Raw genomic sequence first — 49,111 nt, 5'->3', positions numbered from 1 at the left:
TGGACACCCAAACAATTCGATTCATCCGGCGCGGCGAGCTCGTCTCGCTGGGCAATGTAACACCCGATCGCACCTTGCTCGAGCTTCTGCGGGAGGACCTGGGCGCCACTGGCACCAAGGAGGGCTGCGGCGAAGGCGACTGCGGCGCCTGCACCGTCGTCGTGGCCGAGCCGCAGCAGGGACGGCTGCAGTACCGTGCCATCAACAGCTGCATTCGCCTGGCCCACTCCGTCGACGGCCTGGCGCTGTGGACGGTGGAGGACCTGGCCGCGGACGATGGCACCTTGCACCCCGCGCAGGAGGCGATGGTGCAGTGCCACGGCTCGCAATGCGGCTTCTGCACGCCGGGCTTCGTGATGAGCCTGTTCGGCATGTACCAGAAGCACGTCTGCCAGGGTGGCGCGATCACGCGGGAGCTGGCGCAGGAGGAGCTCTCGGGCAACCTCTGCCGCTGCACCGGCTACCGGCCCATTCTCGACGCTGCGCAGCAGATGGCGGCGCTGCCGCCGGCACGGGTTGACGAAGCGGCCATCGTGCGGCAGCTCGAAGAGATCGCGGCACTGCGCCCGCCGGTGCCTGCCGATGGCGCCTATCTCGCGCCGACCACGCTGCCCGAGTTGCTGGCGCTGCGCGCCAATCACCCCGAGGCGCAGATCGTCGCCGGCTGCACCGACGTGGGCCTCTGGGTCACCAAGATGCACATGCGGTTTGCGCAGGTGCTGGACGTCACGCGGGTGCGGGAGCTGCAACGCGTCGAGACTTACGAGAACCACCTCGCGATCGGCGCGGCCGTCACCTTGACCGATGCCTTCGACGCGCTGGTCGGCGAACGGCCGCAGCTCAAGACCTTTGCCAACCGCTTCGCGGGCCTGCCGGTGCGCAACTCGGGCACCTTGGGCGGCAACATCGCCAACGGTTCGCCGATCGGCGACTCGATGCCGCTGCTGATCGCGCTGGGTGCGCACGTGGTGCTGCTGTCGCGGCGTGGGCACCGCGATCTGCCGCTGGAACAGTTCTACACGGGCTACCGCAAGAACGTGCTGGAGGCGGATGAAGTGGTGGCCTGGGTGAAGGTGCCGCGGCCGGATCGCCCTCACCCCAACCCTCTCCCGCAAGCGGGAGAGGGAGAACTGCAAGCAGGACAAGCCGGACTTGCTCCCTCGCCCCGCTTGCGGGGAGAGGGTGGGGGTGAGGGGCAGCAGCTTCTCCGTGCCTACAAGATCTCCAAGCGCTACGACGACGACATCTCCGCGGTCTGCCTGGTGATCTCCGCGCACATCCGCGACGGCATCGTCGAACGCATAGCCATAGGCGCCGGCGGTGTTGCCGCAACGCCGGTGCGCGCCCTGCAAGCAGAGGCCGCCCTGCGCGGCCAGCCCTGGACCGCCGAAGCGGCGCAACGCGCGGCCGCGGCGCTGCGCTCCGAGTTCCAGCCGATTACCGACATGCGCGCCTCCGCCAGCTACCGCTGCGAAGTACTCGGCAACCTGATGCAGCGCTTCTGGCTGGAAAGCCAGGGCGTGCAGCACATCAACCTGGAAAGCTTCCGCCTCGAGGAAGCCGTTGCCCCATGAACGCCCCCGAGAAGTTCCTGAGCCAGGAGGCCGCACAGCCCGCCACCGGCCGCTCGCAGATCCACGAAAGCGCGCGCGCCCAAGTGGCAGGCAGCGCCACCTATGTCGACGACATTCCCGAAGCCCGCGGCACGCTGCACGCCGCGCCGATCCTCTCCAACGTCGCGCGCGGGCGGCTGCTGCGCGTGGACACGACGCAAGCCCTGAAGATGCCCGGCGTGCGCGGCGTGGTGCTGGCCGAAGACATCCCCGGCGATCCGATCCTGGCGACCTTCACGCATGACGAACCGGTGTTCGCGCGCGACACGGTGGAATTCATCGGCCAGGTGGTCGGCGTGGTCGTCGCCGAGACGGTGATGCAGGCGCGCCGCGCCGCCCGCAAGGTGAAGCTGGAGGTCGAGCCGCTGCCGGCCATCCTCGACGTGCGCGAAGCGATCCAGGCCCGGTCTTTCGTGCTGCCCCCCGTGACCGTACGCCGCGGCGATCCCGAACAGGCGCTCGCCGGCGCGCCGCATCGCCTGGCCGGCTCGCTCGAGGTCGGCGGCCAGGAGCACTTCTATCTCGAAGGCCAGGTCGGCTACGCCTTGCCGCTGGAGCAGGACAACTGGCGCATCCATTCCAGCTCGCAGCATCCGGGCGAGGTGCAGCATTGGGTGGCGCATGCGCTCGGCCTCGACAACCACGCCGTGAACGTGGAGTGCCGGCGCATGGGCGGCGGCTTCGGCGGCAAGGAGACGCAGGCCGGCCATATCGCGGTATGGGCGGCGCTCGCCGCGCGCAAGTTCAAGCGTCCCGTCAAGCTGCGCCTGGACCGCGACGACGACTTCCTGGTGACCGGCAAGCGCCACCCCTTCGCCTACGACTGGGAGGTGGGTTTCGACGACGACGGCCGCGTGGCCGGACTGAAGCTGATGCTGGCCGCCAATTGCGGCTGGTCCGCCGATCTCTCCGGGCCGGTCGCCGATCGCGCCGTCTTCCACGTGGACAACGCCTATTACCTGGGCGACGTGGAGATCGTCTCTTATCGCTGCAAGACCAACGTGCAGAGCCACACGGCGTTCCGCGGCTTCGGCGGGCCGCAGGGGATGATCGTGATGGAGGCGATCCTCTCCGATATTGCGCGGGCGCTCGGCAAGGACCCGCTCGATGTGCGCAAGGCCAACCTCTATGGCACGAGCGAGCGCAATGTCACGCATTACGAGATGACGATCGAGGACAACATCCTCGATCCGCTGATCGCACGGCTGGAGCAAGGCTCGCAGTACCGCGAACGGCGGGCGGCGATCGCTGCATGGAATGCGCAGAGCCCTGTGATCAAGCGCGGCCTCGCGCTCACGCCGGTGAAGTTCGGCATCTCCTTCACGGCCACCTTCTTCAACCAGGCCGGCGCCCTGGTGCACGTGTACACGGACGGCAGCGTGCAGGTGAACCACGGCGGCACCGAGATGGGCCAGGGCCTGCACACCAAGATCTGCCAGATCGTGGCCGACGAACTGGGCGTCCCCTTTGCCAAGGTGCGCATCAGCGCCACCGACACCAGCAAGGTGCCGAATGCCAGCGCCACGGCCGCATCGAGCGGCACCGACCTCAACGGCCGGGCCGCGCAATTCGCGGCGCGGCAGGTGCGGCAAAAGCTCGCCGAGTACGTGGCTGAAAAGCAGAACTGCCGGCCCGAGCAGGTGATCTTCGCGCACGGCCAGGTGAGCGGGCCGGATGCGGTGATGACCTGGGAGCAGGCCGTCGATGACGCCTACCACTCGCGCGTGCAACTGTGGAGCGACGGCTTCTACAAGACGCCCAAAATCCACTACGACAAGAACACGCTGACGGGCCGGCCGTTCTACTACTTCTCGTACGGGGCCGCGTGCACCGAGGTGGCGATCGATACGCTGACCGGCGAGAACCGCGTATTGAAGGTCGACATCCTGCACGACGTCGGCACCTCGATCAATCCGGCGATCGACATCGGCCAGATCGAGGGCGGCTTCATCCAGGGCATGGGCTGGCTCACCACCGAGCAACTGGTGTGGAATGAAAACGGCCTGCTCGCCACGCATGCCCCCAGCACGTACAAGATCCCGGCGACGGGCGACGTGCCGGCGCACTTCAAGGTGGAGCTCTGGCCCGAGGCCAACCGCGAAGACAACGTCGGCGGCAGCAAGGCGGTGGGCGAACCGCCGTTCATGCTGGCGATCAGCGTGTGGGAGGCGCTGCGCGATGCGGCGGCGGCAGCGCGCGGGGACGGCCAGGTGCGGATGGATGCGCCGGCGACGGCGGAGAATGTGCTGCGGGCGTTGAAGGCGTGATGTCTTGCTCCCTCCCCTTCGGGGGAGGGTTGGGGTGGGGGCGCTCCGGCGCTGACTGTGCCCGAGCGCCCCCCTCCCAGCCTCCCCCCGGAGGGGGAGGGGCAACTTCCATTAGGGCGACTGGCGCAACAGTCCATCCCACCCACCCCCCTTTATCCCCGCGACTGCAATCACTACATTGGATCCATCGCGCCCAGCCCCTGCGCGACCAGGAGTTCCATGTCACGCCAGCCCGTCCTCTTCATCTCCCACGGCGCCCCCACGTTCGCGCTGAACCCGGGGCAGCTCGGCCCGCGGCTTACGGCGGTTGGCAAGCAGCTGCCCCGGCCGCAGGCGATCCTCATCGTCTCGCCGCACTGGATGACCCGCGGCGTGCGCGTCGCCACCAGCGCCGCACCGCAGACCGTGCATGACTTCGGCGGCTTCGATCCTGAGCTCTACACCCTGCAGTACCCGGCCCCCGGCCATCCGGCGCTGGCCCGGCGCGCGATCGATCTGTTGCGCGCGGCCGGATGGCCGGCGGAAGCGCAGGAGGGCCAAGGTCTCGATCACGGTGCCTGGGTGCCGCTGCGCTTTCTGTATCCGCAGGCGGACGTGCCCGTGTTCCAGGTCTCGCTGCCCGCGGGACTGACCCCGGCGCAGGCCTATGCCCTCGGCCAGGCGCTGCGGCCCTTGCGCGACGAAGGCGTGATGGTGGTCGGCTCCGGCTCGCTCACCCACAACCTCCAGGAGTTCCGCATGGACGACGGCGGCGTGCAGGCGGAGTACGCCCGCGAGTTCGCCGCCTGGGTGCGGCAGACGGTGGAGGCGCGTGACGACGCCCGCCTGCTGACGACCCTGGATGCCGCGCCGCACGCGCGCCGCGCCCATCCGACGGCCGAACACTTCCTGCCGCTGCTGGTGGCCGCCGGTGCGGCCAGCGAAGACACCGCGGTCGAGACGCTGGAAGGCGGCATCACCTATGGCGTGCTGGCCATGGACTCGTACCTGTTTGGCGCGAAGGCGCAGGCACGGGCACCGGCATGAACGACGGCATCGTCATCCAGTCGCCGCCGCGCGCCAGCGCCCTGTTCTTGCTGTTCCACGGCGTCGGCGCCACGCCGCAGGACCTGGTGCCCTTGGGGACACGGCTCGCCCGCGAGTTTCCGCAGGCCGCCATCGTCAGTGTGCCCGGCCCGGATCACTCGGACCTGGGCCGCGGCCTCCAATGGTTTTCGGTGATGGGCGTGACCGAACGGGACCGGCCGAAACGCGTCGCGGCCACGCTGGACCGCTTTGTCGCCACGGTGCAGGCCTGGCAACAGCGCACCGGTGTCGCCCCAGCCGACACGACGCTGATCGGCTTCTCGCAAGGCGCGATCATGGCGCTGGCCGCGAGCGGCGCAGCGCAGCCCCCGGCGGCGCGGGTGGTGTCGCTCTCGGGCCGCTTCTCCGAGCTGCCGACGGCCGCTCCCGCTGGTGTGCGCATCCACTTCCTGCATGGCGACGCCGACCCGGTGATCCCCGCCGCGCACGCACAAGCGGCCGCTCGCCAGTTGCAGGCGCTGGGTGCCGCGGTGACGCTGGACGTGGTGCCGGGCCTGGGCCACGGCATCAGCGCAGCGAGCGAAGACCTGCTGGTGCGACGCCTGCGCACGACCTGATCAGCCGAGATGGACGACGCGCGCGTTCGGAAAGCGCGCGAACGGATCGTAGCCCCGCAGTCCCTCTCGCAGCGTCTCCTCATATTCCTGCGCGAGTTCGATGCGCTGGCGCGCGTCGCTGCGCGACATCGCATCGAGCAGCTCGGGCTCGAAGCGCAGCATGACGGGCGCCGCGTAGGGGTAGCGCGCCTGCGGGTCGTCCATCACCGACCAGGAGATCACCACGCTGCCGTTGGGCATCTGCGCGGCCAGCGAATGCGGCGGGAACAGGTGACGGTAGGCCTGCCAGAAGGCGGCGCGCACGTGGTCCAGCGAGCCGACGCCAGCGGCGGCGGGCTCGGTACTGCTGGGACCGGCGTCCTCCGGCAGGTCGTACTTGCCGGCGCTGCGGGCCGTCCAGAAGGACGTCTTGCCCGGTCGGTCCGGCACGATGGGAGCAATGCGGTCCATGGAACAACCTCCTGCGCGAGCCGCGAATCGTAGGGGCCGCATTCCTTCCGCGCTGTAGGACGGGGCCCACACCAAGGGTCTATCCGCCACGCGAGCGGCCGGGAATCGCCCGAAGGCGCGCCTCAAGCCGAGCCATCCGTGGCTAGCACGACTATGATCGGCCCCCAGGGAGCTCTACTCAATACGGCGCCGGCAATTCAGCCATATACCAGCCAAGCCGATCCTGTTGCCTCAAGCATGCCGAACATTGCCGCCGTCTTCAAGGACGAGATCGCCCGCATCGCGCGCAAGGAAGTGCGCGCCCAGACCGGGGACTTCAAGAAAGCGTCCGCGCAATACCGTGCGCACATTGCCGCCTTGCGCCGGCGCGTCGACGAGCTCGAGCGCCAGCTCAAGCGCGTCGGCAAGGGCGGTGGGCGCAGCGCGCCAGCGCCAGCGCCAGTGCAGAGCGACGACGAGGAAGGGCTGGGCACACCGCGGCGCTTCAGCGCCACGCGCCTGTCGTCGCAACGCAAGAAGCTCGGGCTGTCCGCCGCCGATTTCGCCGCGCTGCTTGGCGTGTCCGGGCAGTCGGTCTACAAGTGGGAGCATGGCGAGGCCAGGCCGCGTGCCCGCCAGCTCGAAGCGATTGCCGAACTGCGCGGCATCGGCAAGCGCGAGGCGTCGGCGCGGCTGGCGAAGCTGCAAGGCCGCGAAGTCGAGGAGTGAGGCGCATGGGGTGGAGGGTCGGCTGCGCGCAGCGACGCCCCTAGGGCAGCCGAGCTTACGGGAGCCCAGCCTACAAACTTCCGCTCCATCCCGCTGACATCGCCGCGCCAGCGCTTGCGCCACGCTGCGCAGCATGGATGCACCCAAGGTGGAGCTTGCCCGGACCGAGCTCGATTTCCTGCAACGGCTGCTGCTCGACCTGCAGCGGCACGTGAGCGCCGGCACGCCCGCCAGCAGCGAGGAGATGGTCGCGGCCCTGGAGCTCGCGCTTGCCCTCTTGCACTGGGAGGGCGACACCCCGCCGGAGCTCGATGCCCAGGTGGGCCTGGGCGCCGCCGTGCAGCTCAAGCTCGGGGGTGACGGGATGTGCGCCTATCGCCAATGGCGCACCGAGCGGCGCAAGCGCCTGACGGAGCACTCGCTCCCGTCCTGAAGCCGCCTCACTGGCGAAACAGTTCCTCGACCAGCGCGCGCAGCCAGCGGTTGCCGGCATCGGCCTCGAAGCGCCGGCTCCAGTGCAGCGACACCACGAAGTCGCGCTGCGGAAACTGCGGCTCCACGATCGCATGCCCGCCGCTGAAACCGCGCGCGATGTTGCGCGGCATGATGGCCGCCAGGTCGGTGGCCAGCACGATGGCGGGCAACACCATGAAGTGCTCGGTCACCAGCCGCAGCCGCTCTTCGAGTTGCATCTGCTGCACGATGCGCAGCGTGTCCGCATGCGAGCGCACGGCCACGAACTCCAGCTCGCGCAGCGCCTCCAGCAAGGCCGCGCCCGTGCGCCGCTTGCGCGCGAACGGGTGGCCCTTGCGCAGCAGCACCACGTAGCGGTCCTCCAGCAGCTTCACGCGCTGCGTCTCCTTCACCATCGGCAGGAAGCCGAAGGCCAGGTCGATGCGCCCGGCATCCAGCGCCTCTCCCACCTGGTCGCGCGGTACCGGCCGGGTCTCGACCCGCACGCCCGGCGCGCGTTCGCGCAGGGCCACCATCAGCTCGGGCAGGAAGCGGCCCTCGCCGATGTCGCTCATGTGGATGTGGAAGGTGCGGGTCGAGCGTGCCGGCTCGAAGCCCGCGCTCTCGCCCAGCGCCTGTTCCAGTGTGGCAAGCGCCTGGCGCACTGGGCCGGCGAGGCGCTGCGCCTTGGGCGTGGGCTGCACGCCCCCGGCCGTGCGCATGAACAGCGGATCGTGGATCAGCGTGCGCAGGCGGCTCAGGCCCTGGCTGGCAGCGGGCTGCGTCAGGTCGAGCGACTCGGCGGCGCGGCTGACGTTGCGCGTGCGACAGACCGCGTCGAACAGGCGCAGCAGGTTGAGGTCGATGTCCTTCAGTTGCACCGGGTCACGAGGGCTGGCGCGCAAGGAAATGCGCGAGTGCGCGCAGGTCGCCGTCCGCCAGGGGATAGACCACGTCGGCCATCGCCGCGAGGCCGCCGCCGCTGCGGGTGCCGGCCTTGAATTCGCGCAGCGCCTTGAGCAGGTAGTCCTCACGCTGGGCGGCCAGGCGCGCCGTCGCCTGGGTGCCGGAGAAATCCGCCTGGTGGCAGGCGGCGCAGCGATTGGCTTGCGCCAGCTGGCGGCCGGCGGACAGCAAGGCCGCGTCGCTGGCGGCAGTCGTGTCGGCGCGGGGCGGCGGCTGCTTGGCGAAGAACGCGGCCAGCCCGCGGATGTCGTCGTCCTTCAGCATCGCCGCCATCGACGTCATGATCGGACTCTTGCGCGTGCCGTTGCGAAAGAACACGAGCTGCCACTGCAGGAAGCCGTCCGGCTGGCCGGCGAGCGAGGGAACCTCGGGCATCTGCGAAATGCCGTTGGGGCCATGGCAGGCAAAACAGGTCTGCGCCTGGGCGGCGGCAGCGGCCATGTCGACCGCCGCGGGAGCAGAGGTCGCGACGAGGGCGGCGAGGAGGAAAGCGAACTTCATGAATCCTGGTTCTTGATGGGCGGTGTCACCCGGATGTTCTCCGGCGCCAGGGATGTCATCCGGCGCCACGGATGTCATCCCGGGCTCGACGAAGCTTGCCCCGGACCTGATCCGGGGGGATCCACGACGGCGCATCGACAAGCGCCGCCTGGATTGCGGGTCAAGCCCGCAATGACATCCAGGCGTTCCCTCAGCGCCCGTAGCTGATCCGGTAAATCGCCCCGGCCCAGTCATCCGCCACCAGCATTGACCCATCCGGTGCCAGCAGGATATCGGCCGGGCGGCCGGTGTAGCTGCGTTGCCCGTCGATCCAGCCGGAGGCGAAGATTTCCTGGCGTGCCACGTGGCCGTTGGGATCCGCGATCACGCGCTTGATGCGCGCACCCTGGTACTGGTGACGGTTCCACGAGCCGTGTTCGGCGATGAAGATGTTGTTGCGGTACTCGGCCGGGAACTGCGTGCCGGTGTAGAACTTCATCCCGAGCGGCGCCACGTGCGCGCCCAGCTTGGCCACCGGCGGCGTGAACTCGGAGCACTTGTGGCCGGCGCCGTACTTCGGATCGAGCATGTCGCCCTGGTGGCAGTACGGATAGCCGTAGTGCGCGCCGGTCTTGGCGATGTGATTGAGCTTGTCGCTCGGCATGTCGTCGCTCACCCAGTCGCGCGCATTCTCGGTGAACCAGTACTGGCCGGTGCGCGGGTCGATGTCGCCGCCCACGCTGTTGCGCACGCCCATGGCCACCACTTCGGCCTCGCCCGTGTTCGGGTTCACCCGGCGCACCTGCGACAGGCTGGTGGGCGCCAGGCACACGTTGCACGGCGGCCCGAAGGGGACGTACAGCCAGCCCGCCTTGTCGAAGGTGAGGTACTTCCAGCCGTGCGCCACGAAGGCCGGCATGTCGCTGTAGACCACCTTGCCTTCCGGCATGTTGTCGAGCGTGGCCTCGGCATTGTCGTAGCGCAGGATGCGGTCGATGTCCACCACGTACAGCGCGCCGTCGCGGAAGGCGAGCCCGGTGGGCATCTTCAGGCCCTTGAGGATGGTCTTGACCTCGCGCGTGCCGCCGTTGTCGCGGATCGCATAGACGCTGCCGGCACCGAAGGAGCCGACGAACAGCGTCCCCTTGTCGCCCCAGGCCATCTGGCGCGCGCTCGGCACGCCCTGGGCATACACCTCGATCTTGAAGCCGCGCGGCAGCTTCACGTTGCGCAGGTTCTTCTGCAGGTCCTCCATCGATGTGGGGAGAGCCGGGCCGGCCGGCGGTGCCAGGCCTTTCTGCGTTTCGGTCTCGTCGCCCAGGAACCAGTCGGCCGGTGGCTTTTCCCAGAACTCGCGCCGGGTGGAGTCGTATTTCTTGAGTTGCTGCGCCTGTACCGGCGCCAGGGTCACGGCGGCAACGCAGGCCAGGGCCAGCGCGGCAGCGATTCTATTCAGTGACATGAGCCTCTCCTTTGTGCGAACGGGTCGCGGGGGCAGAGTAGATCAGCCGTGCGCCGGGGCCGAGCTAGCGCATTCCCTAGTCGGGCTGGCAAGCCGCAGTATGCATGGGATGCATGTTCAATAGCCGGCTCATTTTATTGAGCAATGGCCCGCAATCGCCGACACTGCCGCGTTGACCCCGGAGGACAGGCCTTGGAAGTTTCATTCCGCAAGGAGATCGAGTCGTTGCGCCTGGGCGCGGGCGACACCTTCCATGGCGAGGGCATCCTGGCCATCACCAAGGCGTTGCTGCAGTCCGGCGTCGCCTACGTCGGTGGCTACCAGGGCGCGCCGGTGTCGCACCTGCTGGACGTCATGGTGCAGGCCAAGGGCTACATGGACGAGCTGGGCGTGCACGTCGAAGCCTGCTCCAACGAGGCGTCGGCGGCGGCCATGCTGGGCGCCTCCATCCACTACCCGCTGCGCGGAGCGGTCACCTGGAAGTCGATCGTCGGCACCAACGTGGCGGCCGACGCGCTATCCAACCTCAGCTCGCCGGGCGTGACTGGCGGCGCGTTGATCGTGGTCGGCGAGGACTACGGCGAAGGCGCCTCCGTGATCCAGGAGCGCACCCATGCCTTCGCGCTCAAGTCCAGCATGTGCCTGCTCGACCCGAGGCCCGACCTGGGCGTGATGGCGCGCATGGTGGAAGAAGGCTTCCGCCTCTCGGAAGCGTCCAACATGCCGACCATCCTGGAGCTGCGCATCCGCGCGTGCCACGTGCGCGGCAGCTTCGCCACCAAGGACAACATCCGGCCGGCGGTCTCGACCCGCTCGTTGATGGAGAGCCCCGCGGCTTTCGAGTACATGAAGCTGGCCCATCCGCCGGTGACCTTCCGCCACGAGAAGCTCAAGACGGAGCAGCGCATTCCCGCGGCACGCAAGTACATCGTCGAGCACACGCTCAACGAGTTGTTCGAGGGCGAGCATCGCGACGTCGGCATCATCGTGCAGGGCGGCCTGTACAACGGGCTGATCCGCAGCCTGCAGCAGCTCGGTCTGGCCGATGCGTTCGGCGAGAGCGCGATCCCCATGCTCTGCCTGAACGTCACCTATCCGCTGGTGCCCGAGCAGGTGGCGGATTTCTGCGTGGGCAAGCGCGCGGTGCTGGTGGTGGAGGAAGGCCAGCCCGAATTCATCGAGCAGGAGATCGCCACGCTGCTGCGCCGGCGCGACATCCAGACCAAGCTGCATGGCAAGGACCTGCTGCCCTCCGGCGGCGAGTACACCGTGGAAGTGGTGACGGCCGGCCTGGTGCAGTTCGCCGACAGCTACCTGCCGGCCGCAGCCACGGCACCGGCGCGCGACTGGCTCGCGGCCAACGCGCAGCGCCGGCAGGCTGTGGCCGCGGCGCTCGACCAGCCGCTGCCGATGCGCCCCCCCAGCTTCTGCATCGGCTGTCCCGAGCGTCCGGTGTTCGCCGCGCTCAAGCTGGCGCAACAGCAGATCGGCAACGTGCACATCGCCGCCGACATCGGCTGCCATGCCTTCGGGACCTTCGAGCCCTTCTCCATGGGCCATTCGATCCTGGGTTACGGCATGTCGCTGGCCTCGCGCGCCGGCGTGTCGCCGATGATGCAGCGGCGCACGCTGGCCGTGATGGGCGACGGCGGCTTCTGGCACAACGGCCTGCTGACGGGGGTGCAGAGCGCCCTGTTCAACGGTGACGACGCGGTGCTGCTGATCTTCAAGAACGGCTACACCTCGGCGACCGGCACGCAGGAGATCCTGTCGACGCCGAACGAGGACGCGAAGTCACGGGCGCGGGACAAGTCAAGGAGCCTGCTGCACACCAACCAGACGATCGAGTCGGCGCTCAAGGGCCTGGGCCTGCAGTGGATGCGCACGGTGCACACCTACGAAGTCGAGAAGATGCGCGCGACGCTGATCGACGCCTTCACCAGCGACTTCAACGGCCTGAAGGTGATCATCGCCGAGGGCGAATGCCAGCTGGAGCGCCAGCGCCGCATCAAGCCCTGGATCCAGTCGCTGCTGAAGAAGGGCAAGCGGGTGGTGCGCGTGAAGTACGGCGTCGACGAGGACGTGTGCAACGGCGACCACGCCTGCATCCGCCTCTCGGGCTGCCCCACGCTGACGCTCAAGGACAACCCGGATCCGCTGAAGGTGGACCCGGTTGCCACCGTCATCGACGGCTGCGTCGGTTGCGGCTTGTGCGGCGCCAACGCGCATGCCGCCACGCTGTGTCCCAGCTTCTATCGCGCCGAGGTCGTGCAGAACCCCAAGTGGCACGAGCGCCTGTTCCATTCCTTCCGCAGCGCCGTCGTCCGCGCGCTCCAACCCGCATGAAATCCACTTCCCCGATCACGCTGTTGATCTGCGCCCTGGGCGGCGAAGGCGGCGGCGTTCTCACCGAATGGCTGGTGGAAACGGCACGCCACGCCGGCTACGCCTGCCAGGCCACGTCGATTCCCGGCGTCGCGCAGCGCACCGGCGCCACCACCTATTACGTCGAGGTGTTCCCGATCGCGATGAAGGACCTGGGCGGCCGCCGCCCGGTGTTCAGCCTGAACCCGGTGCCGGGCGCGCTGGACGCGATGATCTCCTCGGAGCTGCTGGAAACCGCGCGCCAGATCGGCAACGGCATGACCGGCCCCGAGCGCACGCTGGTGCTGACCTCGTCGGCACGCACGCTCACGACGCAGGAACGCATGCAACTGGGCGACGGCCGCACCGAAGCCGCGGACCTGCTGAAGCTGGTGCAGCAATTCAGCCGCGCGCACCAGGTGTTCGACATGGCCACCGTGGCGAAGGAGGCGGGAACGGTCGTCAGCGCCGTGATGCTCGGGGCCGTTGCCGGCAGCGGGATCTTTCCGTTCGCGCGCCAGGATTACGAGGCCGTGGTGAAGGCGGGTGGCAAGGGAGCGGAGGCGAGTCTGCGGGGGTTCGGGAAGGCCTTCGAGATCGTCGCGCAAGGCAAGCAGCAGGCGGACTACCTGTCGCAGGTGTTGGCAGACCCCGAAGGATCCACGACGGCGCATGCACAGGCGCCGCATGGATTGCGGGTCAAGCCCGCAATGACATCCGACGCGCCCGCACTGACATCCAGCCGCCCCGCAAAGACATCCGACGACATCGCCCTCACCTCCGGCATGGCGGCCCACTTCCCCAAGCCCGTTCGCGAGCTCTTTGCCCTTGGCTACGAGCGCCTGCTGGACTACCAGGGCAAGGACTATGCGGACCTCTACAGCCGGCGGCTGCTCACCGTGCTGGTGGCGGAGTGCGAGATCGATCCGGCGGGCGATCACGACTACGCCACCACCACCGAGATGGCGCGCTGGCTGGCCCTGTGGATGGCCTTCGACGACATCGTGCGCGTGGCCGACCTCAAGAGCCGCGCCTCGCGCTGGCAACGCGTGCACGGCGAAGTGAAGGCCGGTGACGACGACCTGCTGAAGGTGTACGACCACTTCAAGCCCGGCGTGCCCGAGTTCGCCGCGCTCCTGCCCCCGACGCTGGCGCCCAGGCTCGTCGCCTGGGACCGCAAGCGCGTGGCGCGCGGCGCCCAGCCCTGGGCCCTGCCCCTGAAGATCGGCACGCACAGCATCTTCGGCATGGTGGCGCTGCGCACGCTGGCCGGCATGAAATGGCTGCGCGTGCGCGGCAGCCGCTTCGCCACCGAGCAGAAGATGATCGAGCAGTGGCTGCAAGGCGTGGTGCAAGGGAGCCTGCGCGGCTGGCAGCTCGGTCACGAGATCGCCAGGTGCGGTCGGCTGATCAAGGGCTACGGCTCGACGAACGAGCGCGGCAAGGAAAACCTGCTGCACGTGCTGGAGCACCTGGCCCGCGGCGGCGTGCCGATGGAAGCGGCCCGGGCGGTGCGCGCGGCGCGCGAAGCGGCGCTGGCCGACGACGCCGGCAAGGCGCTGGACGCCACGCTGGTGCAGCACGGCGCGCCGCCGCGGCCGGTCAAGGCCGTTCCGATCCGCTGGGTGCGCAAACCGCGCAAGCTGGCGGAGGACGACGAGGCGCGGGCGCCGGTGCAATAGGGCACGCCGAGCCGCCGCGGCTCCTGAGGGAAACCACGATAGGCGCGGCCGGCTGTTGGTTATACAAAGTAACGTTCTTTCGAACGGATCCAGGAGACGACGACGATGCGCAACCGATTCCCCGTGGCGGCCGTGGCGGCCGCCCTCACGCTGGCTGCCGGACTCGTCCAGGCCCAGGACAAGCCCGTGGCCCTGAAGCTCTCCAGCTGGGTGCCGGCGCAGCACGCGCTCAACCCCGCCCTGCAGGCGTGGGCCGACGACATCAAGAAGCAGTCCAACGGCACGATCACCTCCACCCTGTTCCCCTCGGAGCAACTGGGCAAGGCGTTCGACCACTACGACATGGCGCGCGACGGCATCTCCGACTTCTCGTACATCAACCCGGGCTACCAGCCGGGCCGCTTCCCGATCTTCGCGGCGACGTCGCTGCCCTTCCTGATCTCCAACGCCAAGGCCGGCTCCGCCGCCATCGACGCGTGGTACCGCCAGTACGCGGCCAGGGAGATGAAGGACGTGCATTTCTGCTTCGCCTTCGTCCACGATCCGGGCGCCCTGCATTCGACGAAGAAGATCGTGCTGCCGTCCGATCTCAAGGGCATGAAGGTGCGTCCGGCCACCAGCACGATCGGCCAGATGGTCACCACGCTGGGCGGCACCAACGTGCAGTCCTCCGCGCCGGAAGCGCGCGACATGCTGGAGCGCGGCGTGGCCCAGGCCATCACCTTCCCCTGGGGGTCGCTCAACCTGTTCGGCATCGACAAGGTCGTCAAGTTCCACATGGACGTGCCGCTGTACGTCACGCCTTTCGTGTGGGCGATGAACAAGGACAAGTACGAGGCCATGTCGCCCGCGCAGAAGAAGGTGATCGACAGCCACTGCACCAGCGAGTGGGCCGAGAAGGTCGGCTCCGCCTGGGCCGACTTCGAGATCGCCGGCCGCGCCAAGATCGCGGCCGAGGCGGGCCACGAGGTCTACAAGCTCACGCCGGAGCAACTGCAGGCCTGGCGCACCGCCGTGGCGCCGGTCGAAGGCCAGTGGGCCGAAGGCGTGAAGAAGGCGGGCGGCGACCCCAGGCAGGCGCTGGACTCGCTGAAGGCGACGCTGGTGAAGTACAACTCGGCGCTGTAACGGCAGCGCGCTCCTCCGTCAGGGGCCGGGCATCCGCTGGGTGCGCCGGCCCTTTTTCCGACGAAAGCGATGAAAAGAAACCACGCCGACCGCTTCATCAACACGATCGAATGGCTTGCCGCCATGTTCGTGGGGATCGTTGCCCTGAACATCTTCGTCAACGTGCTGCTGCGCAAGTTCTTCAGCACGTCGATCCCCGATTCCTACGACTTCGGCCGGATGCTCCTGGGCATCCTGATCTTCTGGGGCATCGCCGCCACCAGCTACCGCGGCGGCCACATCACGGTGGACCTGGTCTGGTCCGCGGTCGGCAAGAACAACAAGCGCCTCATCGATGTGTTCGCAACGATCGTGCTGCTGTTCGTGGTGACGGTGCAGACCGCGATGCTGTTCGAGAAGGTGCGCGGCACCTACGCGGACCACGTGCTGACGTATGACCTGAACATCCCGACCTGGCCGTTCTACGCCGTGGCCTGGATCGGCGACGTCTGCGCCGTGATCCTGATCGCCATCCGCACCTGGCGGCTGGTCGTCAAGCCGGAAGCGCTGCAGGACGAACACTTCGAACAGAAAGCGATGGAATGAACACCGACCTCATCGCCTTCATCGGCTTCCTCTCGCTGTTCGCCTTGATGCTGCTGCGCGTGCCGGTGGGCATGGCCATGGGCCTGGTGGGGATCACCGGCTACAGCGTGATCGCCGGTGTCGGGCCGGCGCTCAAGCTGGTCGGCCTGACCTCGATGCGCACGGTGACCGACTACACCTTCGGCGTGATCCCGATGTTCATGCTGATGGGCGCGCTGGTGTCGGTGTCGGGTGTCAGCCGCGAATTGTTCAAGGCCGCCAACTCGCTGATCGGCCATCTGCGCGGCGGCCTCGGCGTGGCCACGGTGCTGGCCTGCGGCGGCTTCGCGGCGATCTGCGGATCGTCGGTCGCGACGGCCGCCACCTTCTCCGGCGTCGCCTATCCCGAGATGCGGCGCTTCGGCTATCCGCAATCCTTCTCCACCGGTGTGATCGCAGCCGGCGGCACGCTCGGTGCCATGTTGCCGCCCTCCACCGTGCTGGCGGTGTACGCCATCCTCACGCAGCAGGACATCGGCAAGCTGTTCATGGCGGGCGTGATCCCGGGCCTGTTCGCCATGCTGCTGTACGTGCTCACGATCTTCATCATCGTGCGCGTGCGCCCCGACTGGCTGCCGCGCGGCGAGGCCAAGCCCTGGAGCGATCGCCTGGCCGACCTGAAGAGCGTGTGGGCGCCGCTGCTGCTGTTCGTGTTCGTGATCGGCGGCCTCTACGGCGGTTTCTTCACGCCGACGGAAGCGGGCGGCGTGGGTGCCAGCGGCGCCTTCATCCTGGGCGTGGTGCGCGGCAAGCTCGATCGCGCCAAGATCAAGGAGGCCCTGCTCTCCGCCACCCGCACTGCGGCGGCGGTGTTCACGGTGCTGATCGGCGCGCTGATGTTCGGCTATTTCCTCACCATCACCCAGACGCCGCAGAAGCTCACTGAATTGCTCGCCGGCCTGGGCGTGGGCCGCTACGGCGTGCTGGCGATGATCATGGTGATGTACCTGGTGCTCGGTTGCCTGATGGATGCCATGGCGATGATCATCCTGACGGTGCCCATCATCTTCCCCGTGATCACCCACCTGGGCTTCGACCCCATCTGGTTCGGCGTGATCATCGTCATGACGGTGGAGCTCGGGCTGATCCATCCGCCCGTGGGGATGAACGTCTTCGTGATCAAGAGCGTGGTGCCCGAGGTGAGCTTCACGACCATCTTCCGCGGCGTGCTGCCCTTCGTGGCGACCGACATCTTCCGGCTGATCGTGCTGATTTCCTTTCCGATCATCGCGCTGTGGCTGCCGGGGAAGATGGGATGAGCAAGGAGGTCGTCTACACGGTGCGCGTGGAGTTCGGCGACTGCGACCCCGCGCGCATCGTCTGGTTCCCGAACTTCTTTCGCTGGATCGACGCAGCCTCGCGCCACTTCTTCGTGGAATGCGGCGTGCCGCCCTGGCACGCGACCGAGCAGACGCTGGGCGTGATCGGAACGCCGCTGGTGGACACGCACGCCAAGTTCCTCAAGACCGCCAGCTACGGCGACACGCTGGCGATCCACACCAGCATCGCCGAATGGCGCGGCAAGAGTTTCGTGCAGCGTTATCGGGTGCTGCGCGGCGAAGACCTCATCCTGGAATGCGACGAGGTGCGGATCTTCGCGGGTCGCAAGGCCGGGGACCCGACGGGGATTCGGGCGGTGGCGATCCCGGAGGAAATCAGGCGGTTGTGCGAGTGAGGGTAGGAACTTCAAACATCCGGACGCAGAAGGCGCAGAAGTTACGCAGAAATCGCAGAAAAGAGAAATCAAGATTTTTCCTGAATTCCTTCTGCGTCTTCCGCGTAACTTCTGCGCCTTCTGCGTCCGGTTGTTGGAATTTTCTGCGCGTCTATTTGCGTCGCGCCGCTGACGACCGCACATCGCACTTCAGCACATCCCGCATGTACGCCAGGCTCGCCGTCTTGGCCTTGGTCGATTCGGCGGCCGTGCAATCGGACGGCACCCACACGCCCTCGTAGCCGCGCAGGAAGGCATCCGCCGCCGTCATCTGCACGCACATGTCGGTGCAGAGTCCCGCGACCACGAGATCGCGGGCGCCCATTTCCTTGAGCAACAGTTCCAGCGCCGTGCAGAAGAAGGCCGAGTGCCGTGGTTTCAGCAGCGTGATGTCGCGCGGGCCCGGCGCGATCAGGCGCGCGATCTCGCCGCTGGTGTCGTCGCGCGCGCAGCACTGCGCCACCAGGCTATGGAAGTCGGAAGTCCAGGCACCGTAGTTGTCGTTGGCGTAGACGATGGTCGCCTTCTCGCCCTCCATGCGGCCACGCAGGCGAGCCGCGGCACGCGCGGCCACCAGGGCGGGCCGCGCCAGCGTCTCGGCGCCCGGGAAGTTCAGGGGATTGATGAAGTCGACGAGGATCAGCACGCGCGCGCTGCGCGGTACCTTCGCTGGTTTCATGGTGCTCGCAAATGAAAACGGCGCCCCATCGTAGGGCGCCGCTTCGGCGAGGCATGTAGGAACCGCGCCTTACTTCTTGCCCAGGCCCATGCGGGCCGCGCCGTCGGTGTAGAGCTTGGTCTTGGCAGCCATGAAGCCATCCATTTCCTCGAGCCCGACGTTCACCAGCTCGAAGCCGTTCTTCGCCGCCAGCTCCTTCATCTCCGGGTCGGTGTTCAGCGCCCGCCACAGGTCCGACAGGCGCTTGCGTTCCGCTGGCGGCGTGGACTTGGGCACGCCGATGCCGCGATAGGCGCCATCGACCCAGTCGACCCCCAGTTCGCGGAAGGTGGGCACGTCGGGCATCAGCGGATGGCGATGCTCCATGGCGACCGCGATCGGCCGCACCCGGTCCTTGTTGGCGATGGCGAAGGGCGTGTACGTCATGGCGCCATCGACCTGGCCGCCCATGACGGAGGTTGCGAGATCGCCCGTGCCCTTGAAGGGCACGTACAGCGTCTTGATGCCGAAGGCGGCGTCGAGGCGTTCGTGCGCGGCGTGGTTGGCGGAGTACTGACCCGAGCCGGCGAGGCTCAGCTTGCCCACGTTGGCCTTCGCCGCGGCCAGGAACTCCGGCCAGTTGTGGATGGCGCTCTTGGCGCTGACCACCAGGATGTCGGGCGTGAAGTGGAACCAGTACACCGGCGTCACGTCGGCCGTCTTGTACTGCACGTCGCCCTGGATCGGCTGGAACACGATGTGCGGCAGGTTGACGCCGACCACGGTGACGCCGTCGCCGGGCAGCTGGTTCATCTGCGTCCACATCAGCGCGCCGCCGGCGCCGGCCTTGTACTGCACGATGGTGTCGATGGCCGGGCACTTCTTGCGCAGCACCAGTTGCTGGTGGCGCGCCGAGGTGTCCGACTCGCCGCCCGGCGGGAAGGCCTGCCAGTACTGCACGTTCTTTTCCGGACACTGGACGGTCTGCGCCATGGCGGCCGGCGCCAGCGCGGCCAGCGCCAGCACCGAGAGGATGCGTTTCATAGGGGTGTCTCCTGTTGTTGTGACTGCGAACGTGCTTTGTGGCTCGAAATCAGCGGTTCTTCAAGCGGGAAACCACTGCCGCCGTCACCTCCGCCGTCTTCGCGGTGCCACCGAGGTCGCCGGTGTGCAGCCTGGGATCGGCCGTGATCTCCTCGATCGCCTGCATCAGGCGGGCCGCGGCTTCGTTCTCGCCGAGATGCTCGAGCAGCATCACGCAACTCCAGAAGGTGCCCACCGGATTCGCCAGGCCCTTGCCCATGATGTCGAACGCCGAGCCGTGGATCGGCTCGAACATGCTGGGGTAGCGACGCTCGGGATCGATGTTGCCGGTGGGCGCGATGCCCAGGCTGCCGGCCAGCGCCGCGGCCAGGTCGCTCAGCACGTCGGCGTGCAGGTTGGTGGCGACCAGCGTGTCGAGCGAGGCGGGGCGGTTCACCATGCGGGCCGTGCAGGCGTCGACCAGTTCCTTGTCCCACTGGACGTCGGGGAACTCCTTGCTGACCTGCAGGGCGATCTCGTCCCACATCACCATGCCGTGGCGCTGCGCGTTGGACTTGGTGACCACGGTGAGGTGCTTGCGCGGACGCGACTGCGCCAGCTTGAAGGCGAAGCGCATGATGCGCTCGACACCGACCCGCGTGAGGATGCTCACGTCGGTCGCCACCTCCATCGGGTGGCCCTGGTGCGCGCGGCCGCCGACCCCGGCGTATTCGCCCTCGGAGTTCTCGCGCACGATCACCCAGTCGAGGTCCTTCGCCGTGCAGCGCTTCAGGGGCGCGTCGATGCCGGGCAGGATGCGCGTGGGCCGCACGTTCGCGTACTGGTCGAAGCCCTGGCAGATCTTCAGGCGCAGGCCCCACAGCGTGATGTGGTCGGGGATGTGCGGGTCGCCGGCCGAGCCGAACAGGATCGCGTCCTTGTGGCGCAGCGGCTCGAGCCCGTCGTCGGGCATCATCTTGCCGTGGGCGCGGTACCAGTCGCCGCCCCAGCCGAAGTTCTCGAATTCGAAGGCGAAGCCGGCGCCGGACGCAGCCAGCGCCTGCAGCACTTCCTGCCCCGCGGGGATGACTTCCTTGCCGATGCCGTCGCCGGGGATGCAGGCGATCCTGTAGGTCTTCATGGAGTGTTCCTTTCAGCGCGCACTGTAGGCGTGCGGGGCTGGTGGGAACGCGCCGCGATTCACCCCATTGTTAACCGCTGGGGAAACAATGGGCCAGCGCCCTCAGAGCGCCTTGTTCAGGTCCAGGGTGAGGCCGGCCTGCTTCATGTCGCGCGCCAGCAGCAGGCGCCACAGGCCCGCGTCGTCCATCGGGACCTGCGACACGCCGGGCAAGGCATCGCTGCTGCCGGGCGCCTGCAGCACGCGCAGGCGCTGGCGGCCGACGATGGCCATGAGGAAACCGATCTCGAGTTGCCGGTCGGTCTGCAGCACGAGCGCGAAGTCGGCCTGGCGCAGCGCCTCGAGGGCCTCGAAGGAAGCGCCGGCCTGCGGTTGCAGGCTGATGACGGGTTCGAGCCCGAGCTCGGCGACGAAGGTGGTGACCGCCTCACCGGCCTCGTCATCGCGACAGACGAGGGCGATGCGGGGCGTGCGTTCGGCGGATACGGGAGTGGAGGAGGTCATGGAGGCGGAGCGTGGGGGAGCAGAGGGGGCGGGAGTCCGCGCCGGGGTCGGAGCAGGAGCAGGAGCAGGAGCAGGAGCAGGAGCAGGAGCAGGCACCGGCGTCGGCGTCGGCGTCGGCACCGGCACCGGCGTCGGCACCGGCACCGGCACCGGCGTCGGTTCGGGTGTGGGTGCGGGGGTCGGCGCGGGAGTGGCTGCAGGGCCTGGTGCAGCAGTCGGCTCCGGCGCGGCCGCCGGGGCGCTCTGCGCTGCGGCGAGCCGCTCGTTCAGCAGCTTGCTCACCGTCGCCAGCCGGGCGCTGGCTTGCGTCACCGCCTTGCGGACCTCGTCGTGGAACTCCTGCATCGTGTAGCGGTCGCCGAAGGTTGCGTCGAGCGCGGCATCCAGCGGGCCGATGGCGTGCTGGCGGTACAGCGCGGAGCCGATGCCGAAGGCATCGCTCACGAGCTTGTTGACGTTCTTCTGCACTCCTTCCAGCCGGGTGTCCCAGCGGTCCTGGATGCCCGAGGGATCGAAGGTCTTGAGTTCGCGCACGCGGCGCGCGATGCGCTCGAGCACGGCCTCGATCTCGGCCCGGTCGTGGGCGCCTCCCGAAGGCGATGCGGACTTGCCGTTCGACATGCAACGTTCTCCTCTCGTGCCACTGTACCAGCGGCAGCGCAGAATGCGCATTGATAACCAGCCCGTCACGAATGCCCCACGCCGCCGCCTCGCAGGAAATGCAGTTCTTCAGCGTGCTGATGCGCTGTGGCAGCCTGTCGGCGGCCGCGCGGGAGCTGCAGGTCAGCCCGCCAGCGGTGAGCAAGCGGCTGGCGGCCCTGGAGGCGCGGCTCGCCGTGACCCTGTTGAACCGCACCACGCGGCGCCTGGCGCTCACGCCCGAAGGCGAGACCTACCTGGTCAACGCGCGCCGCATCCTCGGCGAGATCGAGACGCTGGAGCGCGAGCTGCAGGGGGCGCACTCGGAAGCCAGCGGCCTGCTGCGCGTGAACGCCACCCTCGGCTTCGGTCGCATGCACGTCGCGCCGGCGATCGCGAGCTTCGCGCGCACGCATCCCAACGTGGAGATCCAGTTGCAGCTCTCGGTCAATCCGCCGCCGCTGACCGAAGATGCCTTCGACGTCTGCGTGCGCTTTGGCGAGCCGCCCGATGCGCGCGTCGTCGCGCGCCTGCTGGCGCCCAATCGGCGGCTGCTGTGCGCCTCGCCCGCGTATCTGCAGCGCCAGGGCACGCCGCGCTCGCCGCACGACCTGGCCAGCCACAGCATCATTGCCATCCGCCAGGGCGACGAGGCCTACGGCGTGTGGCGGCTGCGCTCCGGCAAACGCGTGGAGACGGTGCGTGCGCGGGGTCGCCTGAGCACCAACGATGGCGAGATCGCGGTGAACTGGGCGCTGGCCGGCCACGGCATCGTGCTGCGGGCGGAATGGGACGTGGCGCGCTACCTGCGCAGCGGCCGCTTGCGCCCGGTGCTGGAGAACTGGCAGACGCCGCCGGCGGACATCCACGCGGTCTGGCCGGTGCGCCACCAGGCGACCCTGCGCGTGCGGGCCTTCGTGGACCACCTGGCGCAGGAGTTCAGCCGCCGCTTCGCCGCCTGAAGGCCGCTGCACAATCGCGCCATGGAAGTGAATGCCATCGAGAGCGGCGAGTCCCGCATATCCCGCCTGAATGCCACGGTGGCCGTCAGCGTGGCCATCCTCAGCACCGTCATGGGCATCGCCAAGATCAAGGACGACAACATCGTGCAGGCCATGCAGCAGGCGCAGGCGGACAGGGTCGACCACTGGAACTACTACCAGGCCCGCAACCTGCGCGAGGAGATCGCCCGGGCGACCGTGGCGCAGCTGCGGCTGCAGGCGGCCGACCGCCCGCCGCAGCAGCGCGCCGAGTGGCAGGCCGAAATCGACCGCTATGAAAAGCTGGCCGCGGACCAGGCGCAGAAAAAGGGCGACGTGCTGCGGCAATCGCAGCAGGACCAGAAGAACTACGACGCCTTGAACTTTCGCGACGACCAGTTCGACCTGGCCGACGCGGGGATCTCGGTGGCCATCGCGCTGCTGGCCGTCGCCTCGCTGACGCAGGCCTGGTGGCTCTATGGACTGGCGATGGTGCCCGGCTTGTTCGGCAGCTTCATGGCCATCGCCGGGCTGGCGGGCTGGCAGGTGCATCCGCAAACCCTGGCCGGTTGGCTCTCGTAGGGTGGGATGCGCGCAGCGCACCCCACCGCTCCCCAAAGTCAAAGCACCAGCAGCGCCCTGAAATCGTTGACGTTGGTGTGCGTCGGCCCCGTCACCAGCAAGTCGCCCAACGCACTGAAATACCCGTACGCATCGTTGCGCCCGAGGTAGGCGTCGATCTTCATGCCCTGGCCTTGCGCGCGGGCCAGCGTGTCGGGCGCGACGAAGGCGCCGGCGTTGTCCTCGACGCCGTCGATGCCGTCCGTGTCGGCGGCGAGCGCCCACACGTTCGGCTGCCCCTGCAGCGCCTGCGCGAGGCCCAGGCAGAACTCGCCCGCGCGGCCGCCGCGGCCACGCGGCGTGCCCTCGGACTGCGGGCGGATGGTGACCGTGGTCTCGCCGCCGGAGAGGATCACGCACGGACGGGCGAAGGGCTGGCCGCGCTGTGCCACCGCGCGCGCCAGGGCCGCATGGACCTTGCCGACTTCGCGGGACTCGCCCTCCATCTCGTCGCTGAGGATGTGCGCTGCGACGCCGGCCGCGCGCGCGGCTGCTGCCGCCGCTTCCAGCGACTGCTGCGGCGTCGCGATCAGGTGGACCGGCTGGCCGGCAAAGGCCGCGTCGCCGGGCTTCGGCGTCTCGAGAGCGCCCTGCTCCAGCAAAGTGCGGATGGCGCCGGGCACCTCGATGCGATAGCGCTGCAGGATGGCGAGCGCGTCCTCGCACGTGCTCGCATCGGGCACGGTCGGCCCGCTCGCGATCACCGAGGGATCGTCGCCCGGAACGTCGCTGATGGTCAGCGTCACCACGCGGGCCGGCGCGCACGCGGCCGCCAGCCGGCCGCCCTTGATGCGCGAGAGATGCTTGCGCACGCAATTCATCTCGGCGATGTTGGCCCCGGAGTTCAGCAGGTCCTTGTTGATCCGCTGCTTGTCGGCCAGCGACAGGCCTTCAGCGGGCAGCGTCAGCAGCGCCGAACCGCCGCCCGAAATCAGGCACAGCACCAGGTCGTCGGCCGTCAAGCCGCGCGTGAGGGCCAGGATGCGTTCGGCCGCGCGCAAGCCGGCTTCGTCGGGTACCGGGTGCGCCGCCTCCACCACCTCGATGCGCTCCGGCACACCGGCCGGACGCGCGGGCGTGTGGTGGTAGCGCGTGACCACCAGCCCGGACAGCGGCGCAGCGCGCGGCCAGAGCGCCTCCACCGCATGCGCCATCGCGCCACCCGCCTTGCCGGCGCCGAGCACCAGCGTGCGCCCCTTGGGCGGCGGCGGCAGGCAGGCCGCTGTGTTGTGCAGCGGCAGGGCACGGCGGACCGCGGCGCGGTACAGGTGTTCGAGGAAGGCGCGGGGGTCGGTGCGGGCGTCGGGCGCGGTCATGTCGGGTCTCCTGCGCGGGATTGTGACGCGCTCAGCGCCCGGCCCCTTGCACCAGCTGCAGGGCGAGCCGGTTGTGCCGCTCCACCAGCGGCGGCAGATCGACGGTGGTGATCCTGCCTTCGCGCACGACCACCCGGCCCTGCACGATGGTGAACGCCGCCTGCGGGCTGGCGCACAGCAGGAGCGCCGCGACCGGGTCATGCACCGCGGCACCCGCCATGCCGACCGTGCGCAAGTCGAACAGGGCCAGGTCGGCACAGAAGCCGGGCGCCAGTTGCCCGATGTCGGCACGCCCCAGCACCGAGGCGCCGCCGCGGGTGGCGAGCCGCAACGCGGCACGCGCGCTCATGGCCGCCGGCGCCACATCGCAGCCGAACACGGTGCGGCCGTCGGCGCCGCGCTGCGGCGGCCGCATCGCAGCGGCCACCCGCGCCAGCAGCATCGCCTGGCGCGCCTCTGCCAACAGATGCGCGCCGTCGTTGCTGGCGCTGCCGTCCACGCCCAGGCCCACCGGTACGCCGGCGTCCAGCATGCGGCGCACCGGCGCGATGCCGGAAGCCAGGCGCATGTTGCTGCACGGGCAATGCGCCACGCCCGTGCGGGTCGCGGCGAACAGCGAGATGCCCTCCTCGTCCAGCTTCACGCAGTGGGCGTGCCACACGTCGTCGCCGGTCCAGCCCAGGTCCTGCGCGTACTGCGCCGGCGTGCGGCCGAACTGCTCCAGGCTGTAGGCGACGTCGTGGTCGTTCTCCGCCAGGTGCGTATGCAGCCGGACCCCGTAGCTGCGGGCCAGCGCCGCGGATTGGCGCATCAGGTCGCGGCTGACGCTGAAGGGCGAGCACGGGGCCACCGCCACCTGCGTCATGGCGCCATGCGCCGGGTCGTGCCAGGCCTCGATCAGGCGCTGGGTGTCGCGCAGGATCGCGTCCTCGTCTTCCACCAGTGCATCGGGCGGCAGGCCGCCTTGCGATTCGCCCACGCTCATGCTGCCGCGCGCCGCGACGAAGCGCATGCCGATCTCGCGGGCCGCCTCGATGCTGTCGTCCAGCCGCACGCCGTCGGGATACAGGTACAGGTGATCGCTGCTGGTCGTGCAGCCGGAAAGCAGCAGTTCCGCCATGGCCACCTGTGTGGACACGCGCACCATCTCCGGCGTCAGGCCGGCCCAGATCGGATACAGCCCGCGCAACCAGGCGAAGAGCTCCGCGTCCTGCACGCCCGGGACGGCGCGCGTCAGCGACTGGTACATGTGGTGATGCGTGTTGACCAGGCCCGGCACCACGAGGTGGCCGCACGCGCTGATCACTTCGTCGGCATCCTGCGGCAGGTCGCCGGCCGGACCGATCGCCTCGATGCGATGGCCGCGGATGAAGATCGACGCGTCGCGCAGTTCGCGGCCGGCGTCGTCGAGCGTCGCGAGGCAGGCGGCATCGCGAACCAGCAGCGTCCGCGCTGCGCTCATTGCGTGCTCGCGCCGGCCTGGAACCACTGGCCGATCAGTGCGCGCTCGGCATCGGTGATCTGCGTCGCGTTGTTCAGGGGCATGGTCTTCGCCACCACGGCCTGCTGGTACACCGCCTGCGCATGCTGCTGCACGCCCTCCGGCGAATCGAGGTGCACGTTCTTCATGGCCTGCGGTCCGCTGTGGCACAGGTAGCAGCGCTGCGCCAGCACCTTCTGCACGGCGGCGTAGTTGGCAGCGGCAACGGGAATCTTCGCGGCTTCGCTTTCGTTCGGCGTCATCCAGACGATCGTGGCGGCAATGACGGCCACACCCACCAGCGCGTAGCCGGCCGGGTGCCGGTTGCGCCCCAGTTTCCAGCCGTGGCGCATCACGAAGAACTGGCGGATCGCCGCGCCCGCGAACATCATCACGATCAGCACCAGCCAGTTCAGGCGATGCGTGTAGAGAAAGCCGTAGTGGTTGGACAGCATCGCGAACAGCACCGGCAGCGTGAAGTAGGTGTTGTGCACGCTGCGCTGCTTGCCGCGCCAGCCATGAACAGGGTCCGGCGGCTCGCCGGCCTTGATAGCCTGCACCACCTTCTTCTGGCCGGGGATGATCCAGAAGAACACGTTGGCGCTCATCGAGGTGGCCATCATCGCGCCCGTCAGCAGGAAGGCGGCGCGGCCGGCGAACCAGTGGCAGGCCAGCCAGGCGGCCACGCAAACCAGCACGAGCACCAGCGCGCCCACGATCGCATCGCCGTTCTTGCGCTGCCCGAAGATGCGGCAGGCTGCGTCGTACAGCAGCCAGAAGACCACCAGGAAGCCCAGGGCCGCCACGACGGCGGCCGCCGGCGACCAGTTCATCAGCGACTTGTCGACGAGATACGTGCCCGCGTTCCACAGGTAGGAGACGGTGAACAGCGCGAAGCCCGACATCCAGGTGGAATACGCTTCCCAGAAGAACCAGTGCAGGTGCGGCGGCAATTGCGGCGGCGCGACCGCGTACTTCACCGGATGGTAGAAGCCGCCGCCGTGCACCGCCCACAGCTCGCCGGTGACGCCCTCGGCGCGCAGCCTGTCGTCGGCCGGCGGCACCAGGCTGCTGTCGAGAAAGACGAAGTAGAAGGACGAGCCGATCCAGGCGATGGCCGTGATCACGTGGACCCAGCGCAGCAGCAGGTTGGCCCAGTCGAGAAGATAGCTTTCCATGTGCTTCTTACCGGGAAGACCTGCTCACCACCGCGGGCGCTCTGAGCAGAAGAAGGCCGCGCATCCCCTGCGCCGCTGCGGCCTGTGGACGAAAGTGTATACAGCTTTGCGGGCTCACGGAAGCGGAGTTTGCAAGAGCTGTGCCGCGACGGCGACCGCGATCACTTCGGGCTCCTTGCCGGTGATGCCGGGGATGCCGATCGGGCAGGTGATGCGCGCGAGTTCGTCGGCGCCGAAGCCTCGCTCTTCGAGACGATGGCGGAAGGTCGCCCATTTGGTCTTGCTGCCGATCAGGCCGACATAAGGCAGGTCGGCGCGCTCGCGCAGGCGCTTGAGGCAGGCGGCGACGATGTCGAGGTCCTCGGCATGGCTGAAGCTCATGACCAGCACGCGCGAGCCGGGCGCGAGCTCCGCAACCGCGGCCTGCACCGGGTCCGAGTGCTCGCAGCGAACGTTGTCGGGCACCTGCGCGGGGAAGATCTCGTCACGGCTGTCGATCCAGGCGATGGCGAAGGGCAGCGTGCCCAGCACGTGGATCAAGGCCTTGCCGACGTGGCCGCCACCGAACAGCGCCAGTGGCGTGGCGCCGGTGTGCAGGCGCTGCGCGAGCGATGCGGCGTCGGCCGCGCCGAGGTTCTCGTAGCGCAGATGCACCACGCCGCCGCAGCACTGCCCCAGGGCGGGGCCCAGCGGGTAGCGCAGGACCGGTGCGCCAGCCGCGCCCGCGAGGCGTAGTCGCGCCTCCTCGATCGCCTGCAGTTCCAGGTGGCCGCCGCCTATGGTGCCGACCACGGTGTTGCCGAAAACCGCCATCCAGGCGCCGGCCTCGCGTGGCACGGAACCCTGCGCGCTGTCGACACGGACCAACACTGCGTCCTCGTTCGCGAGGCGGCTCGTGACTTCTTTGGTGGGAAGCATTCTTTACAGTGGGGGCAATGGCAAGCACACGAAGCGTTTGGTAACCAAGGTCATCATTGCGCCAAGCCCTGCCGTTGTAGATTTCTCCGGCAGCCAGCCTGCGTTCCACTTCGCCAGGACCCATCATGAAGTATCGCCCCACCCTGCGCCCCCTGACGCCCGCCCTGCTGGGCGCGGCCGCCCTGCTTGCCTCGTGCGGCTCGACGCCGCTGCCGCCCGCCGCGGCACCGCGCGCGGGAGTGGTGAATCCGGGCGCCGTCGCGGTCGCGCCGCGGTCGGCGCAGCCTGCGCAGGGGATGGTCATCAAGACCTCGCAAGCCAGCAACCCGCGTGCCTATCGCCAGGACGCCGCCGCGCACATCTACGGCCTGAACCAGTCCCGCGTCTGGAAGGGCCGCATGCCGCCCCTGCTGTACGCCGTCGGCGTGCTGCAGGTGGAAGTCGACGGCCGCGGCAACGTGCGCAACCTGAACTGGATGCGCGCGCCGAAGCACGCGCCGGAAGTGATCGCCGAAATCGAGAAGATGGTGCGCGACGCAGCGCCCTTCCCGGTGCCCGCCCGCATGGGCAAGGTGGTCTACACGGATACGTGGCTGTGGCACAAGAGCGGTCGCTTCCAGCTGGATACGCTGACGGAAGGTCAGGACTGAGGGCCTTCCGGTAACGGCCGGTAGGCTGGGCTGCCGAAGGCACCCCAGCGTTTGCGCGCCCGTTGCTGGGGTGCCTGCGGCAGCCCAGCCTACGAGCGTCCGGTTTCCTCAAGACCCCCGATACGTCGAATAGCTCCACGGGCTCGCCAGCAGCGGCACGTGGTAGTGCTGGTCGGCGTGGGCGATGCCGAAGTCCAGCGTGACGCGGTCGAGGAAAGGCGGCTCGGGCAGCTCCACGCCCCGGCCGCGGAAATACGCAGCGACGTCGAATACCAGCCGGTAGGTGCCCGTCTTCAGGCTCGCGTTGTCGAACAGCGGCCCGTCCGGGTTGCGGCCATCTCCATTCAACACGAACCGCTTGACCAGAGCGGGCTCGGCGCCGGCCGTGGCATACAACTCCACGGTCATGCCGGCCGCCGGCGTGCCGTGCATGGTGTCGAGGACGTGGGTGCTCAGGCCCATGGCGATCTCCGAGGATTGTCGACGGCAGTGTATACACTTTTGGCGGCCACGGCTATCATCTGCGCATGGAGCCTGCGACCACCCCCACGATCGTCGATGCGCTGACCCGCGCGATCGTCGAGCACCGGCTGCAGCCGGGCACCAAGCTGGCGGAGCAGAAGCTGGCCGACCACTTCGGCGTCTCGCGCACGCTGGTGCGGCAGGCGCTGTTCCAGCTGGTGCAGAAGCACCTCGTGAAGATGGAGCCCGCGCGCGGCGCCTTCGTCGCCGCCCCCACGGTGGACGAGGCGCGCCAGGTGTTCCAGGTGCGCCGCCTGCTCGAAGCCGAGATGGTGCGCGAGTTCCTGCGCAACGCGACGCCCGCCAAGATCCGCGCCTTGCGCGAGCACGTGGCGCAGGAGAAGGCTGCGATCGGCAGCAAGGACGCCACCGAGCGGCAACAGATCCTCGGCGACTTCCACGTGCGCATGGCCGAACTCGCCGACAACAGTGTGCTGGCGCAGATCCTGCGTGACCTGGTATCGCGCAGCTCGCTCATCACCCTCATGTACCAGCGCGACAGCTTCACCGCCCACTCGCAGGAAGAACACGTCGAACTGGTGAAGGCGCTGGCCGCCAGGGACGAAAAGCGCGCCGTCAAGCTGATGCACGAGCACCTGCAGCACGTCGAGGAAAGCCTCGCCTTCGATCGAACCATTCCCACCCACGACATCGTGCAGGCACTCGCATGAGCTCTCCCGTCTACGACAGCACCGGCCCCTATCCGCGCGACCTGGTCGGCTACGGCCGCAACCCGCCACACGCGCGCTGGCCGGGCAACGCGCGCATCGCCGTGCAGTTCGTCCTGAATTACGAAGAGGGCGGCGAGAACTCCGTGCTGCACGGCGACCCGGCCTCGGAGCAGTTCCTCTCCGAGATGTTCAATCCGGCGGCCTACCCCGAGCGGCACCTGAGCATGGAAGGCATCTACGAGTACGGCTCGCGTGCCGGCGTGTGGCGGCTGCTGCGCGAATTCGAAAAGCGCGGCTTGCCGCTGACGGTGTTCGGCATCGGCACGGCGCTGCAGCGGCATCCCGAGTTGACGCAGGCCTTCGTGGACCTGGGGCACGAGATCGCCTGCCACGGCTGGAAGTGGATCCACTACCAGCACGTAGCCGAGGCCACCGAGCGCGAGCACATGCGCCTGGCCATGGAGATCATCGAGAAGCTGACCGGCGAGCGACCCCTGGGCTGGTACACCGGCCGCGACAGCCCCAACACGCGCCGGCTGGTGGCCGACTACGGCGGCTTCGCGTACGACAGCGACTACTACGGCGACGACCTGCCCTTCTGGATGAAGGTGGCCCGCAGCGACGGCCGCACCGTGCCGCACCTGGTCGTGCCCTACACGCTCGACTGCAACGACATGCGCTTTGCGCTGCCCCAGGGCTATTCGCATGCGGATCCCTTCTTCCAGTACCTGCGCGACACCTTCGACGCCCTGTATGCAGAGGGCGAGGAAGCGCCGAAGATGATGAGCGTGGGCATGCACTGCCGGCTGCTCGGACGCCCCGGCCGCGTGGTCGCGCTGCAGCGATTCCTGGACCACATCGCCAGGCACGATCGCGTGTGGGTGGCACGCCGCATCGACATCGCCCGCCACTGGCAGCAAGTCCACCCTTACCCGGAGGCATGACATGCCGCTGACCCTCGAACAGATCAACGCCGCCGACACCGCGCAAGCCGCCCGCCTGCTCGACGGCCTGTACGAACACTCCCCCTGGATCGCGCAGCAGGCGCTGGCCCAGCGGCCGTTTCGCTCGCTCGCGCACCTGAAGCAGGCGATGGCCGACATCGTGCGGGCGGCGAGCGAGGACCACCAGCTGTTGCTGATCCGCGCCCACCCCGAACTGGCCGGCAAGGCCATGGTGGCGAAAACGCTCACCAGCGAATCCAGCAACGAGCAAGGCAAGGCCGGTCTCACCGATTGCACGCCCGAGGAATTCGCGCGCATCCAGCAGCTCAATGCAGCCTACAACGCGAAGTTCGGCTTCCCCTTCATCCTGGCCGTGCGCGGGCCGCGCGGCAGCGGCCTGGATCGCCAGCAGATCATCGACACCTTCGCGCGCCGGCTGGACAACCATCCCGAGTTCGAGCGCGCCGAAGCCCTGCGCAACATCCACCGCATCGTCGAACTGCGCCTGAACGACAAGTTCGGCAGCGAGCCCGCGCTGGGCAACCTGGTCTGGGATTGGCAGGAGCGACTGGCGCAATACAGCGACCCGGGCTATGCCGAGAAGGGGCAGTTGACCGTCACCTATCTCACCGAGGCGCATCGCGCTGCGGCGAAGCTGATCACGCAGGAGATGCGGGAGTGCGGCTTCGACGAGGTGGAGATCGATGCGGTGGGGAATGTGGTGGGGCGGTATCAAGGTCAGGGAGCGAAATGGCTGCTCACCGGCTCGCATTACGACACCGTGCGCAATGGCGGCAAGTACGACGGGCGGCTGGGGATCTTCACGCCCATGGCTTGCGTGCGCGAGCTCGCGCGCCAAGGCAAGCGCCTGCCCTTCGGGATCGAAGTGGTCGGCTTTGCGGAGGAGGAGGGGCAGCGCTACAAGGCGACCTTCCTCGGCTCGGGTGCGCTGACGGGGCACTTCGATCCGAGGTGGCTGGAACAGAAGGATGTCGGCGGCGTGACGATGCGCGAGGCGATGCAGCAAGCCGGCCTGCCGGCGACGATGGAAGCGATCGCGGCGCTCAAGCGCGATCCGGCGCGCTATGCCGGCTTCGTCGAAGTGCACATCGAACAAGGTCCGGTGCTCAACGAACTCGACATCCCGCTGGGCATCGTCACCTCGATCAACGGCGGCGTGCGCTTGCAGTGCGAGGTGACCGGCATGGCCAGCCATGCGGGCACGACGCCGATGGATCGCCGCCGCGACGCCGCCGTGGCGGTGGCCGAACTCGCGCTCTACGTCGAGGAACGTGCCAGACGCGACGGCGATTCGGTCGGCACCATCGGCATGCTGCAGGTGCCCAACGGCTCGGTCAACGTGGTGCCCGGACGCTGCCTGTTCTCGCTGGACCTGCGTGCGCCCAACGACCCGCAACGCGATGCGATGGTGGCCGACGTGCTGGCGAAGCTTGCGCAGATCTGCGAGCGCCGCGGGCTGCATCACGGCGTGGAGGAAAGCATGCGCGCTGCCGCCGCGCCCAGCGACCCCCAATGGCAACAGCGTTGGGAGCGCGCCGTCGAATCGCTCGGCGTTCCCTTGTACCGCATGACTAGCGGCGCCGGCCACGACGCCATGAAGCTGCACGAGGTGATGCCCCAGGCCATGCTGTTCGTGCGCGGGCTCAACGCCGGCATCAGCCACAACCCGCTGGAATCCAGCACCAGCGACGACCTGCAGCTGGCCGTGCAGGCCATGCAGCTGCTGCTGCATGGCCTGGCCGCCGACATGGAGAAGCAATGAGCGACCACGAAAAACTCGACGCCTGGATCGACGCCCACTTCGACGAGGAAGTGCGCTTCCTGCAGGAGCTGATCCGCGTGCCCACCGACACGCCTCCCGGCAACAACGCGCCGCATGCCGAGCGCACCGCGCAGTTGCTGCGCGACTTCGGCATGGAAGCGGAACAACATTCGGTGCCGGAGTCCGAAGTGCGGGCCGCCGGCCTGCAGTCGATCACCAACCTGATCGTGCGGCGCCGCTATGGCGACGGCCCGACGATCGCGCTCAACGCCCACGGCGACGTGGTGCCCCCGGGTGAAGGCTGGACGCACGACCCCTATGGCGGCGAGATCGAGGACGGCAGGATCTACGGCCGCGCCGCCGCGGTCAGCAAGTGCGACTTCGCCAGCTTCACCTTTGCCGTGCGGGCGCTGGAAGCGCTCGACGCCAAGCTCAAGGGCGGCATCGAATTGCATTTCACCTACGACGAGGAGTTCGGCGGTGAACTCGGTCCGGGCTGGCTGTTGAAGCACAAGCTGACCAGGCCGGACCTGATGATCGCCGCCGGCTTCAGCTACGAGGTGGTGACCGCGCACAACGGCTGCCTGCAGATGGAAGTGACGGTGCACGGGAAGATGGCGCACGCCGCGATTCCCGATACCGGGGTCGATGCACTGCAAGGCGCGGTGCAGATCCTGAACGCGCTGTACGCGCAGAACGGGCTCTACAAGCAGGTCACCTCGAAGGTGAAAGGCATCACGCACCCGTACCTGAACGTCGGCCAGATCGAGGGCGGCACCAACACCAACGTCGTGCCCGGCAAGGTGGTGTTCAAGCTGGATCGCCGCATGATCCCCGAGGAGAATCCGGTGGAGGTGGAAGCGAGCATCCGCCAGGTCATCGCCGAAGCGGCCGCGCGCGCTCCGGGCATCTCGGTGGACATCCGGCGCATCCTGCTGGCGAATTCGCTCAAGCCGCTGCCGGGCAACCAGCCGCTGGTGGCCGCGATCCAGCAGCACGGTCGTGAGATCTTCGGGCAGGAGATCCCGGCCATGGGCTCGCCGCTGTACACCGACGTGCGCCTGTACGGGGAGGCCGGCGTGCCCGGCGTGATCTATGGCGCCGGACCGCGAACGGTGCTGGAATCCCATGCCAAGCGCGCCGACGAGCGCCTGGAACTGGAAGACCTGCGGCGGGCCACCAAGGTGGTGGCGCGGACGCTGCGGGACCTGCTGGGCTGAGGCAGCGCGAGGCCTTTCCGCGGGCTTGTCTCTATTCGAATTGTGTTCTGTCGTGTATACACTTTCGTGCACGACTTAGTCGACGACCCGGGCGGCGTCCTCTCGCCCGAACCTGCGAAGGAGAACTCGCAATGAGCCTTTCCGACTGGACCGCCCGGGGCTACAGCCCCGCCCTCACCAACGAAGACCTGGCGCCGACCACACCGGCGCAGCGCACCTGGGGCGCCTTCAGCATCTTCAACGTCTGGACCTCGGACGTGCACAGCCTGTGGGGCTACTTCCTCGCCGCCAGCCTGTTCCTGCTGTGCGGCAGCTTCCTGAACTTCATCCTGGCGATCGGCATCGGCTCGCTGGTGATCTACCTGCTGATGACGCTGGTGGGCCTGGCCGGCGCTCGCACCGGCGTGCCCTACCCCGTGCTGGCGCGCGCCTCCTTCGGGGTGTGGGGCGCCAACTTTCCGGCGGTGATCCGTGCCATCGTCGCCTGCTTCTGGTACGGCGCGCAGACGGCCGCCGCCTCGGGCGCGATCGTGGCCCTGCTCACGCGCTCGCCGGAGATCATGGCCTTTCACAAGAGCGTGCACTTCCTCGGCCACTCCGGCCTGGAGGTGATCTGCTACGTGGTGGTCTGGGCCCTGCAACTGCTGATCATCCAGCACGGCATGGAGACGGTGCGCCGCTTCCAGGACTGGGCCGGCCCGGGCGTGTGGCTGGCGATGCTGGTGCTGGCCATCGGGCTGGTGGTGAAGGCCGGCGGCTTCTCGTTCGCCAGCGGCATTCCGCAGGACGTGCTGCTGGAAAAGACCAAGGACGCGGGCGTGCCCGGCGTGCCAGGCTCCTTCGCCTCGTTGATGGCCGTGGCGGCTATCTGGATCACATACTTCGCGGCCCTGTACCTGAACTTCTGCGACTTCACCCGCTACGCCAAGAGCGAAGCGGCGGTGCGCAAGGGCAACCTGTGGGGCTTGCCGGTCAACCTGCTGCTGTTCTCGCTGGTTGCGGGCGTGACCACGATCGCTGCGTACAAGGTCTATGGCGAGGTGCTGATCCACCCCGACCAGATCTCCGCGCGCTTCGACAACTGGCTGCTCGCCGCGATCGCCGCCTTCACCTTCTGCATCGCGACGCTGGGCATCAACGTGGTGGCGAACTTCGTCTCCGCGGCCTTCGACATCTCCAATACCTTCCCGCGCCGCATCAGCTTCAACCGCGGCGGCTACATCGCGGCGGCGATCGCGCTGGTGCTGTATCCGTTCGCGCCCTGGGAGGGCAGCGCCGCGGGCTTCGTCGGCGCGGTCGGATCCACCATGGGCCCGCTGTTCGGCGTGATCATGGTCGACTATTACCTGATCGCCAGGCGCCAGATCCGCGTCGACGAGCTCTATCGCGAGCACGGCATGTACCGCTACCAGGGCGGCTGGCACGTGAAGGCGCTGGTCGCCGCCGGCGTCGGAATCCTGTTCTCGACGCTGCTGCCCAACTTCACCAACCTGCTGCCGACGTGGTGGGGCCTGTACGGCTGGTTCTTCGGCGTGGCCATCGGCGGCGCCACGTACTGGGGCCTGCGCATGCTGCCGGAGGTGGAATCCGAGCTGACGCGCCGGGCGTAACGCAAGTCATTGCAGGCGCGAGGATGTCATTGCGGGCTTGACCCGCCATCCAAGCGGCGATCGATCGAGCGCGGCGTGGATCCCGGGTCAAGCCCGGGATGACATCCGGAGGCTCGCAGCGCGGGACCGCCCTCATTCCCCCGGCGTGAACCCCGGCGGCACTTCCCCCGTGTACTCGTACTCCCGCGACGCCTGGTACGACAGCGCAAATCCGCTTGGCTGCTGCGCTTCTTCGTGCAGGTGCGCGATCAGGCCCGCGGTGCGCGCCAGGATGGGAACTCCGCGCAAAGCCGCGACCGGGAAGCCCACCCCCAGCAGCACCGCCGGAATCGCCGCCGAGACATTCAGCTTCAACGCCTTGCCCACGATCTCGGGGATCACGTCCTCGACGAGTTCCGCCAGTTCGGTGTACTGCATGTCCGCCCCCGCGTCCCGGGCGGCGGCGAACAGGGCTGCGACGCGCGGGTCGCGCTCCTTGTGCAGCGGGTGGCCGTAGCCGGGAATGGCGCGGCGCGCCTCGCGGTACTCCGTCAGCACCGCGCGGCAGGCCGCCCGCAGGTCGCCACCGGCGGCGCGGGTGTGGATCTCGTCGAACATGCGGCCCGCCGTTTCCGACGCGCCGAGGATCACCGAGCCGCAACCGAGGATGCCCGCCGCGACGGCGCCCTGCAGTGCATCGGGCGCCGCCGCAAAGGTCATGCGGCTGGCCTGCACGCTGGGCACCAGCCCGTGCTCCGCGATGGCCACGAGAGTGGCATCGAGCACGCGGGTGGCCGCGGGCGTGGGCATGCGGCCCGTCAGAAGCAGATAGAAGTAGTCGGTGAACGAGGTCTTGCCGATCAGGTCCTGGCACAGGTCCTTGCCGCGGACCACGATGGTGTGCGCGTTGGACGTGCAGATCGCGGACTTCGGCCGCGTCTCCTTGCCGATCTTCATCGTCGCCTCCTGGGCAAAGCCTGCAGCATAGGAGGTCGGCCGCCGGCCAGGAATGGAGAATCTGGATGCCGTGCATAGCCCCCGGTCGATACGGCCCTCCGTTGCGTGCGCAACACAAGCCTGCGCCTTTCGATAGCGTCGCCCGGTGAATCATGCAACGGACTGGGCGCGCGCAAACCGGCAAACCCCGGTCGCAGCGCGGCTTGCGCGCGAACACAGCTTCTTACCTACGGACAAACCCGAGTTCCGCCTTAAGGACGAGGTGCCAAGCTTGACGGCTCAAGTCAACCGCATCCCATGGGAGTTCGCCGAATGAAAGCATCCACGCTGGCCCGCGCTGGCCGCGTCCTCGCACTGTGCGCCGCCCTGGCGCCCGGCCTCTCGCTGGCCGACATCGTGCTCGGCCACTCGGGCGATCTCTCCGGCACCTCCGCGGCATTGACCAAGGACTATCTGCGTGGCATGAACGCGTACTTCGACGAGGTGAACCGCAAGGGCGGCGTCCACGGCGAGAAGATCCGCCTGATCAGCATGGATGACGGCTTCAACCCCGAGAAGACCGCCGAGAACACCAAGGCCCTGATCGACCAGAACGCGCTCGCCCTGGTCGGCTACCGCGGCACGGCCAACGTGCAGAGGGTGATTCCGCTGGTGCAGGCCGCGGGCATTGCGCAGATCGGCAACACCAGCGGCGCGAAGTCGCTGCGCGATCCCTACGTGCCCGACCTGTTCCACCTGCGCGCGAGCACCACCGACGAAATCGAGGCGGCGGTCAACCACGCCTGGACCATCGGCATCACGCGCATTGCCGTGGCCTACCAGGACGACGCCTTCGGCAAGGAGGGGCTGGAAGCGCTCGATGCCTCCCTGAAGAAGCGCGGCTCCGCGCCGGTGGCGCTGGCCCCCGTGCCGCGCGGTACGGTCGACGTCAGCCAGGCGATCGAGACGGTCTCGGCGGCCGCGCCGCAGGCGGTGCTGTACATCGGCCAGTCCAAGCCGGCCGCCGCGCTGATCAAGGGCGTGCAAGCCAAGGGCGTGCATCCCCAGTTCTTCGTGCTGAGCGTCGCCTCGGGCCTGCACAGCGACCTGGGAGCGGACGCCTCGGGCGTGATCGTCAGCCAGGTGGTGCCCTACCCCTTCACCGAGCTCGGCAACCCGGTGGTGCGCGAGTACCAGAAGACGATAGGCGCGCTCGACGACAAGAAGTTCAGCTACAACAGCATGGAGGGCTACCTCAATGCCAAGCTGGTGGTCACGGCGCTGCAGAAGACGTCTACGCCGCTGACCCGCGCCAAGTTGATCGCCACTTTGCAGGGCCTGAACAACGAGGACCTCGGCGGCTTCGCGATCAGCTACGGCAAGCAGAGCAACCTGGGCTCGCGTTTCGTGGCGCTGACCATGATCCGCAAGGACGGCAGCTTCGCCCGCTGAAGGGCGCGCCCACCGAAGGCGCACGGTCGGCACAATGGGCCGCATGCGCTTTTTTCGCACCCTGTCGTTTTCGCTGCTGGCCCTGCTGCTGGCCCTGCTCGCCGCCTGCGCCAACGGGCCGCGCGAGGTCGACGTCCCGGCCCAGCGCCTGGAAGCAGCGCTGGCGCGTCGCTTCCCCTACGAGCTGCGGCCGGCGGGCCTGTTCACCCTGACCGTCGGCGTGCCGCACCTGCAGTTGCTGCCGCAGGAGGATCGGCTGCGGCTGGACTTTCCCGTCGACGCCACCGGCCGCATCCTGCAAGGGGGCGGCCATGGCGCGCTGTCGGTGAGCTTCGGCCTGCGTTACGAGCCCACGGACACCAGCCTGCGGGCGGTGAACGTGCGGGTCGAGCGCGTCGCGCTGCAAGGCCTGCCCGAGGCGTGGTCCGCCCCGCTGCAGCTGGCCGGCTCCGCCGTTGCCGAGCGCCTGCTGGAAGGCACCGCACTGCACACGTTCACGGCGGAAGACCTGGCCCGGGCCCACGGCTGGACGCCAGGCGGCATCCGCGTCACGCCGCAGGGCGTGCGGATCGAACTGCTGCCGCCGGTGGCCGCTGCGGGCCAGGTTCGATAGATCAGCCCGCGCGGCCCGCAGTGGCGCGCGTCATCTCGGCGCCGGCATCCACCGGCAGCCGCCAGAACGAGACGGTGGCCAGCGCGCAGAAGGCCGCCATCGCGAGGAAGGCTGCATGGAAATCGCCCAGCTCCAGGTGCGGGCTGCCATGCGCCGACTGCGCCACCGCCAGCGCGATCGCGCCGATGGCCACGCCCAGAGCGCCGGCCGCCTGCATCGAGACCGTGGACAGTGCCGAGGCGGCAGCGCGCTGGGCCGGCAGCACGTCGGCGAACATCAGCGTGTTGATGGCGGTCATCAGCATCGAGCGCGCGCAGCCCGCCACTGCCAGCAGGATCACCAGCGCGCTCCAGGGCGTGTTCGCATCCACCAGGGCGAACGCGGCGATGGCCAGCGCATTGACCGCGCCGGCGCCGACCAGCACGCGGCGAAAACCCAGGCGCAACAGGATCGGCGTGGTGACCGACTTCATTCCGAGGTTGCCCAGGAAGTAAGGCAGGAGCAAGGCGCCGGCAGCTACTGCGCCGCGCCCCAGCGCCAGCTGGAACATCAGCGGCAGCAGGAAAGGCGTGGCCTGCAGGCACATCGAGGCGAAGGTGCCACCCGCCGCGGTCGCAACCAGGAAGGTGCGGTGCTCGAAGGGTGCGAGGCTCACCACCGGATGCGGCGTGCGCTTGAGGTGCTTCACGGTCCAGACCAGCGCTGCCACGCCAAACGCGAGTGTGAGCAGGGCCTGCAGGCGTCCGGCGCGGTCGCCGACCACATGCGCCGTCCAGTCCAGGCCTCCCAGCAGGAGCATCAGGCCCAGCGCCGCGCCGACCGCGCCGCGCACGTCCAGCGGCCGCCGCGGCTGCTGCGTGTCGCGCGGCACCCAGCGCACGATCAGGAAGACGGCGAGCAGCCCGAGCGGTACATTCAGCAGGAAGTTCCAGCGCCACGACGCATAGGTGGTGATGAAACCACCCAGCGGCGGCCCGAGCACGGGCGCAAACAAGGCCGGCCACGTGAGCAGCGCCGTGATGCCGATCACGTCCTCCTTGCGCGCGCCCTGCATCGCGAGCGTGCGTCCCACGGGCATCATCAAACCGCCCCCCAGGCCCTGCAGCGCCCGCGCGAGCACCAGCTGCGTGGCGTCCTGCGCGAAGCCGCAGAGGAGCGAGGCGCCGGTGAACAGCACGATGGCCAGCACGAACAGGCGACGCAGCCCGAAGCGCTCGCCCAGCCAGCTCGCCAGCGGCAGCACCGCGGCGCCGGTGAGCAGGTAGACGGTCACGGCGGCACTGAGCATCAGCGGCCGGACCTCGAGCGCGTGGGCCATCGCGGGCAAGGAGGTGTTGAGGATGGAACCGTCGAGCAGCAGCATGAACAGGGCTGCTGCGACGGTGAGGGTCACGCGACGCAAGTGGAAATCTCCCAGGACTGCCGGGATTCTAGGGAAGACCCGTAGCCGTCGCCGCTGCACGGCCTTTCAGCAGTCCGCCGAGGCCACTCACGCCCCTTGACGGCGCCAGCAACAGAAAAACCGCCAGACTGTGACGGTCCGCACGATCGCTGCGCAGGATGTTGCGCGGATGCCGGTGCCGGACACGATGGCACCGAAGCGCCTTGCCACGCCCATGCGCTGCTTGGTACAAGAAAGCTTGAGGTGAGACATGTCCCTGCAGCAATCCCCCATGACCCAGGCAATCCTGAAGAAGACCCTGGCCGGCGCCGCCGCCATGGCTGCGCTTGCCCATGGCCCTGCCGCGGCAGCGCAAGCAACCGGCCTGCTCGCCCGCGGCCCGCTTCGCACGACTGCCGTAGTGGCGTTCGGCGGCCTGGCGCTGCTCGCCATGGTGCGGGTGCTGCTGCGGCTGATGGCGCGACGCGCTGACTCGAACCAGCTCGACCCCGCCTCGGAACTGACGACACTGACCTTCCCGCCCACGCGCAATCCACGGCCGCCTCGGGCCAAGTAAAGTTTGTGGGCCCTCCCCTGCGGGGGAGGGTTGGCGTGGTCGCGCTCCGGCCTTCGCTTGGGCACTGCACCCGTAGGCTGGGCTGCCGCAGGCACCCCAGCAATCTTGCGCTTCCGAGCGCCCCCATCCCAACCTTCCCTCAGAGGGGGAAGGAGCAAGACAGGGCACGACGCGATCTATCTCTTGTCGCGCAGCTTATCCTGACCTGCGCGATCCGGCGACTTCCGCATCTTTGAGATAAGCGATGCAGCGCAGGCGATAATCCTCGCATCGCGCCGGCACTCCGCCGATCCCAGGACGGCTCGCCCACCGCCCGCCGACAACGAATTCTGGCCGCACTTCACCGCTGCGTTCCCGTCCGGATTCATCTCGGCACCGTGGTCGGCCCAGATCGGCACCTTGGTTCCGGAAACGCTCCCACCTTCCGGCGCGCGCAGCGTGCCGAGCAACCTCGACATCCCGGCCCCCGCAGCGGCGCCTTTCGCCGACTCCGGGGAATTTTCCCCGCCGCCGGGGCCGCGGCATGTCCCCGAAACGAGGTGTGACGGCGGTCATCGCTTGGAACGGTTGCGCTCGCAAGCGAATGGAATAAAGGCTCCGCACAAGTTTGAAGTCTGCCTGCCGTCAGGTTGGCATGCTTGCTGCGTTACAGGTCCTTGCAGGAGCACCTTGAACGTTGCATATGCAGCGACTGTCCCCCCCCGAAAAACTGAGGAGCACATCAGATGATGACGAGTAGCGGCAAGCGGCAAGCAGTCCGGCCCGCCACCAGGTTTGTCCTGTCGGCGGTCTGCATCGCCGCCATGGGATCCGTGGCCTTTACCGCGCAGGCTGCGCTGGACCCATGGGGTCCCCCACCAGCCGGCGACGCGTCGGCCTATACCGACCAACCCGCCGATCCGACGCAGGCCTTGCAGGACCTGCTGACCAAGCCCGAGGCAAACCGGGGTTCGCTCGAAGTCCCTGGCGGCGGCCACCTGGAGAAACTGGACCTCGGCCACGACAACGTGATCCAGCGCGGCGACCAGACGAAGTTCAACTACCCCACGAACGGGCTGCCCAGCCCCATGTTCGGCGCGCAGCCCTGGACACAGAAGCTGCTGATGTTCGAGGAGTTCGGTCCCGAGAAACTGGATCCCGCGGTCCAGGCCGGCACCAGTCCCTTCCCCTCGCCCAAGCTCGGTCCCGCGCCGCAGCAGGATCCCGCCCAGGTGGCGCGCAGCGCTCCGGAGAGCACGGAGCTCGATGCCTTCCTGAAGCAGGCCGGCATCTCGCCTTTCCCGCAACGCGAGTCGAACACTGCGCTTGCCAACCCGTGGCGTCCCGAGATCGAGTTGTTCCTGGAGCGCTTCCTGAACAACCCGCCCGCCGAAGGCCGGCCGCCGGGAGAGGGCTGGGCCCACCAGCGCTGGAACGAGTTCTATCCGCAGGCCTACTTCAAGACCGCGCAGACCGGCGCCCGCGTGAACGGGGGCCTGCGTGACGGCAAGCAACTGCACCAGTACCAGTTCGGCGAGTTCGGTCCTGGCGGTCTCTACTACAACACCGCGGACAACTCCAACCCGGCGTTCAACGGCACGACCAAGGGCATCCCGATCAAGATCCACCCGAGCATGCCGGTGCAAAGCCACGAGTCGGTGTGGACCTTCGACGGCACGCTGCCCCCCAAGCTGCTGATGGCGCGCTATGGCCAGCCGATCATGATGCGGCACTACAACGGCCTGCCGATCGATCCCCAGGCGAACCACGGCTTCGGTCTGCACACCATCACGACGCACGAGCACAACGGCCACAACCCGGCTGAAAGCGACGGCTTCGCCAATGCGTTCTTCTTCCCGGGCCAGTTCTACGACTACCGCTGGCCGCTGCAGCTCGCGGGCTACGACACGATCAACACCACGGCTTCCGATGCGCGCGCGGCCTTCCCGTGCGCGCCCGGCGAAACCCTGTGGGTCAACGACGCGAACCCCGGCCTGAAGACCTGCAAGAACGGCAGCATCAGGATCCGCGGCGACTGGCGCGAGACGATGTCGACCCACTGGTTCCACGACCACATGCTCGATTACACGGCGCAGAACGTGTACAAGGGCAACGCGGTCATGATGAACTACTACTCGGCGCTCGATCGCGGCAACGAGGCTATCGCCGACGGCGTCAACCTGCGCATGCCCTCCGGCAGCGCGATGCCCTGGGGCAACCGCGACTACGACGTCAACCTGGTGGTGGCCGACAAGGCCTGGGACCAGACCGGCCAGCTGTGGTTCAACCCGTTCAACAGCGACGGCTTCATCGGCGATCGCCTGACGGTGAACTGGCAGTGGGCCCCGGCACTGGACGTGCGGGCGCGCCGCTATCGCTTCCGCATCCTGAACGGCTCGGTGTCCCGCTACCTGTCCATCGGCCTGGTGCAGGAATGCGCCGGCCAGCGGACCTGCGAGCTGCCCGGCCCGAGCGGCTCCAACCTGTCGTACAAGCGCATCCCGTTCCACATGGTTGCCAACGACGGCAACATCCTGGAGCACACGGTGCCCTTCGACGGCTCGATGGATCTCGACGGCGACGGCGACCTGCAGGAGCACAACGCGGTGCTGCCCACGCAGGCCATCGCGGAGCGCTACGACATCGTCGTGGACTTCGCGAAATACGGCCTGCAGGAAGGCTCCAAGCTGTACTTCATCAACACGATGGAACAGGACACCGGGGTGCTGGCCAAGCGCCGCGTGCCCCTGGCCGACATCCTGTCCGAGAAGTACAAGCCGGTGCTGAAGACCGGCACCGACGGCACGCAGCAGTGGATCGGTGGCGACCCGGTGGTGGGCAAGTTCATGCAGGTCAACGTGAAGGCTTACGCCGGCGTGGACCAGAGCCTGGACCCCCTCCAGTACGAGCCGGCCAAGCCGGGCAAGTCGGCAGGCAAGTCGATGATCCCGCTCTGGCTGGATCGCGACAGTCCCGCCGACCAGGCCAAGCTGGCCAACCTGCGCCATCGCTCCTTCCACTTCGGCCGCACGCCGAACGCGACGGACACGCAGCCCTGGATCGTCGCCACCGATGGCGGCCTCGAGTACGCTGCCGACCCGCGCCGCCTGAGCGCCGCGCCGCAGCTGGCCAACGGGCAGACCGAGGGCGGATTCAGCGGTGACAGCACGATGGAGATCTGGGAGATCCAGTCGGGCGCCGGCTGGAGCCACCCGGTGCACGTGCACTTCGAGGAAGGCATCATCCTGAACCGCAGCGGCAACAAGCCGCCCGAGTGGGAGAAGTGGGCACGCAAGGACGTCTACCGCGTGGGCGGCGACACCGAGAGCAGCGGCACGGTGGAAATGGTGATCCACTTCCGCGAGTTCGCCGGTACCTACGTGGAGCACTGCCACAACACCCAGCACGAGGACAACTCGATGCTGCTGCGCTGGGACATCGAGTACCCCGGCCAGTTCCAGGTGATGGCGACGCCGCTGCCGACGTGGGACGGCGTGGAGTACGCGCCCTCGGTGGGCATCCCGACCTTCCGCACCGGCGACGGTGTCGGTCCGAAGTGATGTGACCTGACGATCGCCGCAAGCAGCGGGTGGACGGTGGCCGAGAGGCCGCCGTCCACTTTTTTTTGGCTTGCTCCCGGCTCCTCCGGGGGACGGCCGGGGCGGCGGCGCTTGGTCTTTGTCCCTCGTAGGCTGGGCTGCCGCAGACACCCCAGCGATGGGCGCCGAAAACGCTGGGGTGCCTGCGGCAACCCAGCCTGCGGGTCCCCGCGCGGCAGCGCCCATGCCGCTTGGAATTCGTGGGGTGGATGCCGCAGGCAGCCTGCCATCGCGCGCCAAGCGCGGGAGCGCCCCCCCCAGCCTTCCCCCGGCGGGGGAAGGAGCAATACCGGGCCGCCCACAGAAAAAGGCCGCACACCTCACCGGTGTGCGGCCTTCAACGATGCCGCGCGCTTCAGTGCAGTGTCACTGGAAGAACTTCGCCGCCGCCAGCAGCGTGCGGTACGTGCCCCACGCCAGCGGAATGCCGACTGCCAGCCACGCCAGCCACACCGCGACGGCAGGAGTCGGCTCGGCGCGGCCGCCCGACGAGCCGAGCCGGTTCTCGCTCAGGACGGACTTTTCGTGGGCGAGGCGCTTCTCTTCGGCCAGTTCCGCATCGGTCATGAACCACTTGTCCGGCAGCGGCCGCACCAGCAGGTTGCAGATCAGGCCGATGGCCAGGAAGGCGACCAGGATGTACATCGTCTGGTTATAGACCTGCTCGCGCGGGATGCCCAGCCCCAGCTGGTATTCGCGCATGTAGTTCACCACCACCGGGCCCAGGATGCCCGCCGTCGACCAGGCCGTGAGCAAGCGGCCGTGGATGGCACCCACGAACTGCGTGCCGAAGATGTCGGCCAGGTAGGCCGGCACGGTGGCGAAACCACCGCCGTACATCGAAACGATGATGCAGACCGCGCCCACGAACATCAGCTTGCTGCCGGCGCCCGCGGAGGACGGCAGGCTCGCGTACAGGATCATGCCCAGCACGAAGAAGATCGAATAGGTCACCTTGCGGCCGAAGAAGTCCGACATGCTGGCCCAGAAGAAGCGGCCGGCAATGTTGAACAGCGACAGCAGCGCCGCAAAGCCGCCCGCGACCACGGCGATGGCGGCGAGTTGCGTCTTGTCAAGTTCGCTGAAGTGCTTGGGAATGCCGATCAGGTTGCCGCCGAACACCTCCTGCAGCATCGGCGAGGCCATGCCGATCACGCCGATGCCGGCGCTCACGTTCATCATCAGCGCCAGCCAGATCAGCCAGAACTGCGGAATGCCCCAGACCTTCTTCACGTGCACGTGGCGCTGCGTGATCATGGCATTGGAGGTCTTGGCCACCGGCGGAGTCCAGCCCGTGGGCTTCCAGCCGCTGGCCGGAATGCGGTAGCCGAAGGCGCCGCCGATCATGAACACGAAGTACACCAGCGCCATCACGACGAACGTCTGCAGCACGCCATTGCCGGCGGGCGTGGAGAAGTTCTTCATCAGGTCCACGGCCAGGGGCGAGCCGATCATCGCGCCGCCGCCGAACCCCATGATGGCCATGCCGGTGGCCATGCCGCGCCGGTCCGGGAACCACTTGATCAGGGTCGAGACGGGCGAGATGTAGCCCAGGCCCAGGCCGACCCCGCCGATCACGCCGGAGCCGAGGATCATCAGCCAGAACTGGTGCAGGTAGATGCCGATCGCGGAGATCAGCATGCCGCCGCACCAGCAGATCGCGGCCACCACACCGGCCTTGCGCGGACCGGCACGTTCCAGCCAGCCGCCCCAGATGGCCGCGGCGCACCCCAGGAAGACGAAGAACAGCGTGTACATCCAGCCGAGCGTCGCGATGCTCCAGTTGCAGTTACTCGCGAACAACTCGCCGAAGAAGCTCATGCCCAGGTCCTTGCCGCAGGACTTGGCGCCGGTCAGCGACTTCGAGAGCGGCAGCCAGAACACGGAAAAACCGTACGCCATGCCGATGCACAGGTGGATGGCCAGCGCGGCGGGCGGCACCAGCCACCGGTTGAATCCGGGGCCGGCGACAGTGCGCTCCTTGCTGAGCAGGCCCGTGTCGGGCGCAGCGAAGCCGCCTTGACCGGGTTCGAGGACAGTGGACATGTTGTCTCCTTGAGATGGACTGACGGCACCACGCGCGGCTCCGCACGCTCCTGCGGCGATCCGGAGACTAGCAGCAAGTGCGCCGAGTCACGGCGGGGGAATGCCCGTAGGAATAGCGCTGCATACCCACTTTCCGGGAGGCGCCCGCAGCCGCTCGCGCGCTGCTTCAGCGTGCGTCGGGCGCATTGCGCGCGGGCAGCAGCGGCTCGTGCGCAGCGACTGGCGCCGCGCTGCCGCCGAACACGCTGCGCACCGCGAGACCGCAAGCGGCCATCGTGCAGACCACGACCGCGCCCGAAGGCAGGTCGAGCCACGCCGAGAGCGCCAGGCCCAGCGCATAACCCGCCGCACCGACCGCGCCCGCCACGAGGTAGCGGCGTTTGCCGCTGAAGCCCGGTGTCGCCAGCGCCGGAATGATCAGGCTGGAGAACACCAGGTACACGCCCACCAGTTGCACCGAAGCAGTCACCGCCAGGGCGAAGCCGCCGTAGAAGCCGAAGCGGCCGAAGCGCGTCATGCCGCCGATCGCAATCCAGCCACACAGCACCACGGACAGCGCCGCGAGCACGGCGAGCTGCGTGCCGCTCACCCAGAGGATCTGGCCGACCAGCATGTCCTTCAGGTGCTCGCCGCCGTGCGGGTTGCTGGCCAGGGCCAGGATGCCGATGCAGGAAGCCAGCACGAACAGCACGCCGATGAAGGCCTCGTGCTGCTGCGCCGCGCGGCGCTCGGTCCACGCCAGCAGTGCCGCGCCGAGCAGCGCCGCCGCAACGGCTGCCAGTTGCACGCCCAGGCCATGTTCCGCCACGCCGAGGTTGTCGGCCAGGATCACCCCCAGCCCCGCCACTTGCGCGATGGCCAGGTCGATGAAGACGATGCCGCGATCGAGCACCGACATGCCCAGGGGCACGTGCGTGGCGAGCACCAGCAGGCCGGCCAGCAGCGCCGGGCCGAGGATGCTCCAGTCGAAGGCCTGCCAATTCATTTCTGCCCCGCCGCGGCCAGCAGGCGGGCCACCGTGTCGTCGAACAGGCCGTACAGGTCGGTCGCCTTGTCGCTGCCGCCCACCGTGAAAGGCACTTTCACCACCGGAATGGCGGCATGGCTGCCCAGCCACTCCGAGGGCCGGCCATCCTGGTAAGCGGCATAGAGCACCATCCGCGCCGGCGTGGTCTTCAATTGCGCCAGCACGTCCTGCAGGTGCGAGGCGCTCGGCTCCACGCCCGGCTTGGGCTCCAGCACCACGACCTCCTTCAGCCCCAGCCAGTCGTAGAGATAGGCGAAGGCCTTGTGCTGAGATGCCACCGGCAGCCCGCGCAGCGGCGCCGCCTGGGCGGTCCAGCGCGCCATCGCCTGCTGCCACTTCTGCGTGAAGGCCGCCGTGCGTTGCGCGTATTGCGCCGCGTGCGCCGCGTCGACCTGCTGCAGGCGCGTGCCGAGCGCGGTGGCCACCGTGGCGATGTTGCGCGGGTCGGTCTGGATGTGCGGATTGCCCGCTGCGTGCACGTCGCCTTCGGAGCGATCGAGGCGCGTGGGGATCTCCAGCTTGCGCACCTGGTCCGCCGCGGCGAAGAAGGCGGGCTGCCCCGGCTGCACCTTGGCGTTGCCGGCCTGCTGCAGCAGCACCGGCAGCCAGCCGACCTCGAGCTCGGCGCCCGTGCACACCACCAGGTCGGCATTGCGCATGCGGGCGATGAGGCTCGGCTTGGCCTGGATCTGGTGTGGGTCCTGCAGCGCACTGGTGGCGACGCTCACGTCGGCCAGGTCGCCGGCCAGTTCGTGCACGAGAGCGCCCCATTCGGGCTCGCAGGCAAACACCTTGAGCGCCGCGTGCGCGGGGCTCGCGGCGAAGACCATCGAGACCGACAAGGAGCAGAGGGAGAGGAACTTGCGCATGGCAGTCTCCAGGAAAAAGTTAGAAGCTGTGGGCGCCGTGCGCGCCCAGGCTCATCTGGTATTGGAGGAAGAACTGGTTGTCCGGTGAACCCGGTCGTGCCGTGTCGCGGGTCAACTGCAGCCGCAGGCGCGAGAACTCGCTCAGGCTGAAGTCGAGCATCACGGTGTTCTTGCGCGCCGCGCCTTCGGCACCCGCCAGCAAGGCGGCATTGGCGCCGAGGTCGGGCGAGCCGCCGTCGACGCGCTCGGTGCGCAGGCCCACGCGCCAGCGCGGCATGAACTGGTACACGCCCTGCAGGTACCAGCCGCTTTGCACCGCGCGGTAGGCATCGGTGCTGGGGACGCCGAGAGCGTCGGCCGTGAGCGCGCCGCTGCGGTTGCTGTGCAGGTATTCGCCCTGCAGCTTGAAGTTGGTCCGCGTGGCGTTGCCGCCCGGTGCCCACTTCCACACCGCATCCGCGACCCACACCGTGCTGCTGCCGCTGAAGCTGGCGGTGGTGGCGACGCCGAAGGGATCGACCGTCGCGAGCTGCTGCGCGTCGGCCCGCGCATGCAGCACCGACACGCCCGCGCGCCAGCTGTGGCTCTCGCCGATGTCGTCGCCGGTGTGCAGCGACAGCGCCGCCATGCCCGCGCCGTTGCGGTTGCTGTCGCTGCCCGGGAAGCTACGGCCCCGACCGAGCTCCGCGCGCAGGTCGATCAGGCGATCGGTGGGCGCGAGCCATGCGACCTGCACGCCATCGTCGCCGAATTGCGTTCCCAGCAGCGCCTGGTAGGCGAGCGGCGCATCGACGAAGTCCCACACATGCGAGTGCTGCGAGTTGAGGTAACCCACGCTGGAGAAGAAGCGGCCGCCCTTGACCGTGAGGCCGTGCCCGAGCGACGTGGTCTGCACAAAGGCCTCTTCCACCGACAAGGTGTTGTCGGGCAGGAAAGAGATGTTCGCCGCGCCCAGGAACCACGGATCGATGTTGGCGGCGATCCCGAGCTCGGACTCGGCCAGGCTGAAGCCGCGGGTGCCCGGCCCGATGCTGGCATCGGGCGGGAGCGGGATGCCGCGGATGCGGTAGCCCGCGGGATCGCGTGAGGTGTTGGTGTAGGTCCCGGACAGGATCAGCGACAGGGCGGGGTTGAAACCGCCGCCACCGCCGGTGGCACCCCCAGGCGCGGCGGCCACCTCGGCGGGCGGGGCCACCTCAGCGGGCACGACCGCAGCAGCGGGCGCGGCCGCCACAGCGGGC

43 protein-coding genes are annotated in these 49,111 nt (G+C 68.5%); 24 read left to right on the top strand and 19 right to left on the bottom strand.

Annotation, left to right across the window (positions count from 1 at the left end; translation table 11 throughout):
* Positions 1-14 precede the first annotated feature (14 nt).
* From JWP60_RS26255 to ypfH, 4 genes are all read left to right on the top strand, one after another.
* Positions 15-1,574 carry an FAD binding domain-containing protein gene (locus JWP60_RS26255; RefSeq protein ID WP_299798433.1) on the top strand — a complete coding sequence of 520 codons (1,560 nt, stop codon included), beginning with the start codon at positions 15-17 and terminating at the stop codon, positions 1,572-1,574.
* Entirely contained in the window at positions 1,571-3,880 is a 2,310-nt protein-coding gene (gene xdhB / locus JWP60_RS26250) for a xanthine dehydrogenase molybdopterin binding subunit (RefSeq protein WP_299798429.1), read from the top strand. Before JWP60_RS26255 ends, xdhB begins: the two co-directional genes overlap by 4 nt.
* 219 nt (positions 3,881-4,099) lie before the next feature.
* Positions 4,100-4,906 (top strand): class III extradiol ring-cleavage dioxygenase, encoded by an 807-nt coding sequence (locus JWP60_RS26245; RefSeq protein ID WP_299798427.1) that lies wholly within the window; start codon positions 4,100-4,102, stop codon positions 4,904-4,906.
* Positions 4,903-5,523 (top strand): esterase, encoded by a 621-nt coding sequence (gene ypfH, locus JWP60_RS26240; RefSeq protein WP_299798425.1) that lies wholly within the window; start codon positions 4,903-4,905, stop codon positions 5,521-5,523. The genes JWP60_RS26245 and ypfH overlap by 4 nt, the downstream gene beginning before the upstream one ends.
* On the opposite strand, the gene JWP60_RS26235 is transcribed toward ypfH, so the two are convergent.
* Entirely contained in the window at positions 5,524-5,973 is a 450-nt protein-coding gene (locus JWP60_RS26235; protein WP_299798422.1) for a hypothetical protein, read from the bottom strand.
* A gap of 237 nt (positions 5,974-6,210) precedes the next feature.
* Here JWP60_RS26235 and JWP60_RS26230 point away from each other — a divergent pair, with 237 nt between their 5' ends.
* Both JWP60_RS26230 and JWP60_RS26225 read left to right on the top strand, forming a co-directional pair.
* Complete coding sequence (locus JWP60_RS26230; RefSeq protein ID WP_299798419.1) at positions 6,211-6,681, top strand: helix-turn-helix transcriptional regulator; 471 nt, start codon at positions 6,211-6,213, stop codon at positions 6,679-6,681.
* Between the two features lie 133 nt (positions 6,682-6,814).
* Positions 6,815-7,114 (top strand): hypothetical protein, encoded by a 300-nt coding sequence (locus tag JWP60_RS26225; RefSeq protein ID WP_299798416.1) that lies wholly within the window; start codon positions 6,815-6,817, stop codon positions 7,112-7,114.
* 7 nt (positions 7,115-7,121) lie between these two features.
* Here JWP60_RS26225 and JWP60_RS26220 read toward each other — a convergent pair whose 3' ends face one another.
* The 3 genes from JWP60_RS26220 to JWP60_RS26210 form a co-directional block, all read right to left on the bottom strand.
* Positions 7,122-8,015, bottom strand: a complete 894-nt coding sequence (locus tag JWP60_RS26220) for a LysR family transcriptional regulator (protein WP_299798431.1) — start codon at positions 8,013-8,015, stop codon at positions 7,122-7,124.
* Between the two features lie 4 nt (positions 8,016-8,019).
* Positions 8,020-8,601, bottom strand: coding sequence for a c-type cytochrome (locus tag JWP60_RS26215; protein WP_299798413.1), 582 nt, complete (start codon positions 8,599-8,601; stop codon positions 8,020-8,022).
* Between the two features lie 190 nt (positions 8,602-8,791).
* The gene (locus JWP60_RS26210) at positions 8,792-10,042 is read right to left on the bottom strand and encodes a PQQ-dependent sugar dehydrogenase (RefSeq protein ID WP_299798410.1); all 1,251 of its coding nucleotides are present in this window, start codon (positions 10,040-10,042) and stop codon (positions 8,792-8,794) included.
* Positions 10,043-10,234: 192 nt separating this feature from the next.
* Between JWP60_RS26210 and JWP60_RS26205 the strand changes: the two genes are divergently transcribed.
* The 6 genes from JWP60_RS26205 (at position 10,235) to JWP60_RS26180 (ending at position 17,515) form a co-directional block, all read left to right on the top strand.
* Entirely contained in the window at positions 10,235-12,388 is a 2,154-nt protein-coding gene (locus tag JWP60_RS26205) for an indolepyruvate ferredoxin oxidoreductase subunit alpha (RefSeq protein WP_299798407.1), read from the top strand.
* Positions 12,385-14,088, top strand: coding sequence for an indolepyruvate oxidoreductase subunit beta family protein (locus JWP60_RS26200; RefSeq protein WP_299798406.1), 1,704 nt, complete (start codon positions 12,385-12,387; stop codon positions 14,086-14,088). The genes JWP60_RS26205 and JWP60_RS26200 overlap by 4 nt, the downstream gene beginning before the upstream one ends.
* A gap of 105 nt (positions 14,089-14,193) precedes the next feature.
* Entirely contained in the window at positions 14,194-15,216 is a 1,023-nt protein-coding gene (locus tag JWP60_RS26195) for a TRAP transporter substrate-binding protein (protein ID WP_299798403.1), read from the top strand.
* A 69-nt stretch (positions 15,217-15,285) separates the two neighbouring features.
* Complete coding sequence (locus tag JWP60_RS26190; RefSeq protein WP_299798400.1) at positions 15,286-15,801, top strand: TRAP transporter small permease; 516 nt, start codon at positions 15,286-15,288, stop codon at positions 15,799-15,801.
* Positions 15,798-17,099, top strand: a complete 1,302-nt coding sequence (locus JWP60_RS26185; protein ID WP_299798397.1) for a TRAP transporter permease — start codon at positions 15,798-15,800, stop codon at positions 17,097-17,099. The genes JWP60_RS26190 and JWP60_RS26185 overlap by 4 nt, the downstream gene beginning before the upstream one ends.
* The gene (locus tag JWP60_RS26180) at positions 17,096-17,515 is read left to right on the top strand and encodes an acyl-CoA thioesterase (RefSeq protein WP_299798395.1); all 420 of its coding nucleotides are present in this window, start codon (positions 17,096-17,098) and stop codon (positions 17,513-17,515) included. Before JWP60_RS26185 ends, JWP60_RS26180 begins: the two co-directional genes overlap by 4 nt.
* Before the next feature lie 151 nt (positions 17,516-17,666).
* On the opposite strand, the gene JWP60_RS26175 is transcribed toward JWP60_RS26180, so the two are convergent.
* From JWP60_RS26175 to JWP60_RS26160, 4 genes are all read right to left on the bottom strand, one after another.
* Entirely contained in the window at positions 17,667-18,233 is a 567-nt protein-coding gene (locus JWP60_RS26175; protein WP_299798392.1) for an isochorismatase family cysteine hydrolase, read from the bottom strand.
* A gap of 69 nt (positions 18,234-18,302) precedes the next feature.
* Positions 18,303-19,256 (bottom strand): tripartite tricarboxylate transporter substrate binding protein, encoded by a 954-nt coding sequence (locus JWP60_RS26170; protein WP_299798389.1) that lies wholly within the window; start codon positions 19,254-19,256, stop codon positions 18,303-18,305.
* Positions 19,257-19,305: 49 nt separating this feature from the next.
* Positions 19,306-20,376, bottom strand: a complete 1,071-nt coding sequence (locus JWP60_RS26165) for a tartrate dehydrogenase (protein WP_299798386.1) — start codon at positions 20,374-20,376, stop codon at positions 19,306-19,308.
* A 102-nt stretch (positions 20,377-20,478) separates the two neighbouring features.
* A complete protein-coding gene (locus JWP60_RS26160; protein ID WP_299798383.1) occupies positions 20,479-21,501 on the bottom strand; it encodes a hypothetical protein in 1,023 nt (340 codons plus the stop codon).
* Positions 21,502-21,572: 71 nt separating this feature from the next.
* Between JWP60_RS26160 and JWP60_RS26155 the strand changes: the two genes are divergently transcribed.
* Together JWP60_RS26155 and JWP60_RS26150 are read left to right on the top strand one after the other, a co-directional pair.
* Positions 21,573-22,481 carry a LysR family transcriptional regulator gene (locus JWP60_RS26155; RefSeq protein WP_299798380.1) on the top strand — a complete coding sequence of 303 codons (909 nt, stop codon included), beginning with the start codon at positions 21,573-21,575 and terminating at the stop codon, positions 22,479-22,481.
* A 21-nt stretch (positions 22,482-22,502) separates the two neighbouring features.
* Positions 22,503-23,081 carry a DUF4337 domain-containing protein gene (locus JWP60_RS26150; protein ID WP_299798377.1) on the top strand — a complete coding sequence of 193 codons (579 nt, stop codon included), beginning with the start codon at positions 22,503-22,505 and terminating at the stop codon, positions 23,079-23,081.
* A gap of 38 nt (positions 23,082-23,119) precedes the next feature.
* Here the strand turns inward: JWP60_RS26150 and JWP60_RS26145 are convergent, their stop codons facing one another.
* The 4 genes from JWP60_RS26145 to xdhC form a co-directional block, all read right to left on the bottom strand.
* On the bottom strand, positions 23,120-24,436 hold the full coding sequence (locus tag JWP60_RS26145) for a glycerate kinase (protein ID WP_299798374.1): 1,317 nt from the start codon (positions 24,434-24,436) through the stop codon (positions 23,120-23,122).
* Positions 24,437-24,467: 31 nt separating this feature from the next.
* Entirely contained in the window at positions 24,468-25,898 is a 1,431-nt protein-coding gene (locus JWP60_RS26140; protein ID WP_299798371.1) for an 8-oxoguanine deaminase, read from the bottom strand.
* Positions 25,895-27,094 carry a urate hydroxylase PuuD gene (locus JWP60_RS26135; protein ID WP_299798368.1) on the bottom strand — a complete coding sequence of 400 codons (1,200 nt, stop codon included), beginning with the start codon at positions 27,092-27,094 and terminating at the stop codon, positions 25,895-25,897. The genes JWP60_RS26140 and JWP60_RS26135 overlap by 4 nt, the downstream gene beginning before the upstream one ends.
* Positions 27,095-27,208: 114 nt before the next feature.
* Positions 27,209-28,012, bottom strand: a complete 804-nt coding sequence (gene xdhC, locus JWP60_RS26130) for a xanthine dehydrogenase accessory protein XdhC (protein WP_299798365.1) — start codon at positions 28,010-28,012, stop codon at positions 27,209-27,211.
* A gap of 125 nt (positions 28,013-28,137) precedes the next feature.
* Between xdhC and JWP60_RS26125 the strand changes: the two genes are divergently transcribed.
* On the top strand, positions 28,138-28,662 hold the full coding sequence (locus JWP60_RS26125) for a hypothetical protein (protein WP_299798362.1): 525 nt from the start codon (positions 28,138-28,140) through the stop codon (positions 28,660-28,662).
* 108 nt (positions 28,663-28,770) lie between these two features.
* On the opposite strand, the gene uraH is transcribed toward JWP60_RS26125, so the two are convergent.
* Positions 28,771-29,124, bottom strand: a complete 354-nt coding sequence (gene uraH / locus JWP60_RS26120; RefSeq protein ID WP_299798359.1) for a hydroxyisourate hydrolase — start codon at positions 29,122-29,124, stop codon at positions 28,771-28,773.
* Positions 29,125-29,189: 65 nt separating this feature from the next.
* Between uraH and JWP60_RS26115 the strand changes: the two genes are divergently transcribed.
* The 5 genes from JWP60_RS26115 (at position 29,190) to JWP60_RS26095 (ending at position 35,412) form a co-directional block, all read left to right on the top strand.
* The gene (locus JWP60_RS26115) at positions 29,190-29,855 is read left to right on the top strand and encodes a GntR family transcriptional regulator (RefSeq protein ID WP_299798356.1); all 666 of its coding nucleotides are present in this window, start codon (positions 29,190-29,192) and stop codon (positions 29,853-29,855) included.
* Positions 29,852-30,799 (top strand): allantoinase PuuE, encoded by a 948-nt coding sequence (gene puuE, locus JWP60_RS26110; protein ID WP_299798354.1) that lies wholly within the window; start codon positions 29,852-29,854, stop codon positions 30,797-30,799. Before JWP60_RS26115 ends, puuE begins: the two co-directional genes overlap by 4 nt.
* Before the next feature lies 1 nt (position 30,800).
* On the top strand, positions 30,801-32,582 hold the full coding sequence (uraD, locus tag JWP60_RS26105; RefSeq protein WP_299798351.1) for a 2-oxo-4-hydroxy-4-carboxy-5-ureidoimidazoline decarboxylase: 1,782 nt from the start codon (positions 30,801-30,803) through the stop codon (positions 32,580-32,582).
* A complete protein-coding gene (locus tag JWP60_RS26100) occupies positions 32,579-33,802 on the top strand; it encodes an ArgE/DapE family deacylase (protein WP_299798348.1) in 1,224 nt (407 codons plus the stop codon). The genes uraD and JWP60_RS26100 overlap by 4 nt, the downstream gene beginning before the upstream one ends.
* Positions 33,803-33,933: 131 nt before the next feature.
* Positions 33,934-35,412, top strand: a complete 1,479-nt coding sequence (locus JWP60_RS26095) for an NCS1 family nucleobase:cation symporter-1 (protein WP_299798345.1) — start codon at positions 33,934-33,936, stop codon at positions 35,410-35,412.
* A 132-nt stretch (positions 35,413-35,544) separates the two neighbouring features.
* Here the strand turns inward: JWP60_RS26095 and JWP60_RS26090 are convergent, their stop codons facing one another.
* The gene (locus JWP60_RS26090) at positions 35,545-36,348 is read right to left on the bottom strand and encodes a citryl-CoA lyase (protein ID WP_299798342.1); all 804 of its coding nucleotides are present in this window, start codon (positions 36,346-36,348) and stop codon (positions 35,545-35,547) included.
* A 312-nt stretch (positions 36,349-36,660) separates the two neighbouring features.
* Between JWP60_RS26090 and JWP60_RS26085 the strand changes: the two genes are divergently transcribed.
* Together JWP60_RS26085 and JWP60_RS26080 are read left to right on the top strand one after the other, a co-directional pair.
* Positions 36,661-37,779: an ABC transporter substrate-binding protein gene (locus tag JWP60_RS26085; RefSeq protein ID WP_299798339.1), complete on the top strand. Its 1,119-nt coding sequence runs from the start codon at positions 36,661-36,663 to the stop codon at positions 37,777-37,779.
* 43 nt (positions 37,780-37,822) lie between these two features.
* Positions 37,823-38,392, top strand: a complete 570-nt coding sequence (locus JWP60_RS26080; protein WP_299798336.1) for a hypothetical protein — start codon at positions 37,823-37,825, stop codon at positions 38,390-38,392.
* Between the two features lies 1 nt (position 38,393).
* On the opposite strand, the gene JWP60_RS26075 is transcribed toward JWP60_RS26080, so the two are convergent.
* Positions 38,394-39,785, bottom strand: a complete 1,392-nt coding sequence (locus JWP60_RS26075; protein WP_299798333.1) for an MFS transporter — start codon at positions 39,783-39,785, stop codon at positions 38,394-38,396.
* A gap of 280 nt (positions 39,786-40,065) precedes the next feature.
* On the opposite strand from JWP60_RS26075, the gene JWP60_RS26070 reads away from it, so the two are divergent.
* Both JWP60_RS26070 and JWP60_RS26065 read left to right on the top strand, forming a co-directional pair.
* On the top strand, positions 40,066-40,350 hold the full coding sequence (locus JWP60_RS26070; protein WP_299798331.1) for a hypothetical protein: 285 nt from the start codon (positions 40,066-40,068) through the stop codon (positions 40,348-40,350).
* A gap of 725 nt (positions 40,351-41,075) precedes the next feature.
* Positions 41,076-43,889: a multicopper oxidase domain-containing protein gene (locus JWP60_RS26065; protein WP_299798329.1), complete on the top strand. Its 2,814-nt coding sequence runs from the start codon at positions 41,076-41,078 to the stop codon at positions 43,887-43,889.
* A 405-nt stretch (positions 43,890-44,294) separates the two neighbouring features.
* Here the strand turns inward: JWP60_RS26065 and JWP60_RS26060 are convergent, their stop codons facing one another.
* The 4 genes from JWP60_RS26060 to JWP60_RS26045 all read right to left on the bottom strand — a co-directional run.
* Positions 44,295-45,974, bottom strand: a complete 1,680-nt coding sequence (locus JWP60_RS26060; RefSeq protein ID WP_299798327.1) for an OFA family MFS transporter — start codon at positions 45,972-45,974, stop codon at positions 44,295-44,297.
* A 166-nt stretch (positions 45,975-46,140) separates the two neighbouring features.
* Entirely contained in the window at positions 46,141-46,959 is an 819-nt protein-coding gene (locus tag JWP60_RS26055) for a metal ABC transporter permease (RefSeq protein ID WP_299798324.1), read from the bottom strand.
* Positions 46,956-47,870, bottom strand: coding sequence for a zinc ABC transporter substrate-binding protein (locus JWP60_RS26050; RefSeq protein ID WP_299798321.1), 915 nt, complete (start codon positions 47,868-47,870; stop codon positions 46,956-46,958). The genes JWP60_RS26055 and JWP60_RS26050 overlap by 4 nt, the downstream gene beginning before the upstream one ends.
* 19 nt (positions 47,871-47,889) lie before the next feature.
* On the bottom strand, positions 47,890-49,111 hold a 1,222-nt coding region (locus tag JWP60_RS26045; RefSeq protein ID WP_299798318.1), incomplete at its 5' end, for a hypothetical protein.

The sequence above is a fragment of the Ramlibacter sp. genome, assembly GCF_028291745.1.
In the GTDB taxonomy this organism is placed as follows: Bacteria; Pseudomonadota; Gammaproteobacteria; order Burkholderiales; family Burkholderiaceae_C; genus Ramlibacter.
Note: the sequence above shows the minus strand (reverse complement) of the source record. Positions and strands in the feature narration are given on the sequence as shown.

Bases quoted from the DNA above. Each gene is read 5' to 3' on its own strand.
- xdhB (WP_299798429.1), top strand. From the start codon at position 1,571: ATGAACGCCCCCGAGAAGTTCCTGAGCCAGGAGGCCGCACAGCCCGCC.
- JWP60_RS26245 (WP_299798427.1), top strand. From the start codon at position 4,100: ATGTCACGCCAGCCCGTCCTCTTCATCTCCCACGGCGCCCCCACGTTC.
- ypfH (WP_299798425.1), top strand. From the start codon at position 4,903: ATGAACGACGGCATCGTCATCCAGTCGCCGCCGCGCGCCAGCGCCCTG.
- JWP60_RS26235 (WP_299798422.1), bottom strand. From the start codon at position 5,973: ATGGACCGCATTGCTCCCATCGTGCCGGACCGACCGGGCAAGACGTCC.
- JWP60_RS26230 (WP_299798419.1), top strand. From the start codon at position 6,211: ATGCCGAACATTGCCGCCGTCTTCAAGGACGAGATCGCCCGCATCGCG.
- JWP60_RS26225 (WP_299798416.1), top strand. From the start codon at position 6,815: ATGGATGCACCCAAGGTGGAGCTTGCCCGGACCGAGCTCGATTTCCTG.
- JWP60_RS26215 (WP_299798413.1), bottom strand. From the start codon at position 8,601: ATGAAGTTCGCTTTCCTCCTCGCCGCCCTCGTCGCGACCTCTGCTCCC.
- JWP60_RS26210 (WP_299798410.1), bottom strand. From the start codon at position 10,042: ATGTCACTGAATAGAATCGCTGCCGCGCTGGCCCTGGCCTGCGTTGCC.
- JWP60_RS26200 (WP_299798406.1), top strand. From the start codon at position 12,385: ATGAAATCCACTTCCCCGATCACGCTGTTGATCTGCGCCCTGGGCGGC.
- JWP60_RS26195 (WP_299798403.1), top strand. From the start codon at position 14,194: ATGCGCAACCGATTCCCCGTGGCGGCCGTGGCGGCCGCCCTCACGCTG.
- JWP60_RS26190 (WP_299798400.1), top strand. From the start codon at position 15,286: ATGAAAAGAAACCACGCCGACCGCTTCATCAACACGATCGAATGGCTT.
- JWP60_RS26185 (WP_299798397.1), top strand. From the start codon at position 15,798: ATGAACACCGACCTCATCGCCTTCATCGGCTTCCTCTCGCTGTTCGCC.
- JWP60_RS26180 (WP_299798395.1), top strand. From the start codon at position 17,096: ATGAGCAAGGAGGTCGTCTACACGGTGCGCGTGGAGTTCGGCGACTGC.
- JWP60_RS26175 (WP_299798392.1), bottom strand. From the start codon at position 18,233: ATGAAACCAGCGAAGGTACCGCGCAGCGCGCGCGTGCTGATCCTCGTC.
- JWP60_RS26170 (WP_299798389.1), bottom strand. From the start codon at position 19,256: ATGAAACGCATCCTCTCGGTGCTGGCGCTGGCCGCGCTGGCGCCGGCC.
- JWP60_RS26165 (WP_299798386.1), bottom strand. From the start codon at position 20,376: ATGAAGACCTACAGGATCGCCTGCATCCCCGGCGACGGCATCGGCAAG.
- JWP60_RS26160 (WP_299798383.1), bottom strand. From the start codon at position 21,501: ATGTCGAACGGCAAGTCCGCATCGCCTTCGGGAGGCGCCCACGACCGG.
- JWP60_RS26155 (WP_299798380.1), top strand. From the start codon at position 21,573: ATGCCCCACGCCGCCGCCTCGCAGGAAATGCAGTTCTTCAGCGTGCTG.
- JWP60_RS26150 (WP_299798377.1), top strand. From the start codon at position 22,503: ATGGAAGTGAATGCCATCGAGAGCGGCGAGTCCCGCATATCCCGCCTG.
- JWP60_RS26145 (WP_299798374.1), bottom strand. From the start codon at position 24,436: ATGACCGCGCCCGACGCCCGCACCGACCCCCGCGCCTTCCTCGAACAC.
- JWP60_RS26140 (WP_299798371.1), bottom strand. From the start codon at position 25,898: ATGAGCGCAGCGCGGACGCTGCTGGTTCGCGATGCCGCCTGCCTCGCG.
- JWP60_RS26135 (WP_299798368.1), bottom strand. From the start codon at position 27,094: ATGGAAAGCTATCTTCTCGACTGGGCCAACCTGCTGCTGCGCTGGGTC.
- xdhC (WP_299798365.1), bottom strand. From the start codon at position 28,012: ATGCTTCCCACCAAAGAAGTCACGAGCCGCCTCGCGAACGAGGACGCA.
- JWP60_RS26125 (WP_299798362.1), top strand. From the start codon at position 28,138: ATGAAGTATCGCCCCACCCTGCGCCCCCTGACGCCCGCCCTGCTGGGC.
- uraH (WP_299798359.1), bottom strand. From the start codon at position 29,124: ATGGGCCTGAGCACCCACGTCCTCGACACCATGCACGGCACGCCGGCG.
- JWP60_RS26115 (WP_299798356.1), top strand. From the start codon at position 29,190: ATGGAGCCTGCGACCACCCCCACGATCGTCGATGCGCTGACCCGCGCG.
- puuE (WP_299798354.1), top strand. From the start codon at position 29,852: ATGAGCTCTCCCGTCTACGACAGCACCGGCCCCTATCCGCGCGACCTG.
- uraD (WP_299798351.1), top strand. From the start codon at position 30,801: ATGCCGCTGACCCTCGAACAGATCAACGCCGCCGACACCGCGCAAGCC.
- JWP60_RS26100 (WP_299798348.1), top strand. From the start codon at position 32,579: ATGAGCGACCACGAAAAACTCGACGCCTGGATCGACGCCCACTTCGAC.
- JWP60_RS26095 (WP_299798345.1), top strand. From the start codon at position 33,934: ATGAGCCTTTCCGACTGGACCGCCCGGGGCTACAGCCCCGCCCTCACC.
- JWP60_RS26090 (WP_299798342.1), bottom strand. From the start codon at position 36,348: ATGAAGATCGGCAAGGAGACGCGGCCGAAGTCCGCGATCTGCACGTCC.
- JWP60_RS26085 (WP_299798339.1), top strand. From the start codon at position 36,661: ATGAAAGCATCCACGCTGGCCCGCGCTGGCCGCGTCCTCGCACTGTGC.
- JWP60_RS26080 (WP_299798336.1), top strand. From the start codon at position 37,823: ATGCGCTTTTTTCGCACCCTGTCGTTTTCGCTGCTGGCCCTGCTGCTG.
- JWP60_RS26070 (WP_299798331.1), top strand. From the start codon at position 40,066: ATGACCCAGGCAATCCTGAAGAAGACCCTGGCCGGCGCCGCCGCCATG.
- JWP60_RS26065 (WP_299798329.1), top strand. From the start codon at position 41,076: ATGATGACGAGTAGCGGCAAGCGGCAAGCAGTCCGGCCCGCCACCAGG.
- JWP60_RS26060 (WP_299798327.1), bottom strand. From the start codon at position 45,974: ATGTCCACTGTCCTCGAACCCGGTCAAGGCGGCTTCGCTGCGCCCGAC.
- JWP60_RS26055 (WP_299798324.1), bottom strand. From the start codon at position 46,959: ATGAATTGGCAGGCCTTCGACTGGAGCATCCTCGGCCCGGCGCTGCTG.
- JWP60_RS26050 (WP_299798321.1), bottom strand. From the start codon at position 47,870: ATGCGCAAGTTCCTCTCCCTCTGCTCCTTGTCGGTCTCGATGGTCTTC.